We start from the raw sequence: 52,607 nt of genomic DNA on the forward strand, positions 1-52,607 counted from the left end.
AGCAGCAGCGTCCGCTCCCCCGCCCGGGCCGCGGCCGCGAGCGCGAGCGCGGTGCGCCCGCTGGACGGGCCGCCGTGGACGAGGACATCGGCTCCCGACTCGAACAGCTCGAGCGCACGGAGCTGGGTGGGGTCCAGCTCCTCCGGCTCGCGCACGTCGGGCAGCGCGGAGCGGTCGGGACCGAGCAGTCGGATCCCCTCGCCCGTTCGCGTGTATGCAGCTGCCATGGCTCCATTGCACCTCACCGGGCTGACAGCCGAACCCCGTCTGCGTGTCCGGCAGTCGCGGTAGAGTGCTCTGACTCACTACGAACCAGTCATCCGTCCGGAGGTCGGCCCCATGTCATCCTCAACCACCACCCGGATGCCGCGAGCGCAGCGGCGCTCGCAGCTGCTGGACCTCGCCACCCGTGTCTTCACCGAGCGGGGCTACCACGGGACCTCGATGGACGACATCGCCGGAGCGGCCGGGGTCACCAAGCCCGTGCTGTACCAGCACTTCAGCTCCAAGGAGACGCTGTACGTCGAGGTCATCGACATCATCGCGGACGAGCTGCTGGCGGGGGTCCGGGCGATCGGCGACTTCGAGGGGGAGACGACGGGGCGGGTGCGCTACGGACTCGAGCAGTTCTTCCACCTGGTCTCCGTGCAGAACTCGCTGCGCCTGTTCACCGGCAACGAGGCGATCTCCGTCGCGGTGCACGAGCGCGCCGCCGAGGTGCTCGACCAGATGGCGGTCCAGCTCGCCGACGTCCTCATGGCCAGCCGCCGGATGAGCCCCACGCAGTCGCGGGTCATCGGCCGCGGCCTGCTCGCCGACACCCAGACCACCGCGCTGCTGCTGGACACCGCGACGGACGACGCCGAGCGCGAGGAGATCCTCCAGGTGATGACCAGCTACATGGTCCATGGACTGACCGGGTTCGACCCGCTGGAGAATCCCCAGATCGGGGGCTCTGTGCTGGGAGCGGACGGCACCGCACGCACTGGTGCCGACGGGTAGACTTCCCAGCGCACAGCAACGGACGTCCCCGCCCTGGAGGCGGAGGGAAGGACATCGCCATGGAGATCCGCATCGGCATCCAGCACTCGCCCCGTGAGATCGTCATCGAGTCCGCGGAGAAGACCGACGAGCTGCTCGAGCGCCTCAGCACCGCCATCGCCGACGGCTCGCCCGTCACCCTGGTCGACGAGAAGGGCCGCACCGTGCTGGTCCCCGGAGCGAAGGTGGCCTTCGCCGAGCTCTCCACCGAGGAGCCCCGTCGCGTCGGCTTCCTGGGCTGACCGGACCGGCACTGCATGACCACGAAGACGGCCTCTGAGGAGGACTCTGCGCTGCGCCGCCGGCGGCGCCGTCGCAACGCCCGCATCCTCCACGTCACCACGACGGCGCTGGTCGCCATCCTGGGCGCGATCGTCGGGATCATGCTGGTCCCCGCGACGCGGGTCGACATCGGACCCCTGACCGCGAGCGTGCATCTGAAGCCCTCGCTGTCCTCGGAGACGGTCATGCTGCTGCCCCCGGTGGGCGAGGTCTCCTTCGACACCCACACCGCTCCCGTGCGCATCGAGGCGCGGGTGCAGGGCGTGGACATTGCCAAGGCCGAGGCCCTGTTCTACTCCGACACCGGCTTCTCCGAGCTCACGGAGACCGCGCCCGAGGCGATCACCGCGGCCGCCGCGAAGAACGCGACCCTCAATGCGCTGTTCGCGGCCGCCGGTGCCGGGCTCGCCGTCGGCCTGACCTTCCGTCGCGTCCGGCGCGCGCTGGTCGCCGGAGGCTGCACCGTCGCGCTGGTGGGAGTGAGCGTGGTCGCGACGTCGGTGACGTTCAAGCCGGAGTCGCTCTACCAGCCGAAGTTCGACGGCCTGCTCACCCAGGCGACCTATATCGCCGATCTCGGGCAGGCCACCGCTGCGGACTACCAGAGCTATCGCTCCACGCTCGCGGAGTTCGTGGGCCAGGTCTCCGCCCTGTACATCGCGGCGGACTCCCTGCCGGTGGGGCTGGACCAGGAGAATCTGCTGACGGTTCTCCATGTCTCGGACATCCATGACAACCCGCAGGCGTACGACGTCATCGAGCAGCTCAACTCCCAGTTCGCGATCGACCTGGTCATCGACACCGGCGACATCGTCTCGTGGGGCACCCCGGTGGAGACCCAGCAGCTCAGCGTGATCGGAGAGCTCGACGTCCCCTATGTGTTCGTCGCCGGCAACCATGACGGCGCCGCCGCCGAGGCGAAGATCGCCGAGCAGCCCAACGCGACCGTCGTGCAGAACGAGGTCGTCACGGTGGCCGGGCTGCGGATCGCCGGAATCGGTGACCCCCGCTTCGCGGCCGACGACGACTCCGACGCGGGCGGCTGGGAGGCCGGCACCGAGGCGATGGCCGCGAGCGGCTTCCAGCTGGGCGACACCATCACCGCCTATGACGAGGAGCACCCCGAGGCACCGGTCGACCTCGCGCTGATGCACGATCCGACCCAGCCGCAGGGCCTGGAGGGACGGGTGCCGCTGGTCCTGTCCGGCCACATGCACACCTCCAAGGTGGAGCTGGACCGGGACGGCTCGGGCACGGACTGGTTCACCGTCGGCTCCACCGGCGGTGCGCTCGCCTCGGGCGGGGTCGCCCCCGTGCTGCAGGGCGACGATCCGCTGGACCTCACCGCCCGGATGCTCTATTTCGACAAGAGCACCAGACGCCTCGTCGCCTACGACGACATCGTCATGGGCGGTCTGGGCCTGGTGTCGGTCTCCATCCAGCGCTCGCAGATGCCGCCCGAGGCTCCCGAGCTCGAGGTGCCCGAGGGCGCCGAGACCCCCGAGGCCCCGATCCCCGAGGAGCAGGAGGTCGAACCGGGCGAGGGACTGCCGGACGAGGAACGCGTCACGCCCACCACTCCGAGCAGTCCGCTGCCCGAGGTCAGCGACGGCGGAGAGGAATGATTCGGGGCCCCCGACGGGGCGGGGGCTACCATGGCAGTGCACATCCATGACCAGAGAGTTGAACGGTGCCTGAAACCATCCCGCACACCGAAGAGGCCGTGTCGGCCTCCCCCGCCGTCGAGCAGAGCTCCGGCACCCCGACCCCCGAGGCCGCCGCAGTCGTCGAGCCCCAGCAGACCTTCGCGGACTTCGACGTCCGCTCCGACATCATCGATGCCCTGGCGGCGAAGGGGATCATCCGTCCCTTCCCGATCCAGTCGATGACCCTTCCCATCGCCCTGCGCGGTCGCGACATCATCGGTCAGGCGAAGACCGGCACGGGCAAGACGCTGGGCTTCGGCATCCCGCTGCTGCAGGCCGCGATCGCCCCCGGCGAGCCCAATCCGCACGATCGTCCGATCGGGAAGCCCCAGGCCCTCGTGGTGCTGCCGACCCGTGAACTCGCGGTCCAGGTGGCCGAGGATCTCATCGCCGCCTCGGCGAAGCGCCCCGTGCGCATCCTCACCGTCTACGGCGGCCGCGCCTACGAGCCGCAGATCGAGGCCCTCGAGAAGGGCGTCGAGGTGGTCGTGGGCACTCCGGGCCGTCTCATCGACCTGATGCGTCAGAAGTACCTGGACCTGTCCCAGGTGCGCACCGCCGTGCTCGACGAGGCCGACGAGATGCTCGATCTGGGCTTCCTCGAGGACATCGAGAAGCTCCTGCAGGCCGTGCCCACCACGCGCCAGACGATGCTCTTCTCCGCCACGATGCCCGGCCCGATCATGGCCCTGGCCCGTCGGTTCATGAGCCGTCCCACGCACATCCGTGCCCAGGACCCCGACGACGGCGCCCGCACCAAGGCCGACATCAAGCAGGTCGTCTACCGCGCCCACCAGCTCGACAAGATCGAGGTGATGGCCCGCATCCTGCAGGCCCGTGGCCGCGGTCTCTCGATCATCTTCATGCGCACCAAGCGCCAGGCCGACCGGGTCGCCGGCGACCTCGCGGACCGCGGCTTCGCCGCGGCACCGCTGCATGGCGACCTCGGCCAGGGCGCCCGCGAGCAGGCGCTGCGCGCCTTCCGCAACGGCAAGATCGATGTGCTGGTGGCGACCGATGTCGCCGCCCGCGGCATCGACGTCACCGACGTCACCCATGTCGTGAACTGGAACTGCCCGGACGACGACAAGACGTACCTCCACCGCACCGGCCGCACGGGCCGCGCGGGCAAGAAGGGCACCGCGGTGACCTTCGTGGACTGGGAGGACCTGGCGCGCTGGGGGCTCATCGCCCGCCAGCTGGGCCTGGAATCGGCCGAGGCCGTCGAGACCTATTCGACCTCGGATCACCTGTTCACCGATCTCGACATCCCCACCGAGGCCAAGGGCATGCTGCCCAAGGACAGGCGCACCCGTGACGGTCTGGATGCGGAACGCCTCGAGGACCTCGGAGGTCCCGATTCGGGCCGCGGCGGTCGTGAGAGCGGCCGTGGCGGTCGCGACGGCGGCCGCAGTGGCAGCCGTGAAGGCGGTCGGGGCGGCAGCCGTGGAGGCCCTGACGGCGGCCGCGGTGGCCGCAGCTCCGCACCCCGTCAGGAGCGCGCCCCTCGTGAGAACCGCGCGCCCCGCGAGGAACGTGCACCTCGTGAGGACAGCGCTCCCCGTGAGGGTGCCGGCGAGGCGGCGCCGTCGCGCGAGGGTGCGAGCGATCGTCCCCGTCGCACCCGGTCGCGCTCGCGCACGCGTCGCGTGAACGGCGCGGTCGTCGACGAGTCGGGCTCGACGAGTTCGTCAGGAGCCCGCGCCCAGGGCGGCGACTCGACCCGTGGCCAGGGCGGCGGTTCCGAGAACTCCGGCGAGGACGGCCCCCGTCGTCGTCGTTCCCGTGGCGGCCGCAGCCGCAGCCGTGGCGGCGGCCAGCAGGGATCCGGCTCCGCTTCCTGATCCCCCTGACGACGGCGGCCCCGGACCGAGCATCTGCTCGGGCCGGGGCCGCTCTCGTGCGCGGGACCTCTCGTGCGCGGGGACCGGGCGAGGTCAGCCGGCGACGACGCCCCAGCTGATCAGGAAAGAATGGATCGCGTCGAAGATCATCTGAGTGCTGATCGCCGCCAGCAGCACGCCGGAGATCCGGGTGACCAGGGTGACGCCTCCGTCGCCGAGCACACGGGCGACCACGCCCGCGAAGCGCAGCGCGATGTACATCGTCGCGGCGATCAGCGCCATCGCGATCACCAGTGAGATGATGCGGGCGCTCTGTCCGCCGGTCTGCTGCACGAAGAGCATCACGGCCACGATCGCGCCGGGCCCGCCGAGCAGCGGCGTGCCCAGCGGCACCAGGGCGACGTTCACGCCCTCGTTCGCCGCCATCTCGCCCTCCTTGCCGGAGAGCAGCTGCAGCGCCACGATCAGCAGCAGCAGGCCGCCGGAGAACTGCAGCGCAGGCAGCGAGATGTGCATGTAGTCGAGGATGAAGCGCCCGAACAGGGCGAACACGGAGATGATCAGCATCGCCACGGCGACGGCCACGAGAGCCGCCCGGGACCGCTGCTTCGCGGCCATCGTGCTGGTCAGGGAGAGGAAGATCGGGACCGTTCCGGGAGGATCGGTGATGACGAAGAGGGTGACGAACACTCCCGTGAGGAAGCTCAGATCGACCAGGTTCACTTAACGGATGACCTCAGTGCTGCTCGTGGCGCGGTGGGTGATCGCTGCCAGGACGTCCGGCTGCGTGAGGTTCTCTCCGAGCCGGTTGGGTTTGCCGGCGCCATGGTAGTCGCTGCCGCCCGTGATCAGCAGGTCATGGCGGGCCGCGAAGTCGCGCAGACGGGCGCGTTCGGCCTCGTCGTGCTCGCGGTGATCGACCTCGATGCCGTCCAGCCCCGCCTCGACCATCGTCTCCAGCAGGTCCAGCGGCAGGGACGCATCCCGGGTGACCGAGCCGGGATGGGCGATGAGCGCGACGCCGCCGGCAGCATGGATCGCCTGCACCGCGTCCACTGGGGAGGGCGCGTAGTACGGCACGTAATACGGGCCCGAAGGGCTGAGGATCTCCCGGAAGGCCTCCGAGCGGTCCGGGATCGCCCCGTGCGCCACGAGGGCGTCGGCGATATGGGGGCGCCCGATCACGGTGGCGTCCCCCGCGGCCTGGGCGCGCACGTCCTCCCAGCTGATCGGATAGTCCTTCGCGATCAGCTCGACCATGTCCCGGGCACGGTCCACGCGAGAGTCCCGGGCACGCGCCATCTCGCGCGCCAGATCGCTGTGGGGATCAGGGTCGACCAGCAGCGCGAGCACGTGCACCGAGAGTCGCCCGTGCTCGCTGGAGACCTCGATGCCCGGCACCGCGGAGACACCGGTCGCGGCGACCGCTGCGGGCAGCTCTGCCCACCCGCCGACGGTGTCGTGGTCGGTGAGGGCCAGCACGTCCAGACCGGCATCCCGGGCCTGCTCGAACAGCCCTGCCACGTCGCAGGTGCCGTCCGACCAGCTGGTGTGCGAATGCAGGTCGATGCGCTCCGTGCTGTGGAAGATGGAACGCTCACTCATAGGCCCAGCGTAGTCGTCACCGTGAGATCATCGGGGGGTGAGCACCGAGAGCACCGATCAGAGCACGCACCGCACGAGCACCGGCAGCGCCGACGCCGAAGCCGTCCGGGACCTCGCGTCCCGCGGCGACTCGCGCAGCCAGCGCCCCACGAACTCCGAGTTCCGAGAATTCATCTCCTCGGGATGGGACGAGACCGTTCCCGACGCCGAGCGCCGTGAGGCCGCGGACTTCACGCCCGCCCGTCGTGATGCCCTCGTGCGCCGCCTGCCGGCATCTCGGCTGGTGCTGCCCGCCGGCGTGCTGAAGGTGCGCTCCAACGACACCGACTACCCCTTCCGTCCGGACACCGCGTTCGCGTACTACGCGGGGCTGGGCACCGATGAGGAGCCCGACAGCGTGCTCGTCGTCGAGCCGTCGGCCGAGGATCCCGACCGCTCGGAGGCGACCTACTTCTTCCGGCCCCGCGCCGGCTTCGACACCTCCGAGTTCTACGCCGACGCCCGCTACGGCGAGATGTGGGTGGGGCGTCGACCCACCGTCGTCGAGGCCTCCCAGCGGCTGGGCATCGAGGTGCGCCACATCGACGAGCTGCGCGACCATCTCGCCAAGGACGTCGGCGCCCAGCTGTCGCTGTCGATCCTGCCCGGCGTGGACGCGACCGTCGAGTCGATGGTCCAGGAGATCCGCGCGCAGAACTCCCTGCCCGGCGGGGACGAGGCCGATGCGGAGTTCGCGCAGCTGAGGGAGGTCGCGAGCGAGCAGCGCCTGGTCAAGGACGAGTACGAGATCCGCCAGATGCGCGAGGCCGTCGCGGCCACGATCCGTGGCTTCGAGGACGTCATCGCGCGCCTGCCCGAGGCCGTCGGCCACTCCCGCGGCGAGCGCGTCATCGAGGGCGTCTTCGCAGCGGCCGCCCGGCTCGACGGCAACGGGGTCGGCTATGACACCATCGCCGCCGCCGGCGACCACGCCTGCACCCTGCACTGGACCCGCAACGACGGCGCCGTGAGCGCCGACGAGCTCGTGCTGATCGATGCCGGCGTCGAGATCGACTCCCTCTACACGGCCGACGTCACCCGCACGCTGCCCGTGTCCGGCACGTTCTCCCCGGTCCAGCGCCGGGTCTACGAGGCCGTGCTCGAAGCGGCCGACGCCGCCTTCGCGGTGGCCCGCCCGGGCCTGCTCTTCCGTGATCTGCACACCGCCGCGATGGAGGTCCTCGCTGCCCGCCTCGAGGAGTGGGGTCTGCTGCCCGGCACCGCCGCACAGAGCCTCTCCCCCGAAGGCCAGTGGCACCGTCGCTGGATGCCGCACGGCACCAGCCATCATCTGGGCATGGACGTGCACGACTGCGCCCAGGCTCGCCGCGAGATGTACCTCGACGCGCAGCTCGAGCCCGGCATGGTCTTCACCATCGAGCCGGGGCTGTACTTCAAGGAGAACGACCTGCTGGTGCCCGAGGAGCTCCGCGGGATCGGGGTGCGCATCGAGGACGACGTGCTGGTCACGGCCGACGGCGTCGAGAACCTCTCGGCCGCGGCTCCGCGCACGGTCCAGGACGTCGAGCACTGGATCTCCGGACTGCGCCGGTGAGCAGCTCCGCGCAGCAGCGATTCTTCGCCGCGCGACTGATCGGGACGACCGTCTTCGACCCGATCGGGGACGTGGTGGCGAAGGTGCGCGACATCGTGGTGCTCCCCCAGGACCGCAGCCCGGCCCGCGCGGTCGGGCTCGTGGTCGAGGTGGCGGTCAAGCGCCGCGTGTTCCTGCCCATCACCCGCGTCACGTCGATCTCGCCGGGCCAGGTGATCTCCACCGGAGTGCTCAACGTACGCCGTTTCGAGAAGCGCGCCGGGGAGCTGCTCGTGGTCGGCGACCTGCTGGATCGTGCGGTGACGATGCAGGACGGCACGGGTGAGGCGACCGTGCTGGACATCGCGCTGGACCAGAACCGGCACAAGGACTGGGAGGTCTCCCGGCTGCACCTGCGCCGTCGGCGTCGCGGCAGCTCACTCAGCCGCCTGGTCACCCGCGGGGAGACCCTCACCGTGGAGCCGCACGAGGTGACGGGCCTGTACGGCACCCAGGCGGAGCAGTCCGCCCACCTGCTGGCCGCGTCCTACCAGGACCTCAACCCCGCCGACCTCGCCGAGATCATCCAGGAGCTCGAGCCCAAGCGCCGGATCGAGCTCGCCGGGGAGCTGGCCGACGAACGACTCGCGGATGCGCTCGAGGAGCTGCCCGAGGACATCCGGGTCGAGCTGGTGACCGGACTGGAGGCCAGACGTGCTGCGGACATCCTCGATGCGATGGACCCCGACGATGCCGCGGATCTCGTCCAGGAGCTGCCCGAGGACGTCGCCGCCGAGCTGCTGAACCTCATGGAGCCGGAGGAGGCGGAGGATGTGCGCCGCCTCCTCGCCTACGACGAGTACACCGCCGGCGGCATGATGACCACGGAGCCGCTGATCGTGGCCCCGGAGACCCCGGTCGCGCACTGCCTGGCGATGATCAGCCGCGAGGCGCTGCACGCCGCGATGGCCTCGACGGTGCACGTGTGCCGCTCTCCGCTGGAGACGCCCAGCGGCAGGCTGCTGGGCATCGTCCACTTCCAGCAGCTGCTGCGCGAGCGCCCGGACCGTCCCGTGGGCGAGATCCTGGACAACGACAAGGTCGCCGTCGGCCCCACGGCCCCGCTCTCCGCGGTGACCCGCGAGATGGCGACCTACAATCTGGTCTCGATCCCGGTGATCGACGACGAGGGTCGCCTGCTCGGCGCGGTGACCGTCGACGACGTGCTCGACCACATGCTCCCGGACGACTGGCGCGAGCAGGACGAGCCGGTGCCCACGACCGGGCAGATCGATCTGACGGAGATCGCCCGGGCCGCCCGTGACAGCGCGAAGGAGGACTGAGGATGGCAGAGCGCAACCCCCCATCGCTCGACGATCCCGCGCCCCGTCGCGGTGCCGTCCTGCACAATCCGTTCCAGGGGGATGCCTTCGGGCGCGCCGCCGAGACCTTCGCCCGCATGATGGGCACCCCGGCCTTCCTGGTCGGGATGACGCTGTTCTGCGCCGTCTGGCTGAGCTGGAACTCGCTCATGCCGGTCTCCGCCCAGTTCGACCCGCGGGCGCTGAACTTCACCCTGCTCACGCTGATCCTGTCGCTGCAGGCCTCCTACGCCGCGCCGCTGCTGCTGCTCGCGCAGAACCGGCAGGACGACCGCGACCGGGTGCAGGTCGAGCAGGACCGGCAGTCCAACGAGCGCAACCACGCCACCACCGACTTCATCACCCGTGAGATCGCGTCGCTGCGCCTGGCGCTGAACGACGTCGCCACCCGCGACTTCGTGCGCGGCGAGCTGCGCGATCTCCTCGAGGAGCTCGACAGTCCCCCGGACACCGATGCCTCCGACCACCACGCGGCACCGGCCGCGGACCCGATGGATGCGAGCACGCTGCGGTCGATCCTCCGCGAGGAGATCGACTCCGTGCTGCGCGAGCGCGACCTGGCCGGTGCCCATGACCACCAGAAGGAGCAGGATCCCTCGTGACCAGCACCGAGAACTCCGAGACCCCGAGCGCCCCGACGGAGGACGCCGCCGTCGACACCCGCATCACCCGCATCCATGAAGCGCTGAACGGCGTGATCGACCCCGAGATCCATCGGCCGATCACCGAGCTCGGCATGGTCGACTCGGTGACGATCGACGCCGACGACGTCGCCCGCGTGCAGGTGCTGCTGACGATCGAGGGCTGCCCCATGCGTGGCCGCATCGAGCAGGACACCGCCGAGGCGACGGCGACCGTGCCGGGTCTCAGCCGCGTCGAGGTCTCCACCAGCGCCATGAACGAGGAGCAGCGCCGTGAGCTCACCAACCGCCTGCGCCAGGGCCGCCGTCAGATCCCCTTCAACCAGGCCGGTTCACTGACCCGCATCTATGCGATCTCGTCCGGCAAGGGCGGGGTGGGGAAGTCCACCGTCACCGCGAATCTCGCCGCCGCGATGGCAGCCGATGGCCTGCGCGTCGGAGTCATCGACGCCGACATCCACGGCTTCTCGATGCCCGGCATGTTCGGCATCACGGCTCAGCCCACCAAGGTCTCGGACCTGCTGATGCCTCCCGAGGCGCACGGCGTCGCGGTGATGAGCATCGGCATGTTCGTCCCGGAGGGGCAGGCCGTCGTATGGCGCGGCCCGAAGATGCACCGCGCGATCGAGCAGTTCGCCTCCGACGTGTTCTGGGGCGATCTGGACGTGCTGCTGCTGGACCTCCCTCCGGGCACCGGCGACGTGGCGATCTCCGTGGCGCAGCTGCTGCCGAGCGCGCAGATGGTGGTGGTGACCACGCCCCAGCAGTCCGCGGCGACGGTCGCGGAGCGGGTCGGTTCGCTCGCGTCCTCGACGGAGCAGGAGATCGCCGGGGTCGTGGAGAACATGGCCGGGCTGACCCTGCCGGACGGCTCCGTGATGGATGTCTTCGGGGCGGGCGGTGGCGACCGGGTCGCGGCGACGCTCGCCGAGTCCGTCGGCCATGACGTGCCGGTGCTGGGGCGGGTCGGGCTCGATCCTGCGCTGCGGGAGGGCTCCGATCAGGGCGTCCCGCTGGTGGTCTCCCACCCGGACTCCCCCACCGCCATGGCGCTCAAGGGCGTGGCGCGTTCGCTGGTCCGCAAGCCGCGGGGCCTGACGGGGATGAAGCTGCCGCTCAGCGTCGCGAAGGGCTGACGACCCGAGCGGCCGGCGGCACCGTGGTCCGGCGGCCGGCGGCGAAGTGGTGCGTCGGCCGGCGGCCGGCGGCAGCGTCGTTGGTGGGCCGGCGGCGGCGTGGTGCGTCGGCACCGCCGCGGTCAGATCGTCGCTGCGGTCGGGATGCTGCGGATCAGGTCGCCTCGGGATCGAAGGGGGCGCGCTGGGGCCCGTCGTCCTTCGTGCGCTTGCCGCTGCTCTTGGACTTCGAGCCGGCTGCGGCTCCGGCGGCGCCGGCGACCGTCAGGGACTCCTTGTCCGGGAGGAGCTCCTCGATGCCGGTGTCGTCCCAGGCCTCCCGGATGATGCGGCGCGGATCGTACTGGCGCGGATCGTACTTCCTGAGGTCCTCGATGGCGATGCCCATCTCGTCCTCGACCGTGGAGCGGGAATCCTCGACCCAGCGGCGGGCCTGGCGCACCCACTGCACCATCTGCCGCGTGAGGTCGGGGAGCCGCTGCGGTCCCACGATCACGAGGAACACCACGAGCAGGACGACGAACTCCCACCCGCCGAGTCCCATGAATCCGGTGCCGCCCATGTCCCACCTGTACGTGTAGTCCGCTGATAGCCAGTGCCATTATTGCATCGGGGACGGCCCGCGGGTCGCAGTCGTCACCGGATCCTGACATAGTCTGGGCCGGAACGTTCGTGTCCACGGAGAGGAAGCAGTCATGTCGTCGGGAAAGGTGGCCAGTTGGGCCCATGGCGAGGAGTTCGTCGACGAGTCGACGCTCTTCTCCGACGACGGCGTTCTCGCCCGGGCACGGGATCGGGGCAACGAGCTCGGCGCACCCCCGGTGCTGCCGGGTGCGGGTGCCCTGATGCGTGTGCTCGCCGCGGCGGTCCAGGCACGCTCGGCGGTCGAGATCGGCACCGGCAGCGGGGTCGGCTCGCTCTACCTGCTCTCCGGCATGCATCCGGACGGCGTGCTCACCACGATCGACTCCGAGGTCGAGAATCAACGGGCGGCGCGCCAGTCCTTCACCGAGGCGCAGATCCGCTCCTCGCGCGTGCGCACCATCGCCGGCACTCCGCGCGACGTCATCGGCCGCCTCACTGATCACGCCTACGACCTGGTGAGCTTCCCTGCGCAGGCACCGCACGCCCTGGACCTGCTGACCCATGCGAAACGGCTGCTGCGGCCGGGCGGTGTCCTGGTGATCCCCCACGCCCTCTTCCACGATCGCGTCGCCGATCCCACCGCGCGCGATGCGGACACCCGCTCGGTGCGCGCCGTGCTCAAGGCCGTCTCGGAGTCGGAGGATCTGGTCCCGATGCTCACCGGCAGCGGCGACGGCGTGCTCGCCGCCGTGCTGCGGTGAGCTCATACGTACCTCGTACGTAGCTCATACGCAGCTCAGACGGACCGCTCCCCGAGCACACGAATGCCCCGCACCATCACGGTGCGGGGCATTCCTGTGCGGGTGGGCCCGGCTGTCAGGACTTGATGACGCCCTCCAGGGCATCACGAAGCTCAGCGGCTTCCGACGCGGCGATCTCGACGACCAGCCGGCCGCCGCCCTCGAGCGGAACTCGCATGATGATGCTGCGTCCCTCTTCCACGACCTCGAGCGGACCGTCCCCGGTGCGCGGCTTCATAGCAGCCATGGCGTGCCTCCTTGATGGTGTCGCTGTCCAGAGTGGCTCCCCCGGACGGGGCCTCCGACAACGCGCGTACGGTGGCCATTATCTCAGGTCTCGCGACCGGTTCGTGCGATGGACCCTCCGGCGCCGCCGAGAGACCTCGATCCCGGCCCCGATCCGACGCGTCGCGAGCAGCACCATGAGCACGGCGACGACCGCTGCGACCAGCAGCAGGAGCAGGACCATCGGGCTGTCGGCGGTCATCGACGAGCCGCCTCCCGCAGCACCTCGAGCGCTTCCTCCGCGGAGTCCACGACCCGCAGCAGGTCCACATCGCCAGGATTGATCGTGCCGCTGTCGAGAACCGCGCTGGTCAGCCAGTCGAGCAGCCCCTGCCAGTAGGCGCGGCCCACGAGGACGACGGGGAACATGTCGATCTTGTGGGTCTGCATGAGGCACAGGGCCTCGAACAGCTCGTCCAGGGTGCCGAGCCCGCCCGGCATCACGACGAAGCCGCTGGAGTACTTCACGAACATCGTCTTGCGGGCGAAGAAGTACCGGAAGTCGACACCGAGGTCGACATACTCGTTCATCCCCTGCTCGTGCGGCAGCTCGATCCCGAGCCCGACGGAGACACCGCCGGCCTGCTTCGCCCCGCGGTTCCCGGCCTCCATGATGCCGGGGCCGCCGCCGGTGATGACGGCGTACCCGAGCTCCACGATGCCTGCGGCGATCTCGATCGCGCACTGGTACGTCGGATCGTCCTCCCCGAGCCGCGCGGAGCCGAACACGGAGATCGCCGGGCCGAGCTCGGCGAGCGCCCCGAAGCCCTCGACGAACTCGGACTGGATGCGCATCACCCGCCAGGGATCCGAATGGACCCAGTCCCCGGGGCCGTCCTCCTCGAGCAGGCGCTGGTCCGTCGTGCGCTCGGGTCGCTGCGTGCCGCGCAGCGTGACGGGTCCCTTGCGGTGGCGATCTCGTTCCTCGGGTGTCATGGTGCGAGGGTAGTCGTGCAGATCAGCCCGCGGCGATCCGGGTGAGGTGCCCGTGCTCACGGCAGAGACCAGCGGTCATCGCGCCGGGACCTCCAGCCAGCGCCTGAGCCCCGCGAGTGCGACGCGGAGGTCCTCGAGCGGGACGTGCTCGTCATCGGTGTGGGCGAGCAGGGGGTCACCGGGCCCGAAGTTCACCGCCGGGGTGCCGAGCGCCGAGAAGCGGGCCACGTCGGTCCAGCCCTGCTTGGCGGCCACGGGCACGTCGCCGAGGGCGGCGAGGAAGTCGCGGGCGGCGGGCGCCGACAGGCCCGGCAGGGCGCCCGCGGCGGAGTCGGTCACCACGATGTCGAGGTCGAGTCCGTCGAGCACCTCGCGCACGTGCGTCTCGGCCTGCTCGGGCGAGGTGTCCGGCGCGAAACGGTAGTTCAGCAGGGCCGTGGCCCGGTCGGGGATCACGTTTCCGGCGATGCCGCCGGAGATCGAGACCACGTTGAGGCATTCGCGGTACTCGAGGCCGTCGATCACGGCCCGTCGGGCCTCGTAGCCCGCGAGACGGTCGAGCACGGGAGCGAGCTGATGGATGGCGTTGTCTCCCACCCAGTCGCGGGCGGAGTGCGCAGCGATGCCCCGAGCGGTGACCTCGAGCTTCATGGTGCCCTTGCAGCCGCCTTCGATGCCGGCCGAGGTGGGCTCCCCCAGGATCGCGAAGTCCGCTGCGAGCTGGTCGGGGTGCTCGGCGGCGAGGCGGGTCAGGGAGTTGTCCGCCGCGGCGACCTCCTCGTGGTCGTAGAAGATCCACGTGAGGTCCACAGGGGCCGCGTCGGCCTCGACCGCGAGCTTGAGGAACACCGCGACGCCGCCCTTCATATCGCAGCTGCCGCGGCCCACGAGCTCCTCACGTCCTTCACGGGTGCGGCGGGAGGAGGGGAGGTTGTCGGCGACAGGCACGGTGTCGAGATGGCCGGCCAGGAGCACGCGGCGGCCCAGGCCGCGATCGGTGCGCGCGATGACGGTGTCGCCGTCGCGGATCACCTCGAGGTGCCCGGCATGCTCGCGCAGCGCGGCGTCGACGGCGTCGGCCAGGGCCTTCTCGTTCCCGGAGACGGATTCGATGTCGACGAGCGCCGCGGTGAGGTCGACGATGTCGGCGTGGGGATCCAGAACAGGCGCGGGACTGGTGTGCATGCCGTCATTGTGCCCTCCCGCTCGGGGCCGAGAAGGATCAGCCTTCGCGCAGCGCTCCCCCGGCGCGGGCCAGCCGCACGGCGACGGCCTCGGCGTGGCGCAGCAGCTGGGCGGAGGTGCCGGGCTCCGCGCTGATCGCGGAGCCCGGCTGGGCGGTGCTGACGGGCACGCCCACCAGCAGGCGCCGCTCGTAGACGGTCTCGTCCAGGCCGACGGGCGCATAGAGGCCGTCCACCGCGATGGAGCCGGTCAGCATCCGTCGACGACTGCCGCGGGAGGCCCAGGAGTCCTTCTGCACCTCGCCGCGCTCCCGCCAGGCGCCCAGCAGGGGGCTGCGATACGCGGGAAGATCCACCGGGGGCAGATGGGCCTCGAGCACGCCGTCGCACAGAGCGGTGGAGCCGTCGGCGCCGCGCACCGCATAGCGGCTGGCCTCCTCGTCGATGTCCAGGTGCATGCGGGGGCCTGCGAAGCGCAGCAGACCGGCCTCCTCGAGGGCGAGCGCCTGGCGCGCGCGCTGCAGGGGCGGGCCGGAGGCCCAGGAGGCGAAGGCATTGCGCACGTGCCCGTCGATGTCGCCCCGCACCGACTCGGTCGTATACGCACCGAGATCGACCAGACGGTTGACCTGGGTGCGCAGGGTGATGAGCACTCGGTAGACCAGCAGCCAGGCGGGATCCGGATCAGCCGCGGCCCGCACCGACCGGCGCAGCACATCCCGGGTGCGTCGATGGGCGTCGTGGCTCTCGCCTCCGCTGCGGCCGAAGGGGAACAGCAGGGGCACGAGGGCGTCGTCGTGCGCGAGCTGCTCATGGCCCGCCTCGGCGAGCGCTCGGCGCAGCTCCGCGAACATCAGCGGCAGGACGTCCCGCTCGTGGTCGACACCGGCCGAGCGCACGGCGAGCTCGAGCACGCGCTCCCCGGTGAGGACCTGTGGGACGTACGGGGCGGGCAGCTCTGCGCCGAGGTCGGGCTTGGGCCGGTACACCATCCCAGAGCGGGAGCCGACGTGCAGGACGGGCTCTGCCCCGCCGGGCAGGTAGCGCAGCCCCGAGGGTGCATCGGCGTCCGGCTCGAAGCGTCCCCCGGCGACGGAGGTGAGCATACCGATCGCGTCGTAGAAGTTCAGGCCCATGCCCTGCACGGCGACGGCTTCTCGGCCCAGCAGGGACGCATAGTCGACATCGAGGGGATTGGCCGGTCCCAGGTGCACCAGTCCGTAGCGGTCGGCCGCGTCGGCCAGCTGCTGGGAGCGCGGTCCCAGCGCGGTGGGCAGATGTCCCAGTGCCAGGGCGACCGCGTCGGCGGTCAGCACCCGGCTGTCGGACAGCCGCACCCGCTGGGCCCCGTCGGCCGGGCCCGTGACGTCGATGGCCTCGGCGGCGTGCTGCACGATCCGCAGGCGATCGGGATCGGCGTCGGCCTCGGCGCGCGCGAGCACGTGGGCGAGGTAGCGGCCGTGGGCGGCGCGCGGGGCGTAATCGCTCGCCCGGAACCCTTCGGAGGCGAGATGGTCGGCGAGGCTCTCGGCGCGGGCTGCGGGCAGCAGCGGATGGCAGCTGGCATCGGGATACATCGTGGTCTGGCAGGTGGTGGTGTTCATCAGCAGCACGTCGGGCTGGTCATGGCGCCAGACCGCTCCGCCGCGGCCCACCTGCGGATCGATCAGGTGCACAGTGAGCGGGCTCTGCCACTCCTCCAGCTGCGAAGCGGCGACCAGACGCTCGATGATCGCTGTGCCCCGCGGGCCCGCTCCGATGACGGCGACGGTGCGTGCGGGCTCGGTGCTGGCGATCATCGCCCCAGTATGGCGTGAGCCGCTCCCCTGCCCGGCCCACCGCCGTCTGGGAGCATATGTGTCATGCCGAACACCCCGACGCCGCCGCCGAGACCGCTGCAGCACGGAGCACCCGCCTTCTCCGCGGGCCCGTTCGCCGGGAGGCACGCCGCCCGTATCCGGGCGATCGCGAACTCCAGCCAGCTTCCCGAGGAGCGCGCGCTCGCGGACTCGATGGTGATGACCGCGTGGCTCAGCGCCGCGCAGCGCGAGACCTATGCGGAGCAGCTGCGCGCTCGGCCCGACGCGGAGGACTTCGTGGAACGCCTGGCCGAGGAGCGCCGCGTCGTGCTCGTCGAGGGCGCCGATCCGGTGTCCGACGAGCTGGAATCCGCTGCCCAGGCGGAACACGATGCCCGCCAGATCCCGCTGCGGATCCTCGAGGCCGCGCTGCTGCTCGGGGCGCTGGCCTGCTTCACCGCGGCCGTCCTGCGCACCGAGTTCTCCACGTTCGCGGCGGGCCTGTCCTCCCGGGCTCTGCCCGAGGGCGCCCTGGCGCTGTTGATCGTCCTCGCCGTCTGCCTGGTCACGGCGGCCATCGTGGGCACGATCGCGACCCGCCGACGAGACCGTCTGCTGCTGGACTGGGCCGTCTCGCGCCCGGGCCAGCTGGGGCGCGGACTCCCGGTGCGCAGGGCGCTGCAGGGCGGTTCGGCGGGCCCGGCCGTCCTGCGCGGACTGGGCCCCGCGGCCCTGGTGGGCGCCGGGATCCTCGCGATCTGCGTCGGGGCGGCCATCCTGCTGATCACCCTGCTCAGCGGGGAGGACCCCGCCGCCACCCGGCTCGCGCTGTGGCTGCTGGGAGGGGGCGTGGTCTCCCTGCTGCTGGCGGTCATCGCGGTGCAGCTGCGATCCCGCCGCATCGTGCAGATCGTGCGCCGAGCCCGGGCCGCGGAATGGTTCGGAGACCAGGGGCAGCAGGGCCCCCAGCAAGGACCGGGACTGCTGGACGACACCGTCCTCGGGGAGTGACGCGCTGGGCCCGGCGCCACGGCGCGTCGCGTCCGCCGCCCCTCATCCCTCACTGCTCAGCCCCTCGGCACGGGCGTAGCTCTCCCATCGCGCTGCGGCAGGGACCCGGCGCAGGTCCCTGCCCAGCAGCACCACCAGCGCACCGGCGACGAGGATGCCCGAGAACAGCAGCATGGTCGGCAGGGGGCCCACGAGATCGAGGCCCCAGCCGGCCGCTGCGGGCGCCAACGGCATGAACCCCATCGCGATCGTTCCCATCAGCGCGCCGATCCGCCCCTGCATCGCGACCGGGGTGATGTGGAGCAGGAAACCCTGGGTGCCGGCGTTCAAGGGCGCGATGCCGATCCCCATCACCGCATAGGCCGCAGCGATCGCGAGCATCCCGGGAGCGAACGGGAGGAACGCGGCGGCCGCCGCCATGATGAGGATCGGCCCGGTGACCAGAACTCCCGTCGGGACCTTCTCGACCAGGCGCGGGGCGAGGACGGCGCCCAGCAGGATCGACCCCGCCAGCACCGTGTTCAGCAGGCCTATGCGTCCGGCCGGGACCCCGCTCGCCGTGAGGTGCAGCAGCACGGTGAGGAGGAGGCCGTTCGAGCCGAGGTTGACCAGTGTGGCGACAGCCAGGAGCTGGACCCGCACCCGCTGCGAGAGGGCCCAGACCACGGCCTCCCGCAGGTCGTCACGGACCCGGGTGGACGCCGCCTCGACGGCACGGGGCAGGTAGCGCCCGCGCATCCGCCAGGTGGCCAGCACGGAGCCCAGGTTCCCCAGCAGCTGCGCGAGCGGCGGGAAGGCCACAGCGAGGCCGAAGAGCACTCCGCCGAGCGGCCCGGCGATCATCTCGACCGCAGCGTCTCGACCCTGGTTGACGGAGACGGCGCGCGGCAGCTGGGCCGGCGGCACCAGCTGCTTGAGCATCGCGTCCGAGGCGGCCCCCAGCAGGCCGGCCCGGAAACGATCGAGGATGGCGATCGTCGCGAGCACCAGCACGCTCCCCCAGCCGGCCATGAGCACCACGATCAGCACGGCCTGCAGGAGCGTTCCGGTCGAGCCGGCGAGCAGCCGCAGTCGGCGCCTGCCGAACCGGTCGGCGAGGAGGCCTCCGGGCACCATCCCCACGAGGCCCCCGATCCCCTGGATCATCCCGACCAGGCCCGTCGCACCGAGGGATCCGGTGACGGCATAGGTCACGAGCGGGAAGGCGAACGTCCCGATGCCGGTGCCCAGCTCCAGGCAGACGTCGCCGAGCAGCCAGCGGCGGTACTCGGCGTTGCGACGCAAGGGCTGCGGAGCCGAGGCAGTGGTCGTCATGGCCGGAACACTAGTCGCGCACGACTTGTTGCGCAACAGATCTTGCGCAAGGGGTGGTGCGCAGCAGATGGGTCAGGCGCGGGGCGCTCCGTAGACTCACCGCATGAGCAGCACTGCACCGGATGACGACTCGACCTCTCCCCCGACGCACGCCACCCAGGAGCAGCTGCGCGCACTGGCCCATCCCCTGCGGCTCGACATCGTCCATCGCGTGGGGCATCGAGGCACGGCCCGGGCGGCGGACCTCGCCGCCGACCTGTCGATCCCCGCGAACTCCGTGAGCTACCACCTGCGCATCCTGGCTCGCGGAGGAGTGATCGAGGAGGCTCCCGACGCGGCACGAGACCGGCGGGACCGCGTGTGGAGGTTGACCCAGACCTCCTTCTACTTCGGCAACGGCACGCGTTCGGCCGACGGCGCCGACGGTGACTACCTCGCCGCGTCCGGGGCCGCATCGCTCGCGGCCTTCGACCGGATGCGTTCCGCATGGGCCGCGCGACTCTCCCGGCAGTCCACCGGCCCGGACGTCGACGACGACGAGCTCAGCTCCCTGTACGCGTCGGACCTCCGCATCTCCGCGGCACAGGTGCGGGAGCTGAACTCGCTCATCCAGACCACGCTCGCCGAGTACAACGCGCTCAACCGTGATGACCAGGGCGTCGAGATCCCAGGCGACCCGGATTCCGAGGACGCCGCCTTCACCTATCAGGTCCTGTGGGCCGCCACCGCCCACCGGGCGTCCGCTGAGGGGTCCTCGTCCCCGCGCGACGGCTGATCGGGCACGGGCCCCTGATCCGCGATCCGCCCGGGCCCGGTTCCGCCCTCCTCTGCTGCTCTCTGCTGGCCTCCTCTGCGACGGACCCTGGGGATGTGCTGTTCATCCTGGGCGGTGAGCAGGACCGGCGTTCTCCCGGCTCGGCTTCGTAGACTCCTCCCATGACCACGACGACCACGGACGCGCCCGCGACCCATGCATGGGGCATCGGCCTCGCGACCGTCGCGGCCGACGGCTCCACCCTCGACACCTGGTATCCCGCGCCCCAGCTCGGCCGGGCCCCGGGCTCCCCGGAATCCGCGCCGCTCCATGCCCGGCTCGCCGCCGCCGCCCGCGCCGACGAGGTGCGTGGAACAACCCAGCAGGTCGTGGTGCGCGCGGTCGACCTCAGCGCCGCCCCGGCCGACGCCCCGGACGCCTACCTGCGCCTGCACCTGCTCTCCCACCGCCTGGTCCTGCCCCATGCCCAGAACCTCGACGGGCTGTTCGGCACGCTCACCAACGTCGTGTGGACCTCCGAGGGCCCCTGCGCCGTGGCCGGCTTCGAGGAGACCCGCCTGGCCCTGATCTCCGCCGGTCGCACGCCGAGCGTCTTCGGGGTCGACAAGTTCCCCCGCATGGTGGACTACGTGCTGCCCTCCGGCGTGCGCATCGGCGACGCCGACCGCGTGCGCCTGGGCGCTCATCTCGCCGAGGGCACCACCGTCATGCACGAGGGCTTCGTCAACTACAACGCAGGCACCCTGGGCACGTCCATGGTCGAGGGCCGCATCTCCCAGGGCGTCATCGTCGAGGACGGCTCCGACGTGGGAGGGGGCGCATCCACGATGGGCACGCTCTCCGGGGGCGGCACCGAGCGAGTGCGCATCGGCAAGCGCGCTCTCGTGGGCGCCGAGGCCGGCATCGGCATCGCGCTCGGCGACGACAGCGTGGTCGAGGCGGGTCTCTACCTGACCGCCTCCGCCAAGGTCGTCGTCGTGGGCGAGAAGGGTCGGCGCAGCGGAGGCAGCGAGGACGAGCACGTGGTCAAGGCCCGCGACCTCTCGGGGGTGCCGAACCTGCTGTTCCGCCGCAACTCGCTGAGCGGCGCGATCGAGGCGGTGGCCCGCGAGGGCCAGACCGTCGAGCTCAACGCCGCCCTGCACGCGAACTGACAGGACGGAGAGCTGGAGATGGCGCGTCGCGCACGGGCGAGGGGCTCCGTCGGCCGACACCTCGTGATCCCCCTGGTCATGGTGCTGGCGTGCGCGGGGATCGCCGGGGGCTCCTACGTCGCCCTGCAGCGCTACGGCTCCCCCGCGCACGTGGGCACCTGCACCGCCCACGGGCTGGGCACCAGCCACCGCTACAGCACCGATCGAGCAGAGAACGCGGCACTGATCAGCGCTATCGCGGTGGATCGGGGCCTGCCTCCACGGGCGGCGTCGATCGCGCTCGCGACCGCCTACCAGGAGTCCCAGCTGCAGAACATCGAGCACGGGGATCGTGACTCCCTGGGCCTGTTCCAGCAGCGGCCCTCGCAGGGCTGGGGCACCGAGGAAGAGGTCCAGGACCCGATCTACTCCACGAACGCCTTCTACGACGCGCTCGAGACGGTCAGCGCCTACGAGAGCGGGGACATCAACGACGTGGCCCAGGAGGTCCAGCGCTCCGGCCACCCCGAGGCGTATCGGGACCACGAGACCGAAGGACGCCTGTACGCCTCCGCCCTGACCGGGCAGTCCGGCGCGAACCTGGTGTGCACGCTCGACGAGGTCGGCTCGACCACCTCGCCCGAGCAGCTGCGCGGGGAGCTCGCGGGGCAGTTCCCGCGCCTGACCGAATCCGGCGGGATCGCCTCGTCGCTGCGTCCAGCGGGCTCCGTGGCCCCGCAGCGGCCCGACGGCTCCGGGGCGACCGCGCTGGTCATCGACACCGGTGGGGACACCACCCGCGGATGGGCGCTCGCGAACTGGGCCGTCGCCCGCGCCGCGCAGGACGGCGTGGTCCAGGTGTCCTACCAGGGCCGAGTATGGGACCGCTCCCTGCGCCGTGAGGAGGCCGAGACCTGGGGCAGCGTCGACGGCGGCGAAGCGGACTCGGTGGTCGTGCTGGTCAGCGGCGGCTGAGACCGCGAGCGCAGGACGGGCCAGACGCCCGGGCAGGCGGGCTGGTGGTCTGGTGGTCTGGCGAGCAGGCGAGCAGGCGAGCAGGCGAGCAGGGTAGCGTCGCGCTCATGCGCACCGAGCCCCTGCAGCTGGTCGCCCACCGCGGTGATCCCGTGCACGAGATCGAGAACACCCTGGCGGCGGTGCGCCGCGCCCGGGCCGACGGCGCCGCGCTCATCGAAGTGGATCTGCGGCGCACGGCCGACGGGGAGTGCGTGCTGCTGCACGACCCGACGTCGCTGCGCCTGTGGGGCGTGGACCGACCGGTGCGCGAGCAGCGCACCGCGGAGCTCGCACCGGGAATTCCACTGCTGCGCGACGCCCTCGTCGAGGCCGCGCCGAGCGCCCTCCTCCTGGACCTGCCCGATGACGGTCCCGACCCCCTCCTCGCACACGCCGTGGTCGACACCGTCCGTGCCGTGCGCGCAGCCGATCCGTCCGTTCCTGCCCCGTCCTACTGCGGAGGGCTCACCGCGATGCGCGCCGTGCGTGCGTCGGAGCCGTCGGCCGAGATCCGGCTGACGTGGAAGGTGCCCGAGCCTATCCCGGACGAGATCCTGGTCGAGCTGCGACCCCGCTCCTGGAATCCGCCGCACGAGCTGGTGGACGCGGCATCGATCGCCTGGGCCCGTGCCCACGGGCTCGAGGTCACCTGCTGGACCGTGGATGACGCCCGGCGGGCGGAGGAGCTCGCGGTGCTCGGCGTCGACGCGATCACCTCCAACCGGGCCGGTGCTCTCAGGCGGGAGCTGGCGATCCACACGCGGTGACGGACGGCAGAAGGCCCTGGCCGGGTGAACCTCCGTGGGAGGTCTCTCGGGCCAGGGCCTTCTCGATGCGTGGTGACGCGGTCAGTCGCGGTTGTCGAGCTCTGCCTTCAGCTCGGCCAGGCGCAGCTCGCTGGTGCCCGTGCGGTCCTCCATGGGAACGTACGGGCGCTCGGCGTGACCGGTGTAGATCTGGCGCGGCCGCCCGATCTTGGTCTCCGGGTCGTGGACCATCTCCTGCCACTGGGCGATCCAGCCCGGCAGGCGACCGATCGCGAACAGGACAGTGAACATCTCGGTCGGGAAGCCGATCGCCTTGTAGATGAGGCCGGTGTAGAAGTCGACGTTCGGGTAGAGCTTGCGCTCGACGAAGTAGTCGTCCTGCAGGGCGATCTCCTCGAGCTTCATCGCGAGCTCGAGACGCTCGTCATGGACGCCGAGGCGCTCGAGGACGTTGTCCGCGATCTTCTTCACGATGCGGGCGCGCGGATCGTAGTTCTTGTAGACCCGGTGGCCGAAGCCCATGAGGCGGATCCCGTCCTCCTTGTTCTTCACCTTCTCCATGAAGTCGCGGGGGTCCATGTTCTCGGTCTGGATCTGGTCGAGCATGTCCATCACCGCGGCGTTCGCGCCGCCGTGGGCCGGGCCGGAGAGGGCGCCGATGCCGGCGGAGATCGACGTGAACAGGTTTGCCTGAGCGGAGCCCACCAGGCGCACGGCCGAGGTCGAGCAGTTCTGCTCGTGGTCGGCGTGCAGGATCAGCAGCTGTTCCATCGCCCGCACCACGACCGGATCGGCGATGTAGTCCTCGACCGGGAACCCGAAGGTCAGGCGCAGGAAGTTCTCGATCAGGGAGAGTCGGTTGTCCGGGTACAGCAGCGCATGGCCCTGGGCTATGCGGTGGGCGTAGGCGGCCATCGTCGGCATCTTCGCGAGCAGCCGCACCGTCGACAGACGGGTCTGCTCCTCGTCGAAGGGGTCCAACGAATCCTGGTAGAAGGTCGAGAGTCCGGAGACCCCGGCCTGCAGGACGGCCATCGGGTGGGCGTCGCGGGGGTACCCGTCGAACATGCGCTTGAAGCGCTCGTCGAGCAGGGTGCGCCGCTCCACCTGGGCGACGAAGTTGTCGAGCTGGCCCGTGGTGGGCAGCTCGCCGTTGATCAGCAGGTACGAGACCTCCAGGAAGGAGGAGTTCTCGGCGAGCTGCTCGATCGGGTATCCGCGATAGCGCAGGATGCCCTCGTCACCGTCGATGTAGGTGATCGACGACTTCGCGTTGGCGGTGTTCATGAAGCCGGGGTCATAGGTGACCTCACCGGTCTCCTTGCGCAGCGGGCCGATCGAGATGCCCGAGTTCCCCTCGACCGAGGGGACGATCGGGAGATCGAGGGATTTCTCCCCGAGCGTGAGCTGAGCAGACGTAGCGTGATCCATGGGCTCTCCGTTGTGCAGTGTCGGATCGGTGGGTGCGCGCGAGGCGCAGGTATCAGGAGCGCTCGAGGCGCTGGGCGGCGGCGGTGATCCGCTCATCGGTCGAGGTGAGCGCGACGCGGACGAAACGCCCGCCACCCTCACCATAGAACATCCCGGGAGCGACCAGGATCCCGAGGGCAGCGAGGCGATCCACACTGCTCATCGCGTCCTCGTCGAAGGTGGTCCACAGGTACAGACCGGCTTGCGAGCCGTGGATCGCGCCTCCGGCTCCCCGCAGCGCCGGCTCCAGGATCGCGCGGCGTGCACGATAGGTCTCGCGCTGCGCCGCCACGGCATCGTCGTCGCCGAGGGCGACGGTCATCGCCGCCTGGATCGACGCCGGGAGCATCATGCCGGCCTGCTTGCGCACCGCCAGCAGCTCGCCCACCAGGGACGGGTCCCCCGCGACGAACGCCGCCCGGTAGCCCGCCAGGTTGGACTGCTTGGACAGCGAGTAGACGCACAGCACGCCGTCCAGCGAGCCGCCGTTCACGCGCGGGTCCAGCACCGAGGGGACCTCGTCGACGGTCCAGGGCAGCAGGGCGTAGCACTCATCGGAGGCGACCACGATGCCCCGTTCCCGGGCCCAGCGCACGATCGCCGCCATCTGCTCCGCGGTGAGCACCTCACCGGTGGGGTTCGACGGGGAGTTCAGCCACAGCAGACGGATGCGGGAGGCGGCCGACGGGTCCGGCAGTGCCGCCTCCCCGTCGGCGGCGAGCGCCGCCATGTCCAGCGGCAGCGCCTCGGCGCCGACGAAGCGCGCGCCCATGTCGTAGGTCGGGTACGCGACGTCCGGGAAGGCGACGACGTCGCCCGCGCCGATCCCGAGCTGGAAGGGCAGGTGCGCGACGAGCTCCTTGGAGCCGACGGTGGGCAGCACGCCGTCCACGTCGAGCGCCGCGGGTGCGCCCCGATGACGGCGCACGAAGTCCACCAGGGCCTCGCGCAGAGCGGGCGTGCCGACGGTGGTGGGGTAGCCGGGGCGATCGGCCGCGGCCGCCAGCGCCCGCTGCACGGAGGCAGGGGTCGGATCCACCGGGGTCCCGACGGAGAGATCGACGAGGCCTCCCTGGTGCGCGCTCGCGCGCTGCGCCGCGCCGGTCAGGGCGTCCCACGGAAAAGCGGGCAGGCGGGCGGCGAGCCCGCGACGGCTCGAGCGGTCAGCGCTGGCTGAGATGTCAGGGGTGTCAGCGATGCCGGAGGTGCCGGAGGGGCCCGAGGTGTCAGCTGCTGTGGCCATGGCTCAGACCAACGGGTTCGGCTGCGGGGGCAGCGCCTCGACGAGAGGATGGTCCTTCTCGATGACGCCCATCTTCGCGGCGCCGCCGGGAGCTCCCAGATCGTCGAAGAACTCGACGTTTGCCTTGTAGTAGTCGGCCCACTGATCCGGGGTGTCGTCCTCGTAGAAGATCGCCTCCACCGGGCAGACGGGTTCGCAGGCACCGCAGTCCACGCACTCGTCGGGCTGGATGTACAGCATCCGGCTGCCCTCGTAGATGCAGTCCACGGGGCATTCATCGACGCAGGCGCGGTCCTTCACGTCGACGCAGGGGAGGGCGATGACGTACGTCATGAACAACATCCTTCCGGCAGGGAGACGGTTCCATCCTCTCATCCCCGCCCCTGGCGGACCTCCCTCTCCGGGGCCGCCGCAGCGTACGTGACACGACGAACATCCTGGCGGGTGCGACCAACGGCTGCGAAGACGACTAGCCTCGCGCCATGACACTGCGTGACGAGCATCGGGTGCGCGCCGGCTGGGCGCCGTTCCTGCAACCTGGGGTGCGCGTGGTCCTGCGCTACGCGATCAACCGCGAGAGCTCCCCGCATGGGGAGTCGATGAGCGATGCGCTGGGCACTATTCTCGCGGCCGACGATTCCGAGGTGCGGGTGATGACCCGGCGCGGCCAGGTACGGGTGCCGCGACCGCTGGTCATCGCGGCGAAGGAGGTGCCTCCCCCGCCGGTGCGCCGGCCCCGGCCCGAGTCGCCCTGAGGATGTAGTCGGCGCCGGAGATCACGTGCAGCGCCACGGCGATCCACAGCAGCACTCGCACGGCCGGCACCAGGTCCGGTGCCCACGCGGCCACCACGACCAGTCCGAACACGGACGTCATGAGCAAGAAGGTGCGTACCTTCCCGAGTCGGGACACGGCGATGCGCCCGCCGAGCGCGGCCCGTGTGGCCAGCAGCACCATCGCGACGTCCACCACCACGATGATCACCAGCGCCGCCCAGGGCAGGAGGTCGGCGACGGCGAGCGATGCCACGATCACCGCCAGGCCGATCCGATCCGCGATCGGGTCGATGATCTCGCCCGTGCGGCTGGTCTGGTCCAGCGCACGGGCCAGCACCCCGTCGATCCAGTCCGTGCTGGCCCACGCCAGCAACAGCACCACGGCGAGGGTGTCCGGGCCGTCCAGCAGCAGCGCGCACACCGGAGCGAGCAGCGCGAAGCGCGCGAGCGTGACCAGGTTCGGGATCGTCGCCCAGTCGGGACGGCGACGCTGCGTCATGCTGCGTCGCGCCGAGCGGGAGGCCGGCTGCTGCCACGGCTGCGTCGGCCGTCACGGCGTCGTCGGCCGAGAGTGACGGCGAGAACCCCGAGGAACGGGATGCCGATCCCCAGGGCCTGCACGATCCACCCGGAGTACTGTGCCTTCCCTGCGATCACGGCGGGCATCAGCACACCGCCTCCCGCCCCGTTGCCGAGGAAGGGGATCGCGACCAGCGCCCACAGGGAGCCGACCACCACGAGCGGCAGGCGCGAGCCCGTCGAGGCATACAGGAACACCGTGACGACCACCTGGAACAGGGCTCCGAAGAGCAGCCCGGCGGGAAGATCGATCCCGAGCAGCTCCAGCTGCATCCGATGCGTGGTGATCATCAGCAGCACCGAGACGATGGTCAGCACGACCCCCATCACCACCTGGGCGACCCGGGAGGGGAGGGAGGTCGTGTCGACCGTCGTGGCGCGACGGTGCGCGTCCGTCACGGGATCACTTCCCGGACTTGGCCTTCGACCGTGCGCGGTTGCGCTCGGTGGCGTCCAGGAGCACCTTGCGGATGCGGATGACCTCCGGGGTGACCTCGACGCACTCGTCGTCGTTGGTGAACTCGAGGGACTCCTCGAGGGTCAGCCGGCGCGGCGGCACCAGGTTCTCGAAGGAGTCCGAGGAGGCCGCACGCATGTTCGTCAGCTTCTTCTCCTTCGTGATGTTCACGTCCATGTCCTCGTTGCGGGAGTTCTCGCCGACGATCTGGCCCGCGTAGACCTCGGAGGTGGGCTCGACGAAGAACGAGCCGCGCTCCTGGAGGTTGATCATCGCGAAGGGGGTCACGGTGCCGGCACGGTCGGCGACCAGCGAGCCGGTGGCGCGGAACTCGATGTGTCCCATCCAGGGCTCGAAGCCGTCGGCGTAGGACGAGGCGATGCCGTTGCCGCGGGTCTCGGTCATGAACCGGGTGCGGAAGCCGATCAGGCCGCGGGAGGGCACGGTGAACTCCATGCGCACCCAGCCGGAGCCGTGGTTGCTCATCGTCTCCATGCGGCCCTTGCGCGAGGCCATCAGCTGGGTGACGGTGCCGAGGTACTCCTCGGGCACGTCGATGGTCATGCGCTCGACGGGCTCGTGCTTGTGGCCGTCGATCTCGCGGGTGAGGACCTTCGGCTTGCCGACGGTGAGCTCGAAGCCCTCACGGCGCATCTGCTCGACCAGGATCGACAGCGCCAGCTCACCGCGGCCCTGCACCTCCCAGGCGTCGGGGCGCTCCGTGGGCAGCACCTTGAGCGACACGTTGCCGACCAGCTCCTGGTCCAGCCGGTCCTTGACCTGGCGGGCGGTGAGCTTGTGGCCCTTCCCGTTCTTCCCGGCCAGCGGAGAGGTGTTGATGCCGATGGTCATCGAGATCGCGGGATCGTCGATGGTGATCAGCGGCAGCGGGCGCGGGTCCGCGAGATCGGCGAGGGTCTCGCCGATCATGATCTCGGGGATGCCGGCCACGGCGACGATGTCGCCCGGGCGGGCGGTGCCGGTCATGGGCACGCGGGTGAGGCCCTTGGTCTCGAGCAGCTCGGTGATCTTGACCTGCTTGGTGGTGCCGTTCTGGGTGCACCAGGCGACCTGCTGGCCCTTGCTCAGCTCGCCGTTCTTGATGCGCAGCAGCGCGAGACGGCCGAGGAACGGCGAGGCGTCGAGGTTGGTGACGTGCGCCTGCAGGGGCACCTCGTCATCGTAGGTCGGCGCGGGAATGGACTCGAGGATCGTCTTGAACAGCGGCTCGACGGTCTCCTCCTCGGGGAGGGTGCCGTCGGCCGGCTGAGTGGTCGAGGCGCGGCCGGCCTTGCCGGAGGCGTAGACCACCGGCACGTCCAGGACGGCGTCGAGATCGATGTCGGGCATCTCCTCGGACAGGTCCGACGCGAGGCCCAGCAGCAGGTCGGTGGCCTCGCCGACGACCTCCTCGATGCGGGCGTCGGGGCGATCGACCTTGTTGACCACGAGGATCACCGGGAGCTTCGCGGCGAGCGCCTTGCGCAGCACGAAGCGGGTCTGCGGCAGCGGGCCCTCGGAGGAGTCCACCAGCAGCACGACACCGTCGACCATGGACAGTCCGCGCTCGACCTCGCCGCCGAAGTCGGCGTGCCCGGGGGTGTCGATGACGTTGATGGTGATGCCGTCGGGCTCACCGATCTCCGCGGCCGACGGTCCGACATAGCGGATCGCCGTGTTCTTCGCGAGGATGGTGATGCCCTTCTCGCGCTCCAGCTCGCCCGAGTCCATCGCCCGCTCGTCGTGCTTGTCGTGGTCGCTGAAGGCGCCACCCTGGGTCAGCATGGCGTCGACCAGGGTGGTCTTGCCATGGTCGACGTGGGCGACGATGGCGACGTTTCGCAGGTCGTTGCGGAGGCGGAGAGTCATACGCGAAGGCTCGTTTCAAGTTGCTCGGCGGGGCGGGGACCGAGCAGCGCCCGGTCGCACGGAGAGGTGCGACCCGCTCCAGGGCCTTGGCGAGTCTATCGGCAAGCAGCGCAAAGGTCAGCGGTCTGTCGATGAGATGTTCGACGCGGTGTCGGCCGATGGTCGGCACCGACCGTCGAGACGGAGCGCGGCGGGCCCGGACGCAGACCGCGCTCGGACCGATTCCTCGGCCCGAGCGCGATGCTCGGAGGTGGCCCACGGGACGGTGGGCGCGTCGCTCATGCCATCAGACGTGTCCGGCCTCGGAGAAGGGATCGATGACCCCGCCGTCGTCCTGCGGGCCGTCCGCCTCCGCGTCCTCCACCCCCGGGGCGGGTGCCTCGACATCGATGGTCTCGGCCCCCGCGAGCGGGATGGAGCCGCCGGGGATCGCCGCCAGCAGACGCTTGGTGTAGTCCTCCTGCGGGGAATGGAAGACCTCGTCGGTGGTCCCCTGCTCGACGACCCTCCCCTTCTCCATGACCAGCGTACGATCGGCGATCTGCCGCACCACCGCGAGGTCGTGCGTGATGAAGAGGTAGGAGAGCCCGAGCTCGGACTGCAGATCGTTGAGCAGCTCCAGGACCTGGGCCTGGACCAGCACGTCGAGCGCGGAGACCGCCTCGTCGCAGATCACGACCTCCGGGTCGAGCGCCAGGGCGCGAGCGATCGCGATGCGCTGACGCTGCCCGCCCGAGAGCTCGTTGGGATAGCGCCGCATCATCTCCGCGGGCAGCGCGACCTTGTCCAGCAGGTCACGCACCTTGGCCTCCCGGCTCTTCGCATCGCCGATGCCGTGCAGGCGCAGCGGCTCCTCGATCGTGCTGTAGATCGAGTACATCGGGTCGAGGGTGCCGTAGGGGTTCTGGAAGATCGGCTGCACGCGGCGGCGCAGCGACTTCAGCTCCTTGCCCTTGTACGTGGTGACGTCCTTGCCCTCGAAGAGCACGCGGCCCGACGTCGGGTCCAGGAGCTTCAGCACCATCTGCGCGACCGTGGACTTGCCGGACCCGGACTCCCCCACGATCGCCGTGGTGGTGCCGCGCTCGATCGCGAAGGAGACGCGGTCCACAGCGGTGAAGGGGGTCGACCGCCACGGGACGCTGCCCCGGATCGGGAACTCCTTGGTGAGGTCCTGGACCTGGATCACTGCGTGCGGATCGGTCTCGCCGTACCCGAACTCCGGGGCCGCGCCGTCCGCCTGCCGGGCGGGCGCCGCCGGTGCTCCCTTCGCCGCTGCCCTCTCCGGCGCGGCGGTCGTCCGCTCCTGCCGGGGCCTCTCGCTCACCTCGGCCCGTCCCGCGCCGGAGCCCAGTCGCCGGGAGGCGAGGGAGGGCGCCGCGCCGATGAGCCGCTTGGTGTACGGGTGCTGCGGATTCTGCAGCAGCTCGATCGCCGGCCCGGACTCGACGATCCGGCCCTTGTACATGACGACCAGATGCTGGGCGCGTTCGGCGGCCAGTCCGAGGTCGTGGGTGATCAGCAGGACCGCCACCCCGAGCTCCTCGGTGAGGGTGTCGAGGTGGTCGAGGATCTGCTGCTGCACGGTGACATCGAGCGCGCTGGTGGGCTCGTCGGCGATCAGCAGCTTCGGCCGGGCGGCGAGTCCCATCGCGATCAGGGCTCGCTGCTTCATGCCGCCGGAGAACTCGTGCGGGTACTGGCCGGCGCGGCGCGCCGCATCGGGCAGTCCGGCCTCCTCCAGCAGCTCCACCGCGCGTCTGTTCGCCGCGGCACCGCGCGCCATCCCGTTGGCCGAGAGCGCCTCCTTGATCTGCGTCCCCACCTTCCACATGGGGTTGAGGTTGCTCATCGGATCCTGCGGGACCAGGCCGATCTCGCTTCCGCGCAGCGCGAGGATCTCGCGGGTGGGGACGGACGTGATGTCCTTCCCGGCGAAGCGGATGCTGCCTCCGGTGACCGCGCCGTTCTTCGGCAGCAGACGGGAGATGCTCATCGCCGTGGTGGACTTCCCGGAGCCTGATTCGCCGACGATCGCGACCGTCTCGCCCGGATAGACGGACAGGTTCGCTCCGCGGACGGCGCGCACCGGACCGTTGGTCGTGCCGAAGGTGATCTCGAGATCGGAGATCTCCAGCAGCGGTTCGTCGCTCGAGGTGTGGGTGGAGGTGGTCATCGCTTCCTCGCCTTCGGGTCGAGGGCGTCGCGCACGGCGTCCCCGAGCATGATGAAGCTCAGCACGGTGATCGCGAGCGCCATCGACGGGTAGAACAGCATCATCGGCTGGGTGCGCAGCGCGGGCTGGGCGTCGGAGATGTCCCCGCCCCAGGAGACGGAGGCAGAGGGGAGGCCCACGCCCAGGAAGGACAGCGTGGCCTCGGCGACGATGTACACGCCGAGGTTCACGGTCGCGGTGACGATCACCGGGGCGATCGCATTGGGGACCACGTGCTTGACGAGGTTGGTCACCGGGTTCGCGCCCAGTGCGGTCGAGGCGGTCACGAAGTCCTGGTTCTTCACCGAGATCACCGAGCCGCGCATGATGCGCGCGACGTTGGTCCATCCGAAGACGCCGAGGACCAGGATCACCATCGGCACGTTCATCGAGTCGGCACGGTTGGCGATCACGATCGCGCCGAGGATCAGCGGGATCGCGAAGAAGATGTCCGTGATGCGGGACAGGACCGCATCGAAGATCCCGCCCACGTAGCCGGCCAGAGCGCCCAGGACACCGCCGATGAGCGTCGCCAGGATCATCGTGAAGAAGCCGACCATCACCGAGGTGCGGGTCCCGTACAGCACGCGGGCCAGGACGTCGTAGCCCTGCCGGGTGGTGCCGAAGGGGTGCTCTCCGCTCGGTGGCTGGTTGGACGCCGTGATGTCGCCATAGTTCGGATCCTGGCTGGTGAACAGGCTCGGGAACGCCGCGATGACCAGGATGATGAGGATCAGGACCGCCGAGATGACGAACACGGGGTTCCGGATCAGGCTGCGGCCCGCCTCGGCCCACATCGAGCGCGGCGCGGAGGTGGTGTCGACCGCGTCGACGGCGCCCAGAGGCGTCTCGTCCAGCGGGGCGACGACGTGCTCGGCGCTGGGACGCAGGGTTCGGGAGGGGCGGGGTTCACTTCGCATAGCGGATCCTCGGGTCGAGCACGGCGTAGAGCAGGTCCACGATCAAGTTGGCGATCAGGAAGATGATCACCAGCAGCGTCACCACCGACACGATCATCGGGCTTTCGCCGTCGTTGATGGCCCGGAAGAGCAGCGAGCCGATGCCGTTGATGTTGAAGATGCCCTCGGTGACGATCGCGCCGCCCATGAGGGCACCCAGGTCCGCGCCGATGAAGGTGACCACAGGGATCAGGGAGTTGCGCAGGATGTGCTTGGAGACGACGCCGCCGCGGGAGAGCCCCTTGGCGGTCGCCGTGCGCACATGGTCAGCGGTCGCGACCTCGGCGATCGAGGTGCGGGTCAGGCGCAGCACGTAGGCGAAGGAGACGGCGCCGAGCACCACTCCGGGCACCAGGAGGTTCTGCCACGACGGATCACGCCCCACGTTGACCGGGGCGATCCCGAGCTTCACGCCGAGCCCGAACTGCGCGACGAAACCGATGACGAAGGTCGGCACGGCGATGACCAGCAGCGACACCATCAGCAGCGTGGTGTCGATCAGGGTGCCCTTCCTCAGGCCCGAGATCACGCCGGCGACCACTCCGAAGACGGTCTCGATCACGATCGCGATGATCGCGAGCCGGAAGGTGACAGGGAACGCGGCCTTGATCTGGTCGATGATCGGACGGCCGTTGAACCCGATGCCGAAGTCGCCCTGGAAGAGATTGCCCAGGTAGATCAGCCACTGGATGACGACAGGCTTGTCGAGGTTGTACTGCGCGCGCAGCTTGTCGGCCACGGCCGGGGAGATCGGCTTGTCACCCGCGATCGCCGCGATGGGGTCCCCGGAGGAGACGAAGGCCATCATATAGACGATGAGGGTGGCGCCGAGGAACACGGGGATCATCTGCAGCAGTCGCCGCCCGATGTACCAGATCACGTCGGTCACCTTCGGTTTGAGGGAGCATGGGGCGTCGGAGGATGGCCGCTCGTCCATGGCCCCGGCAGATGGACGTGCGACGGCGGGAGACGGCACCAGGGCCGCCTCCCGCCGGGGGACAAGGTCAGACGATCACTTGGTGATCGCGTAGTACAGCGGCACGGTGTCCCAGCCGTACTCCACGTTCGAGACCAGATCCGAGTATCCGCCGAAGGTGTTCTGGTACCACAGCGGGATCGCCGGCAGGTCCTCCATGAGGATGGCCTCCGCGGCGTGGAACTTCTCGTTCGCGGCGTCGATGTCCGGCGCGGCGAGGCCTTCCTTGAGCAGGTCGTCGAACTCCGGGTTCTTGTAGTCGCCGTCGTTGCTGCCCTTGCCGTCCGCCGCGGCGGAGGAGTAGATCGGGCCGAGGAAGTTGAACACGGAGGGGTAGTCCGCCTGCCAGCCGGAGCGGAAGGCACCCTCCATCGTGCGCGCCGTGATCTGCTCGCGGAACTCGCCGAAGGCCGGGAACGGGTTCGGCGACGCCTCGATGCCGAGGGTGTTCTTGATCGAGTTGCACACGGCCTCGACCCAGTCCTTGTGCGGAGAGTCCGCGTTGTACGCCAGCGTGAAGGGGCCCTTGAAGGGCTCCATCTCCTCCGCCTTGTCCCACAGCTCCTTGGCCTTCGCCTCGTCGAACGTGAGCACCTCGGCGCCGGGGATGTCGGTGGCCCCGCCGCCGTCGATCACCGGAGCGACGAAGTCCGTCGCGGGGCTGCGGGTGCCGTAGAAGAGCGAGTCGCAGATCGCCTTGCGATCGATCGCGTAGGAGATCGCCTGACGGCGCAGCTTGCCCGCCTCGCCGGTGAAGTCGGGGTCCTCCTGGTGGATGGTGAAGGACTGGAACACCGCGCCCGGGGCGTTGACGGCACGGTCTCCGAGCTCGTCCTCGAAGGTCGACAGCGCTCCCGTGGGGATGATGTCCGAGACGTCGACGTTGCCCGAGAGCATGTCGTTGTAGAGCGTCTCGTCCTTCGCGTAGACGACGAAGGTGACGCCGGCGTTCTGGGCGGCGCGGGGACCGTCGTACTCCGGGTTCGGGACCAGCACGATCTCGGAGTCGTGGGTCCAGGAATCGACCATGTAGGGGCCGTTGCCGATGGGGGCCTCGCCGAAGGCGTCGATGTCGTCGAAGGCGGAGGGCGGCATCGGCGAGTATGCCGAGTAGCCCAGGCGGGAGGAGAAATCGGCCTGCGTGGAGACCAGCTTGACGGTGAAGGTCGTGTCATCGACGACCTTCAGGCCCGACAGCGTGAGGTCCTCGGTGGCGTCATCGGCGGCGACCTCGGCGAAGCCCTCGATGGGCTCGAAGAAGGACTGGCTCTTCTGGGCGTTCGCGGTGTTCGCACCGAAGTTCCACGCGTCCACGAAGTTCTGTGCGGTCAGCTCGGTGCCGTCGGAGAACTTCAGGCCCTCGCGGATCGTGATCGTCCAGGTCTGGTTGTCCTCGGACTCGATGGACTCCGCGACCTCGTTCTCGACCTTGCCGTCCGCGGTGTAGTACACGAGCCCGGAGAAGACCGAGGTGATGACGCGACCGCCGCCGACCTCACTGGTGTTGGTCGGGATCAGCGGGTTCTCCGGCTCGGTGCCGTTGGCGAGGATGGGCTCGCCGGAGCCGCCGCCGTCGCTGCTTCCGGATCCGCTGTCCCCATCGCTGGAGCAGGCGGCGAGGGTGAGGGCAGCGGCTCCGCCGGCAGCACTGCCGAGCATCATGGAACGTCGCGTAATGGCCATGGATTCTCCTGGACGACTAGGGCTGGGTCCGTCGCGCTCCGTTGCGCACGACGCATCCCTCAGTCTGCACCCTCGCCTGTCAAGAACAATCCATCCTGCGGTCACAAATCGGTCTCGGGCCTTTTTCAACCACTTCGGCGGGAGCACGTGCAACACGCTGACCGGGCACGACGTTCCTCGCCGGAAGGGTGTTCAATGGCTGTATGACTGCTTCGAACACGTCCTCCGCTCCCCTCGATCCCACGTCCACGGACGCCTGGGCCTCCCTCGAGGCGCACAACCTCGAGATCGCCGGCTCCCTGCGCGAGTGGTTCGATGCCGATCCGCAGCGTGCCGAGCGCTTCAGCCGTACCGCTGCGGATCTCCGCGTCGACCTCTCGAAGAACCTGATCACCGCCGAGACCATGGAGCTGCTCCAGCAGCTCTCCCGCGAGGTCGGCGTCGAGGAGCGCCGAGACGCCATGTTCTCCGGTGCCCACCTCAACACCACCGAGGACCGCGCGGTGCTCCACACCGCGCTCCGTCGCCCCGAGGGCGCCGCGCCGGCGCTCGAGGTCGACGGCCAGCAGATCGACGCGGACGTCCACGAGACGCTGCAGCGCGTCTACGACTTCGCGGACTCGGTGCGCTCCGGTGAGTGGACCGGCGTGACCGGGAAGAAGATCGAGACGGTCGTGAACATCGGCATCGGCGGCAGCGACCTCGGACCGGTCATGGTCTACGAGGCGCTGAAGCCCCTCGCGCAGGACGGGCTGTCCGCCCGGTTCCTCTCCAACATCGACCCCACCGATGCGCACGAGACCACCCGCGACCTCGATCCCGAGACCACGCTGGTGATCGTCGCGTCGAAGACCTTCACCACGCTCGAGACCCTCACCAACGCGCGCCTGGTGCGCGAGTGGCTGCTGGCCGGGCTGCGCGAGAACGCCGGTCTCACGGTCGAGCAGGAGACGGAGGCCGTGGCGAAGCACTTCGTCGCCGTCTCCACCGCGCTGGACAAGGTGGAGGCCTTCGGCATCGACCCGAAGAACGCCTTCGGCTTCTGGGACTGGGTCGGCGGCCGCTACAGCGTGGATTCCGCGATCGGCACCGTGCTGGCCACCGTGCTGGGCCCGGACGTCTTCGAGGAGCTGCTGGCCGGCTTCCACGCGATGGACGAGCACTTCCGCACCGCCCCCGCGGAGGACAACGTGCCCCTGCTGATGGGGCTGCTGAACGTCTGGAATGTGAACTTCCTGGAGGCGGAGACCCATGCGGTGCTCCCCTACTCCCAGTACCTCCACCGCTTCCCCGCCTACCTCCAGCAGCTCACCATGGAGTCCAACGGCAAGTCGGTGCGCTGGGACGGGACGCTCGCGACCACCGAGACCGGCGAGGTCTTCTGGGGCGAGCCCGGCACCAACGGCCAGCACGCCTTCTACCAGCTGATCCACCAGGGCACTCGGGTGGTCCCGGCGGACTTCATCGCCTTCGCGACCCCGAACCACGCCCTCGCGGACGGTGACCAGGACGTGCACGAGCTGTTCCTCGCGAACTTCTTCGCGCAGACCAAGGCGCTCGCCTTCGGCAAGACCGCTGCGGAGGTGCGCGCCGAGGGCACCGAGGGCTCGCTCGTGGCGGCCCGCGAGTTCTCCGGCGACCGCCCCACCACGTCGATCATGGCCCCGAAGCTCACCGCCTCGGTGCTGGGCCAGCTGATCGCCCTGTACGAGCACATCACCTTCGTGCAGGGCACGGTCTGGGGAATCAACTCCTTCGACCAGTGGGGCGTCGAGCTCGGCAAGCAGCTCGCGAAGGACCTCGCCGGAGCCGTCGCGGGCGACGACGAGAAGATCTCCGCGGAGGACTCCTCGACCGCCGCACTGATCCGCTACTACCGCGAGCACCGCGAGGGCTGAGCGGAGCGCGCCCGGGAGGATCTCCCGGGCGGCCCGGACGCACCACCGGGACAGACGAGAAGGGCGGCCCCTTGGGGGCCGCCCTTCTCCATCTCAGAGGACGTCTCAGGCCAGGAAGTCGACCTCGCGGGTCTCCTTGCCGATCAGCAGCGCGACGATCGTGATGACCGCGGCGAGGGTCAGGTAACCGCCCACGAGCCACAGCGGGCCGTCCAGCAGCTGCCACAGAGCGATCATCGCGTACGGCGCGGGCGCCGCACCGATCACGGAGGCCATGTTGTAGCTGACCGCGCTGCCGGTGTAGCGCACGTCGGACGCGAACATCTCGGGCAGGTAGGCCGCCATCGGGCCGAAGGTGAGGCCCATGAGCGTGAAGCCGATGATCAGCGTCGCCATCGCACCGGCCGTGCCGGCCTGCACCATCGGCTCGATGAGGAGCCCGAAGATGCCGATGCCGACGGTGACGCCGAGCAGCAGCTTGCGGCGGCCCATGCGGTCCGCGAGCGGGCCGGAGACCAGGGTGAAGATGCCGAAGAAGACGACGCCGATGATCAGCATGGTGAGGAACTGCGGGCGCTCGAAGCCGAGACCGGGAGCGAACCCGGCGGCGTCGAACGGCTTCCCGGCCGCCTCCGCGGCGGCGCGCGCGGTCTCCTCGTCGGCCGCGGTGGTGCCGACCACCATGAGGAAGGCCGTCATGAGATAGAAGAGCACATAGGTGGCGACCATGGCGATCGTGGCGAGGATCAGCGGCTTCCACGCCGTGCGGAACACGCGGGCGATCGGGACTGCGGCCACGCGCTGCTCGTCGATCACCTTCTGGAAGGCGGGGCTCTCCATCAGCTTCAGGCGCACCCACAGGCCCACGATCACCAGGATCGAGGAGAGCAGGAACGGCAGACGCCACCCCCACGACATGAACTGCGCGTCGGTCAGCTGCACGCTGAGGACCACGAACAGCAGGTTCGACAGGATGAAACCGATGGGCGCACCGAGCTGCGGGAACGTGCCGTAGAGGGCGCGCTTGCCGGGAGGGGCGTTCTCGGTGGCGAGCAGGGCCGCACCGGACCATTCGCCGCCCAGACCGATGCCCTGGCAGAAGCGCAGCAGCACCAGGATCGCGGGCGCCAGCACCGTGAAGCCGGGGGTCGAGGCGGTGGGCAGCACGCCGATGAGGAAGGTCGCGATGCCCATCACCAGCAGGCTCGCGACCAGGGTGGTCTTACGGCCCACCCGGTCACCGAAGTGGCCGAAGATGAGCGAGCCCAGCGGGCGGGCGACGAACGCGACGCCGAAGATCGCGAACGAGCTCAGCAGCTGGTTCGCCGGCGTCTGCGTCGGGAAGAACAGTGCCGGGAAGACCAGGGAGGCCGCTGTCGCATAGGCGTAGAAATCGAAGAACTCGATCGTCGTGCCGACCATCGAGGCGGTGATGACGCGACCGCGGGTGTTCGCGGGGGCTGCGGCCGGGGCCGACGTGGTGGGGGCTGGTGCTGTACTCACGTCGGCCGACCCTAGTCCCGTCATTCCGGCATGCGGACAGGACGGACACATCGTGAGATGCCGACCGTCTCCCCCGGCGTTCCGGGCCATCCCGTGCGCTCCGGGTCACAGCGGGGCCTCGGTTCTGGACTCCGGTGTCACGTCAGGCTGAGCGATGGGAGACTGGTGCGACATGCCACAGAAGTTCGAGGGGAACCCATGGAAGCACTGATACCGCTGGCGATCGGCGTCGCCGCCGTCGTCGTCGTCCTGCTGATCCTGCTGCTCATCCTGATGCGCAGCTACCGGATCGCCGCGCCCAACGAGGCGCTCATCATCACCGGTCGCAATGCGAAGACCAGCCCGACCGGGGACATCGACCTCGAATCCGGCAGCGCCCGCGTGATCATCGGCGGCCGCGCCATCGTGCGACCGATCGTGGACCGGGCCTTCGTGCTGAGCCTGAGCTCGCGCCAGATCCCGGTCGAGGTCGAGGGCTACTCGATGAACGGCATCTTCCTGCGGCTGCGCGGTGTGGCGCAGGTCAAGGTGGGCGGCAACATCGACGACGTCCGCAAGGCCTCGCAGCGCTTCCTCGATCAGCAGCAGCAGATCGACCATTACACGCAGGAGATCCTCTCGGGCACGCTCCGCGCGGTGGTCGGCACGCTGAGCGTCGAGCAGATCATCCGCGACCGTGCGTCGTTCGCGAGCCAGGTCCAGGCCGAGGCCGAGCACTCGATGAACAACCAGGGTCTGGTCATCGACACCTTCCAGATCTCCGCGATCGAGGACGACGGCTCCTACCTGCGCGACTGGGGCCGCCCCGAGGCCGCGCTGGTGGCCAAGCGCGCCGCGATCGCCGAGTCGGACGCCAACCGTGAGTCCACGCAGGCGACGAACATGAACCTCCAGCAGGAGGCGGAGTCGAAGCAGGCCTTCGACATCCGCAATGCGGAGATCAAGGAGGAGACCGACGCCCGTCAGGCCGTCGCGGACGCCTCCGGCCCGCTCGCCCGTGCCGCTCAGCAGCAGCGGATCATCGAGCAGGAAGAGCTCATCGCGGTCCGCAACAACGACCTGCGCGAGAAGCAGCTGATCGCCGAGGTCCACAAGCCGGCCGAGGCCAAGCGCTACGCCGAGCAGCAGGATGCGGACTCCAAGAAGTACGCGCACATCGCCGAGTCGGAGGCCCAGCTGCAGGACGAGCGCAACCGCGCCGAGTCCCGCAAGGTCACCGCGGACGCCGAGGCGCATGCCATCGAGGCCCGTGGTCGGGCCGAGGCCGAGATCGAGCTGCAGCGCCGCTCGAAGGACGCCGAGGCAGTCCGCCTCGAGGGTCAGGCCGAGGCCGATGCCCTGCGTGCCAAGGGTGAGGCCGAGGGGTCGGCGATCCGTGCCAAGGGCGACGCCGAGGCGGAGACCACCCGCGCCCGTGCCGAGGCCTACAAGCAGTTCAACGACGCCGCGGTGCTCAACCAGGTGCTCGAGGTGCTGCCGACGGTCGCCAACGAGCTGGCGGCGCCCTACTCGAACATCTCCAACCTGTCGGTGTTCTCCACCGACGGCGAGGCGAAGATCGGCCAGAACATCTCGGTCGGCCTCGCCCAGGTGCTCGACATGGTCAAGTCCACCACCGGTGTCGATTTCCAGGACACCCTCAAGCGTGCCGCCGATGGCGGCCGCGAGGTGCGCGAGCAGGCCGAGCAGACGCCGTCCGCCGCCGAGAGCTCGTCCGCGGACAGCTCCTCGGCCGACGACAGCAGTGACGACGCCTGAGTCCGGCCCGTCACCACAAGAACGCCCCGGTCCTCCCCGCAGGGAGGGCCGGGGCGTTCTGCATGCCGGAGGGGATGAGTGCGCAGGGCGCAGGCATGGCCGTCCCCGGACCCCGCTCTACGCCGTCTCTGCGGTCTCGCCGCTCTGTCCGATCTCACCGAGCAGCGCCTTCGCGTACGAGGCGTGCACGGACTCCTCGTCCGAGGGGTGGTACATCCCGGCGCGCACATCCCGGGAGAGTCGTTCCAGCTCGCTGCGGCGGAAGTACTGGGACCCGCCGCTGGCGCGCAGCACCTGGTCCACGGCGGCGATCGCGGCCTCGGTCGCCCGGGACTTCACCCCGGAGAAATGCAGGAACCATCGCGGCCCGTGATCGGTGATCCCTGCGCCGCTCTCCCCCGTCCCGAGGGCGTCGAGGTCCGCGAGCACCTTCTCGATCTGCAGCACGGCGCCGTCGAGCCCGATCGCGGCATCGGCCAGGCGCCACCGGATGTCGGGGTCGTCGGCGTGGGCGATGCCCTTGGTGACACTGCGGCGGGTGGTGGCGATCCCTGCGCCGACGGCGACCGCCCGTTCGGCGATGCCGGTGTAGACGGAGGCGATCAGCAGCTCGAAGGTGCCGAAGATCCCCATCACGAAGGGGTCGGGATTCGGGCCGACGGGCGTGTGCGTCAGCACCCGTTCCGGCGCGATCCGTGCGCCGTGCAGACGGGTGGTGCAGGACTGCGAGGGACGCATGCCGTGGGTGTCCCAGTCGTCCAGGGTCTCGACCTCGTCGGTGCGCTCCAGCACGCCGAACACCAGGCGGGGGTCCTCCGGGACGGGGCCGGCGGCAGAGCCGTCCGCAGCACCGTTGCCAGAGCCCTCGGCGGGCTCCTGGACGAGTCCGTGCACGACCAGGCGGTCCCAGACCGGCGCCAGGGAGGTGAAGATCTTGGTGCCGGTGAGGCGGTACCCGCCGTCGGCTTCCGTGTCGGCGCTGGTGCCGGAGTCGAAGAGCATGGCGTCGTTGCCCGCCTCGGAGATCCCGAAGGCGAACAGCCTGCCCTCGGCGGCGTCCTCGAGGATCGAGCACACGCTCTCCACGCCGAGGCGGTGGGCGTGCAGTGCGGCGCCGGTGACCACGAGGTGCATGTTCATCGACAGCGCAGTCGCCGGCGCGGCCCGGGCGAGGCGGCGTTGGATCCGGCTCGCCTGCAGCAGGCTCGCCCCGAGGCCTCCCAGCTCGGTCGGCACCAGCAGGCGCAGGTATCCGGCGGCGCGGAGATCCGCGAGATCGTCCGTGGGGAAGGTGTTCTCGCGGTCATGTCTCGCCGCACGGTCCCGGAAGGTGCTCAGCAGGGCATCGGAGAGGAAGATCGCGGGGTCCGCGACGGCATCAGCAGCAGTCATGTCCCCACGATAGTGGGACTGCTCAGGAACCGGCCCGGAGCCGCTGGAAGGTCGCGAGCAGGGGCCGATGATCCGAGGCGTGACTGGCCCCCACCTCGAGACCGGTCGCCTCGAGCGCGCCGCGCGACCAGATCGAATCGATCCGCAGCAGGGGCAGGCGCGAAGGGAAGGTCGCGCGCCCCGGGGAGCGCCCGAACGGGAGCGCTGCGGCGAGCTTCGCGGTGACCGGCGAGCGCGGCATCGCCCCGCGCAGGTCCACGGCGGCCTCCCGCCATCCGCCTGCGGACAGGGGGCCGAGCTCTGCGGCGGAGGGATCGGCGTTCAGATCCCCGAGCAGCAGGGCCGGCCCGTCCAGCGCCGAGGTGTGCTCGAGGATCCGCAGCACCTGGGCGGTGCGGTGGCCGCGATGCTCGTGATCGAGGTGGGTGACGTGCACCTGCAGGGGTTCCTGGCCCGCCGGTTGCACGGTCGCGGACAGCAGCCCGCGCGGCTCGTGCAGCGGCCCCAGGGCAGGGTGGCCGGGCAGCTGCCGCATCCGGTGGGCGGTGATCTCGTGCGGGGTCAGCAGCGCGAGCCCATACTGCCGTCGGTGCTGCTCACCATGAGCCGGCCCGTCGTCCGCCGCGTGGTCGATCGCGGCGCCGAAGCATCCGCGCAGCCCGAGCATCTCCGCCAGGCCCGCGGCCTGGTCCTCGAACGCGGAGCGCTCCCCGAAGGCCACGTCCACCTCCTGCAGGCCGATGACGTCGGCCCTCAGCCCGGCGAGCGTCTCGGCGATGCGTGCCAGATCGAGCCGGTCGCGGCCGTCGGCCCCGTGGTGGATGTTGTAGGTCGCGACCCGCAGCTGAGCGCTCACGTCACTGCAGGCAGCTGGGTCCGAGCAGCGTCTTGAGCGAGGCGTACAGGGCGGCCGACGGGTTCACGGAGAGGCGCTTGTCCAGCTGCATGAGCGTGCTGCGGCCGGGCTCCTGGAGTCGCAGGCGCACCTCGCTGGGCCCGGGGTTGTCCTCGAGCACCTCCCGCAGCTTCTCGGCGACCTTGGTGGTCGCGCGCATCGCCGGCAGCGCGATCACGACCGGACCGTCGGGACCGCCTCCGGTCTCCGGGATCGTCATCTCCATGACGCGCAGCTCGGGCATGCCCTTGGAGATGTCCACCCGCCCCTTCATCGAGACGATGAGATCCTCGGCCAGCTCCGTGGCGACGGTCTGGTACGTCGAGGGGAACATGAGGCAGTCGATCGAGCCCTCGAGGTCCTCCACGGTGGCGATCGCCCACATGTCGCCCTTCTTGGTGGTCTTGCGCTGCAGGCTCGTGATGAGACCGGCGATGGTGACCATGGTGCCGTCCTGGATCGCACCGTCGTCGGCCAGGGCGCTGATCGAGGTCGAGGAGTTCTGTGCGATGACGTGCTCGAGGCCGTACAGCGGGTGGTCCGAGACGTATAGCCCCAGCATGTTGCGCTCGAAGGCGAGCTTCTCCTTGCGATCCCATTCGGGCAGATCGGGGATCACGATGGTCGCCGCGGAGCCGGAGGCGACGTCGTCTCCCCCGGCAGCGCCGAACACGTCTCCGAACAGGTCGTACTGTCCCTGGGCCTCCTTGCGCTTGACGTCCACGACGGAGTCGACGGCGTCCTCGTGGATCAGCACCAGGGAGCGACGGTTGGCGCCGATGGAGTCGAAGGCGCCGCCCTTGATGAGCGACTCGATGGTGCGCTTGTTGCACACCGACAGCGGGACCTTGTCCAGGAAGTCCGTGAAGGAGGTGAAGGCCCCCTTCTCCTCGCGGGTCTTGATGATCTCCTCGACCACGTGCGCGCCGACGTTGCGGATCGCCGAGAGCCCGAAGCGGATGTCGTCGCCGACGGCCGAGAAGTACAGGTCCGACTCGTTGACGTCGGGCGGGAGCACGGTGATGCCGCGGTGGCGGCAGTCGCCGAGATAGAGGCCCAGACGGTCGCGGTTCTCCTGGGTGGAGGTCAGCAGCGCGGCCATGTACTCGGTGGGATGGTTCGCCTTGAGGTAGCCGGTCCAGTAGGAGACCACGCCGTAGGCGGCGGAGTGCGATTTGTTGAAGGCGTAGTCCGCGAAGGGCATCAGCGTCTCCCACAGCGCCGTCACGGCGCCCGCGGAGTAGCCGTTGTCCTTCATGCCGGCCTCGAAGGACGCGAACTGCTTGTCCAGCTCCGCCTTCTTCTTCTTGCCCATGGCGCGCCGCAGGATGTCCGCCTGGCCCAGGCTGTAGCCGGCGACCTTCTGCGCCGTCTGCATGACCTGCTCCTGGTAGACCAGCACGCCGTAGGTCTCGCCGAGGATCTCCGAGAGCGGCTCCTCGAGCTCGGGATGGATCGGCGTGATCTCCTGCAGCCCGTTCTTGCGCAGCGCGTAGTTGGTGTGGGAGTTCATGCCCATCGGGCCGGGTCGGTACAGCGCCGAGACGGCGGTGATGTCCCCGAACTGGTCGGGCTTCATCTGCCGCAGCAGAGTGCGCATGCCCGAGCCGTCCAGCTGGAACACGCCGAGGGTGTCGCCGCGCTGGAGGAGCTCGTAGGTCTTCTCGTCGTCGAAGGGCAGCATCTCCAGATCCGGAGGGGTCTTGCCGTTGCGCTCCATGTTCGCCACCGCGTCCGAGAGCACGGTGAGGTTCCTCAGCCCCAGGAAGTCCATCTTCAGCAGGCCGAGGGTCTCCAGCGTCGGGTACTCGAACTGGGTGATGATCTGACCGTCCGAGGGGCGGCGCATCATCGGCACGATGTCGACCAGCGGGTGGCTGGACATGATCACGGCGCAGGCGTGCACGCCCCAGCCGCGGGTGAGGCCCTCGACGCCCTTGGCGATCTCGACGACCTTCTGGACGTCGGGGTCCTCGTCGTGGATCCGACGGAACTCCCCCGCCTCCGCGTAGCGCTTGTCCTCGGGGTCGAAGATCCCCTTGATGGAGATGTCCTTGCCCATCACCGTCGGCGGGAGCGCCTTGGAGAGGCGGTCGCCCATGGCATAGGGGTAGTCCAGGACGCGGGAGGCGTCCTTGAGGGAGTTCTTGGTCTTCATGACGCCGTAGGTGATGACCTGCGCGATGCGGTCGTCGCCGTACTTGCGCTCGACGTACTCGATGACCTCGCCGCGGCGGCGGTCGTCGAAGTCGACGTCGAAGTCGGGCATGGACACGCGGTCCGGGTTCAGGAACCGCTCGAACAGCAGACCGTGCTCGAGAGGATCGAGATCGGTGATGCGCATGGCATAGGCGACCATCGAACCGGCACCGGAGCCACGGCCCGGCCCCACGCGGATGTCCTGCTCCTTGGCCCACTTGATGTAGTCCGACACGACCAGGAAGTAGCCCGGGAAGCCCATCTGCAGGATGACGCCGACCTCGTAGTCGGCCCGCTTCTGGACATCGTCGGGGATCCCGGCGGGATAGCGGTACTGCAGGCCGCGCTGAACCTCCTTGACGAACCAGGACTCCTCGTCCTCCCCCGGAGGCGTCGGGAAGTTGGGCATGTAGTTCGCGCCCTCGTCGGTGGTGCGGAACTCGACCTCGCTCATCTCGGCGATGCGCAGGGTGTTGTCGCAGGCCTCGGGGAACTCGCGGAAGAGCTCGCGCATCTGCTGCGCGGACTTCAGGAAGTAGCCGGAGCCGCCGAACTTGAAGCGGTCGGGGTCGTTCAGGCGCGAGCCGGAGTTGATGCACAGCAGGACGTCCTGGATGGTCGCATCCTGCTCGGTGACGTAGTGGAGGTCGTTGGTGGCGACCAGCGGCGCGCCGACGGCCCGGGAGACCTCGATGAGGTCCTTGGTCACGCGCTTCTCGATGTCGAGCCCATGGTCCATGAGCTCGATGAAGTAGTTCTCCTTGCCGAACATGTCCTGGAACTCGCCGGCGGCCTTCACGGCCTCGTCGAACTGGCCCAGTCGCAGGCGGGTCTGCACCTCGCCCGACGGGCACCCGGAGGTCGCGATCAGACCCTCGGAGTACTGCGAGAGGATCTCGCGGTCCATGCGGGGCCACTTGCCCATCTGCCCCTCGAGCGAGGCGGCCGAGCCGAGCCGGAACAGGTTGTGCATGCCCTCGGTGGAGCGCGACAGCAGGGTCATGTGGGTGTACGCGCCACGGGCGGAGACGTCGTCGCCGGCCAGCTGCTGCTCGCGGGTGCCCCACTGCACGCGGGTGCGGTCGTGGCGGCTGGTCCCCGGCGTCACATAGGCCTCGATGCCGATGATCGGCTTGATGCCCGCGGCCTTGGCGGTCCGGTAGAACTCGTAGGCGCCGAAGAGGTAGCCGTGGTCGGTGATCGCCACGGCCTTCTGCCCTTGTCGCACGGTCTCGTCGACCAGTTTGTCGATCTTCGCGGCCCCGTCCAGGAGCGAGTAGTCCGTGTGGACGTGGAGGTGCACAAAGTCTTCGGAGTCCGCGGGAGCCATGCCGTCCAGACTAGCCAGTCCCGGCGGCAGACATGCCATCCGCCAGCGTCGGGGAGGTCACCCGGCGCGTCCCGGCGCGTCGGCTCGACGGGCGGGGACCGCGGGACCGGCATGCCCCGGAGCACCGGCCCGGTGCTGACGGGTGCCGGCCGGTGCAGGCCGGTGCAGGCCGGTGCAGGCGGGGGCAGGCCAGCGCCAGCCGGTGCAGGTGGGTGCCGACCGGTGCCAGCCGGTGCCAGCCGGTGCAGGCAGGTGCTGCGGAGTCAGCGGCGGGGTGCGGCGACCTCGGCGTGCGTGCGCAGGATCGCCTCCGTGCTGCCATGGGGCGCACGACCGATGCCGCACTCGGTGGCGACGCCGTAGCCCTGACGGACCACCTCGGAGGCCGCGGCGATGCGACGCTGCGCGCCCTCGGCGCCGTCCTCACGATGGATCAGGCCGAGGTAGAGCTCGGGGACCTCGGTGAGCTCGGCGAGCGGTGCGAAGTACGCGTGGTCATCACGGTCGATCGGCACCGGCAGGTGCAGCCAGGACAGCTCGCGGCCGCTCGCATCGAGCACGGCATCCGCGACCCGCACGAGGGTCGCGGTGTCGGTCGGCTCGACGAAGTGCTTCTCCCCCGCGTCGCCGTAGCAGAGGTGCATCCCGACCTCGACGCCGGTCGGGACGGCATCGACCAGGGCGGCCAGGCGCGAGATGACGCCCTCGAGCACGTCCCCGGCCCACCAGTGGTCCATGAGGGCCCCGTAGCCGGAGGCGCCCTCGAGAATCCCCATCTCGCTGGCCACGTCCCATTGGATCGCGAGGTCCTCGTGCGGGATCGCCTCGAGGACGTCGTCGAGCTCCTCGAGCATCGCCTCGGTGTAGACGGGTTCGATGGCCGCTCTGTCCTCGCCGCTGAAGAATGAGGAGATCACGGCGACCGGTGTGGGCAGGGAGATCTGGAAGCGCACCCCGGCGGGGACCACGCCCTCCTCGCGGAGCCGGGTGAAGATCGCGTAGGACTCCGCCGCAGCGGCTCCGTACCCGAGCGCCGGGAGCGTGATGCTGCGGGCGTCGATGCCCTCGGCGAGGCGCAGGGGGCGGGCGTCGATGCCGGCGGGGAACGGGATCGGCTCGTCCCCCACCCGTTCGATGCCGTCGGCCTGTGCGAGCACGTCGGGCTGGAACATGATCCAGTGGAATCGCTTCCCGACCTCTCCGTCGGGGATCCGCGACACGTGCGCGCCGAGGATCTCGGCGACCGTGCGCATCGTCGTCTCGGCGTCGTCGTAGTTCACGCTGCCGGTGAGCAGGGCACCCTGGGGCTGAGTCATGCGCTCAGCGTACGACAGGCCCGCCTCGCACCGGCCGACCGGTCAGCGGTCGTCCCCCTCGGCCTCCGCCTCGTGCTGGCGGCGGGTCTCCGCCAGCAGCATGTCCAGGTAGTCGTGGACGTCCTCGTAGCTCAGCGAGCGCTCGTCGCGCCGGGGCGGGATCCCGCCCACGAAGGCGCCTCCGTGCCAGGCCATCGAGTCGTCCGGCAGGGACGGGTCGTCATCACGCCACAGGTCGATCGGGATCGCATGGGCGGCGAGGTCGCGCGCGATCTCGTCCGCCTGAGCGGGAGGCCCGGACCGCTGGAGCACCGCGACCAGCAGCGACTGCGCCGCCCAGGCCACGGCATCGTCGCGGGAGTCCTCGCCGGGGTCCACGGACTCCTGCACCAGGGCGATGTAGCTGCCGGCCAGCTCGTCGGCGCCGTCCTCGTAGTGATCCTTGGCGACCCGCAGGGCGACCCGGGGCACCAGATCGCGCGCCTCCCACAGCACTGCGGCGCCGACCAGCGCCATGCCCACGCCGGTCGGGAAGTCGGGGTCCCTCCCCATCGCGGTCGTGGGGGCTCGACCGGCGCGCAGCTCGTCGTCGGCTGCGAGATACTCCTGCACGCTGCGGGCGATGGCGGCACGGGCCGCGCCGTCATCGCGCAACACCAGCTCGGCGTCGGCCGGGTCGATGCCCAGGCGTCGGGCGACACGGAGGTAGGGAAAATCCTGACGGTCCAGGGCGGCATCGCGAGCAGGGCTCAGCGCACTGGGATTCTGCGCACCGGGGTCCTGCGGGCTGGGGATCTGCGCGCTGGGGATCTGCTCGTCGCTCATGACACGACCGTAGTCGTTCGCGACCCAGTCCCGCCCGCGCCTCCGGCGGGCCGGGATCAGACCGTGCGCAGGGAGTCGAGAGAGTCCTGCAGATCACGCGGGTACTGCGACGTGTAGGTGACGGGATCCCCGGTGGCGGGATGGAGGAAGGTGAGCTCCATCGCGTGCAGCCACTGCCGGATCAGCCCCACCTTCTCGGCGAGAGTGGGATCGGCGCCGTAGAGCGGATCGCCCACCAGCGGGTGGTGGAGGGCCGACATGTGCACGCGGATCTGGTGGGTGCGTCCGGTCTCGAGCTGGATCCGCAGGAGCGTCGCGCCGTGCAGCGCCTCCAGCGTCGAGTAGTGGGTCACCGAATGCTTGCCGTCCCGGCGCACCGCGAACTTGTAGTCGTGGTGCGGGGACCGCCCGATGGGGGCTTCGATGGTGCCCTCGGGCTGGTCCGGGGCGCCCTGGCAGACGGCGTGGTAGACCTTGCCGACCTCCCGCGCTCGGAAAGCGTCCTTGAGGGTCGTGTAGGCACGCTCCGTGCGCGCCACCACCATCAGTCCGCTGGTGCCGACATCGAGCCGGCTGACGATCCCCTGCCGGTCGGGATCGCCGGAGGTGCGGATGCTCACTCCGGCTGCGGCCAGGTGACCGAGCACGGTGGGGCCGGACCATCCGGTGCTGGGATGAGCGGCCACGCCCACGGGCTTGTCGATCACCACGATGTCGTCGTCCTGGTGGACGAGGCTCATCCCCTCGGCGATCTGGGGGCGCACCGAGGCGGTGGGCTTCTCGTCGGGCAGCTCCACGAAGATCATCGCGCCGGGTTCGAGCCGCGTGGAGCGGGCAGGGGCCTGGCCCTCGATGAGGACATGACCGGCGCTCACGAGATCGGCGGCACGGGTGCGCGAGAGGCCGAGCATCCGGGAGATGCCGACGTCCACCCGCTCACCGGCCAGGCCGTCGGGGACCATCAGGGTGCGGGAAGAGCTCACCGGGTCCCCTTCGGCGACTCGGGGTCGTCGGGCGACGCCACGGAGTCCGTGGGGCTCTCGCCCTGCGCCCGCGCTTCTGCTTCTGCATCCACCTCGGCCGGATCAGCGGCGTGGCCGATCACGCCGAGCAGCACGATGAGGAGCGCCCCGCCCACGACGGCCATGTCCGCCACGTTGAACACGGGCCAGTGCGGCAGCTCGAGGAAGTCCACGACCTCCCCGTGGAACGGGCCGGGCGGCCGCAGCAGGCGATCGTGGATGTTGCCCAGGGCGCCGCCGAGGACCAGTCCGAGGGCGAGCGTGTACCAGGGTGAGCGCACGGCACGCACGGCGAAGACGATCACACCGATGACGATCGCCACCTGCAGGCAGGTGACGACCGGGGTGATCCCCGAGCCCATCCCCCAGGCCGCCCCGGAGTTGTACAGCAGGGTCAGCTGCAGGAACTCTCCGAGGAACGGCTGCGGCACGAGCTCGTGGAGGTTCGCCTCGGCCCAGTTCTTCGTGAGCTGGTCGGCGACCGCGAGGGCGCCTCCCACCAGGAGCATGCCGCCGAGCACACCGCCTCGGGGCAGACGGCGACGAGCGCCGGACCCCGAGGGCCCGGCGCTCGTCGGCGTGGTGTCAGCGTGGCTCACAGACCGAAGTTCGCCTGCTTGTCCTGCGTCTCGCTGGTGTCGAGATCGCGGAGCTGGTTCTCCAGGTAGTTGCGCAGCCGGTTGCGGTAATCGCGCTCGAAGGTCCGCAGGCCCTCGAGCGTCTTCTCGAGCTCGGCCTTCTTGGTCTCGAGATCGGCCAGCGTGGTCCGGGACTTCTCCTCGGCCTCGCCGATGATGCGCGTGTGCTCCTCGTTCGCCTCGGAGATGAGGCGATCGCGCTCGTCCTCGCCGTTCTTGACGTACTCGTCGTGCAGACGGTTCGCCAGGGCGATGATGCCGGCCGCGGACTGATCCGGGGCCTGCTGGACGGGGGCTGCGGTCTCCGCAGCGGTCTCCTCGGCGGGAACGTCCTCGACAGCGGCCTGCGGGCTCGTCGCCTCGGGGTCCTGCGCCGCGGGCACGGCGGCGGCGGTGGCCGGGGTCTCCTCGACGAGGTCGTCGGTCGCGGAGCCCTCCGCGGCGACGGGCGCCTCGGCGGCCGGGGCGGAGTCGAGCTCGGCGATGCGGTGGTGCGCCTCCTCGAGCTCCTTGGTCAGTCGATTGTTCTCGTCGATCAGCTCTTGGAGGCGCGGCAGGATGTCGTTATCGAGGTAGTTGTCCACCTCGTCCATGTCATAGCCCTCGGAGAACCGAACCGGGGTGAACCGCTTGGACAGCAGGTCATCGGGCATCAGAGCCATGGGTCACCTTCTCGTCAGTCTGGGGTCGTGGTGCGCGTGGGGCGCGGTGCCGACAGCCTAGCGGATGTTGGGACCGCTCATGACGGCCGGCCGCACCGGCCATCGCGAAGTCAGATGCGCGGTCAGCTCGCGAGGGAGGACAGCACGGAGAGCAGGATCCAGCCCGCGACGAGCAGGATCATGAGGCTCAGATCGAGGACGATCGCGCCCAGGCGCAGCGGTGGGATCAGGCGCCGCAGCCCTTTCACGGGCGGGTCGGTCAGCGTGTAGACGACCTCGAACAGCACCAGCACGATCCCGCTGGGGCGGTACTCACGCGCGTAGGACTGGATCCACTCCAGGACCAGACGCCCGATGAGCACGATCATGTACAGCAGAAGTGCGAGGTACAGCACTCCGGCGACGAGCTGCATGGAGGGTCAGCTCTGGTTGTAGAAGCTGCCCTCGTCGGCAGAGGTGTCTCCGTCGACCTGGACGAACTCCGGCGAGAGGAGGAAGACCTTGGACGTGACGCGCTCGATGCTGCCGCGCAGACCGAAGACGAGGCCGGCACAGAAGTCGACCATGCGCTTGGCATCGCCGTCCTGCATGTCGGAGAGGTTCACGATGACGGGGATCCCGTCGCGGAACGACTCGCCGATGGCCTTCGCGTCGTTGTAGGAACGCGGATGGATCGTGGTGATGCGGTGCATCGACTCCTCCACTGCTGGGGCCATGGCCACGACGTTCGAGCGCTGGCGGATCGGAGTCACCTGTGCCTCCCGTTCGGGTGCGGGCTCAGGGCCTCGCTCCGTGCGGCGAGTCGGAGCGGCGACCTCGTCCTGACGGTACCGCTCGTCCTCGTAGAATTCGTCGTCGACCTCGTTGGCGAGGCCGAGCGCGACCATGGCGTTGCGCCAGTTACCCATCGCGGATCTCCCAGATTGTTGTTCACGCTGACCTGGACTCCGGGGAAGCACGGGGAGTGCGCGAGAGTCCTTGGGTTCGAAAGTACCGCAGGGATTTCCACGGGTACGGGATGTCGTCGGCGTGTCGCCACCGTGTCGTGCCCGCTCAGAGGCGCCGGATCACTCCCGCGAAGCGGCCCGTGCGGGCCTGGCGACGGTAGGAGAAGTAGGCCTCGTCCTCGAGAGTGCAGGGATGCTCGGCGTCGATCGCCTCCGCAGGGACGCCGGCCCGTGCGAGCAGGTCGACGGCACCGGCGCGCAGGTCCAGGGAGAGTGTCCCCCACCGGGTGCTCGATCTCGTGGCGGGCAGCACGGCGGCGGCGTCCTCTCGCATCGAGCCCGGCACCTCGTAGCACTGCCCGCAGATCGAGGGCCCGATCGCCGCGGTGGTGCCCTCCGGCGTCGCGCCGAGGTCGCCCATCGCCTCCAGGGTCCTCTCGAGCACCCCGCCGAGGAGCCCGGCCCGGCCCGCATGGGCCGCGGCGATCACGCCTGCGGACGGGTCGGACAGCAGCACCGGCAGGCAGTCCGCGACCATGATCGCGAGGGCGGTATCCGTGCGCCGGGTCACGGTCGCATCGGCGGTGACCACGGGCACCGGGCCCTGCGCGGGCAGGACATGCACCGTCGCGGAGTGCACCTGGTCCACGAACACCAGCGGGGCGCCGATCCGCTCCCCGACGAGCTCCCGGTTGCGCTCGACGACCGCGTCGTCGTCACCCACGTGCCGCGCGAGGTTCAGCGAGGCGAAGTCGCCCGTCCCCGCTCCTCCCGCGCGACCCGTGAACAGGGCGCGGGCCCCGCGAAGCCGCGGGGCCCGCGCCAGGGAGGCAGACGTCACTTCAGGAAGGACGGCAGATCGAGGTCGTCATCGTCCGACGGCGGCTCCTCGATGCGCGGGGGGCGCACCGGCTCCGGCTCCGGGGCGCGGGGCGCCTGCTGCGGCGGGACCTGCGACTGCTGGGGCCCGGTGTGCTCGTCCTCCACGTCCGCGGAGTCCAGGACCTCGGTCTCGGGCTCGCCCGATCCCGGGCGGGACGGCGAGAAGGTCTGCTGCGGCAGGCCCCAGGCACCGGGAGCGCCGGGGGCACCCGCACCGGCACCGCCGGCGGAGGCCTGACGCTGCGCACCGGTCTCGCCTCCGTGGTCGTGGGCATCGCCTTCCTCGCGACCACCTTC

The 52,607-nt window shown here is 70.2% G+C and carries 49 protein-coding genes and 1 pseudogene; 17 read left to right on the forward strand and 33 right to left on the reverse strand.

Going from position 1 to position 52,607, the window contains the following annotated elements; translation table 11 throughout:
- On the reverse strand, positions 1–227 hold a 227-nt coding region (locus CIK81_RS15435), incomplete at its 3' end, for a hypothetical protein (protein WP_147272366.1).
- 112 nt (positions 228–339) lie between these two features.
- On the opposite strand from CIK81_RS15435, the gene CIK81_RS15440 reads away from it, so the two are divergent.
- The 4 genes from CIK81_RS15440 to CIK81_RS15455 all read left to right on the forward strand — a co-directional run bounded on the left by CIK81_RS15440 (position 340) and on the right by CIK81_RS15455 (position 4,873).
- Positions 340–1,002 carry a TetR/AcrR family transcriptional regulator gene (locus tag CIK81_RS15440; RefSeq protein ID WP_114305431.1) on the forward strand — a complete coding sequence of 221 codons (663 nt, stop codon included), beginning with the start codon at positions 340–342 and terminating at the stop codon, positions 1,000–1,002.
- Between the two features lie 59 nt (positions 1,003–1,061).
- Positions 1,062–1,283, forward strand: coding sequence for a DUF3107 domain-containing protein (locus CIK81_RS15445; protein ID WP_096164140.1), 222 nt, complete (start codon positions 1,062–1,064; stop codon positions 1,281–1,283).
- Between the two features lie 15 nt (positions 1,284–1,298).
- Entirely contained in the window at positions 1,299–2,948 is a 1,650-nt protein-coding gene (locus tag CIK81_RS15450) for a metallophosphoesterase (RefSeq protein WP_158542070.1), read from the forward strand.
- Positions 2,949–3,013: 65 nt separating this feature from the next.
- Positions 3,014–4,873, forward strand: coding sequence for a DEAD/DEAH box helicase (locus CIK81_RS15455; RefSeq protein WP_114305433.1), 1,860 nt, complete (start codon positions 3,014–3,016; stop codon positions 4,871–4,873).
- A 93-nt stretch (positions 4,874–4,966) separates the two neighbouring features.
- On the opposite strand, the gene CIK81_RS15460 is transcribed toward CIK81_RS15455, so the two are convergent.
- Positions 4,967–5,596 carry a MarC family protein gene (locus CIK81_RS15460; protein WP_096164138.1) on the reverse strand — a complete coding sequence of 210 codons (630 nt, stop codon included), beginning with the start codon at positions 5,594–5,596 and terminating at the stop codon, positions 4,967–4,969.
- A complete protein-coding gene (locus tag CIK81_RS15465) occupies positions 5,597–6,478 on the reverse strand; it encodes a PHP domain-containing protein (protein WP_114305435.1) in 882 nt (293 codons plus the stop codon). It lies immediately after the preceding gene.
- Between the two features lie 37 nt (positions 6,479–6,515).
- On the opposite strand from CIK81_RS15465, the gene CIK81_RS15470 reads away from it, so the two are divergent.
- Genes CIK81_RS15470 through CIK81_RS15485 form a run of 4 tightly spaced genes read left to right on the forward strand, consistent with a single transcriptional unit; the run spans position 6,516 to position 11,210 of the window.
- Positions 6,516–8,072: an aminopeptidase P family protein gene (locus CIK81_RS15470; RefSeq protein ID WP_114328324.1), complete on the forward strand. Its 1,557-nt coding sequence runs from the start codon at positions 6,516–6,518 to the stop codon at positions 8,070–8,072.
- Positions 8,069–9,394 (forward strand): CBS domain-containing protein, encoded by a 1,326-nt coding sequence (locus CIK81_RS15475; RefSeq protein ID WP_158542071.1) that lies wholly within the window; start codon positions 8,069–8,071, stop codon positions 9,392–9,394. Before CIK81_RS15470 ends, CIK81_RS15475 begins: the two co-directional genes overlap by 4 nt.
- 2 nt (positions 9,395–9,396) lie before the next feature.
- Entirely contained in the window at positions 9,397–10,035 is a 639-nt protein-coding gene (locus tag CIK81_RS15480) for a DUF1003 domain-containing protein (RefSeq protein WP_096164135.1), read from the forward strand.
- Positions 10,032–11,210 (forward strand): P-loop NTPase, encoded by a 1,179-nt coding sequence (locus CIK81_RS15485; RefSeq protein WP_114328322.1) that lies wholly within the window; start codon positions 10,032–10,034, stop codon positions 11,208–11,210. Before CIK81_RS15480 ends, CIK81_RS15485 begins: the two co-directional genes overlap by 4 nt.
- A 154-nt stretch (positions 11,211–11,364) precedes the next feature.
- On the opposite strand, the gene CIK81_RS15490 is transcribed toward CIK81_RS15485, so the two are convergent.
- The gene (locus CIK81_RS15490) at positions 11,365–11,772 is read right to left on the reverse strand and encodes a twin-arginine translocase TatA/TatE family subunit (protein WP_096164133.1); all 408 of its coding nucleotides are present in this window, start codon (positions 11,770–11,772) and stop codon (positions 11,365–11,367) included.
- A 133-nt stretch (positions 11,773–11,905) separates the two neighbouring features.
- Here CIK81_RS15490 and CIK81_RS15495 point away from each other — a divergent pair, with 133 nt between their 5' ends.
- Positions 11,906–12,556, forward strand: a complete 651-nt coding sequence (locus tag CIK81_RS15495; protein ID WP_096164132.1) for an O-methyltransferase — start codon at positions 11,906–11,908, stop codon at positions 12,554–12,556.
- Positions 12,557–12,671: 115 nt separating this feature from the next.
- Here the strand turns inward: CIK81_RS15495 and CIK81_RS15500 are convergent, their stop codons facing one another.
- From CIK81_RS15500 to CIK81_RS15515, 5 genes are all read right to left on the reverse strand, one after another.
- Complete coding sequence (locus CIK81_RS15500; RefSeq protein WP_096164131.1) at positions 12,672–12,842, reverse strand: DUF3117 domain-containing protein; 171 nt, start codon at positions 12,840–12,842, stop codon at positions 12,672–12,674.
- Between the two features lie 78 nt (positions 12,843–12,920).
- Positions 12,921–13,082 carry a hypothetical protein gene (locus CIK81_RS18370; protein WP_181861460.1) on the reverse strand — a complete coding sequence of 54 codons (162 nt, stop codon included), beginning with the start codon at positions 13,080–13,082 and terminating at the stop codon, positions 12,921–12,923.
- Positions 13,079–13,816, reverse strand: coding sequence for a TIGR00730 family Rossman fold protein (locus CIK81_RS15505; protein ID WP_096164261.1), 738 nt, complete (start codon positions 13,814–13,816; stop codon positions 13,079–13,081). Before CIK81_RS15505 ends, CIK81_RS18370 begins: the two co-directional genes overlap by 4 nt.
- 75 nt (positions 13,817–13,891) lie before the next feature.
- Positions 13,892–15,001, reverse strand: coding sequence for a succinyl-diaminopimelate desuccinylase (gene dapE / locus CIK81_RS15510; RefSeq protein ID WP_114311606.1), 1,110 nt, complete (start codon positions 14,999–15,001; stop codon positions 13,892–13,894).
- Positions 15,002–15,038: 37 nt separating this feature from the next.
- The gene (locus CIK81_RS15515; protein WP_114355871.1) at positions 15,039–16,799 is read right to left on the reverse strand and encodes an FAD/NAD(P)-binding domain-containing protein; all 1,761 of its coding nucleotides are present in this window, start codon (positions 16,797–16,799) and stop codon (positions 15,039–15,041) included.
- A 63-nt stretch (positions 16,800–16,862) separates the two neighbouring features.
- Between CIK81_RS15515 and CIK81_RS15520 the strand changes: the two genes are divergently transcribed.
- On the forward strand, positions 16,863–17,810 hold the full coding sequence (locus CIK81_RS15520) for a hypothetical protein (protein ID WP_181871915.1): 948 nt from the start codon (positions 16,863–16,865) through the stop codon (positions 17,808–17,810).
- 42 nt (positions 17,811–17,852) lie between these two features.
- Here the strand turns inward: CIK81_RS15520 and CIK81_RS15525 are convergent, their stop codons facing one another.
- On the reverse strand, positions 17,853–19,124 hold the full coding sequence (locus tag CIK81_RS15525; RefSeq protein ID WP_096197368.1) for an MFS transporter: 1,272 nt from the start codon (positions 19,122–19,124) through the stop codon (positions 17,853–17,855).
- Between the two features lie 103 nt (positions 19,125–19,227).
- Between CIK81_RS15525 and CIK81_RS15530 the strand changes: the two genes are divergently transcribed.
- From CIK81_RS15530 to CIK81_RS15545, 4 genes are all read left to right on the forward strand, one after another.
- Positions 19,228–19,899 carry a helix-turn-helix domain-containing protein gene (locus CIK81_RS15530; protein ID WP_096197367.1) on the forward strand — a complete coding sequence of 224 codons (672 nt, stop codon included), beginning with the start codon at positions 19,228–19,230 and terminating at the stop codon, positions 19,897–19,899.
- Positions 19,900–20,060: 161 nt separating this feature from the next.
- Positions 20,061–21,053: a 2,3,4,5-tetrahydropyridine-2,6-dicarboxylate N-succinyltransferase gene (gene dapD, locus CIK81_RS15535; RefSeq protein ID WP_114305441.1), complete on the forward strand. Its 993-nt coding sequence runs from the start codon at positions 20,061–20,063 to the stop codon at positions 21,051–21,053.
- Positions 21,054–21,071: 18 nt separating this feature from the next.
- Positions 21,072–22,007 (forward strand): hypothetical protein, encoded by a 936-nt coding sequence (locus CIK81_RS15540; RefSeq protein ID WP_096197365.1) that lies wholly within the window; start codon positions 21,072–21,074, stop codon positions 22,005–22,007.
- Between the two features lie 107 nt (positions 22,008–22,114).
- Positions 22,115–22,816, forward strand: coding sequence for a glycerophosphodiester phosphodiesterase (locus CIK81_RS15545; RefSeq protein WP_096197364.1), 702 nt, complete (start codon positions 22,115–22,117; stop codon positions 22,814–22,816).
- An 81-nt stretch (positions 22,817–22,897) separates the two neighbouring features.
- Here CIK81_RS15545 and CIK81_RS15550 read toward each other — a convergent pair whose 3' ends face one another.
- Genes CIK81_RS15550 through fdxA form a run of 3 tightly spaced genes read right to left on the reverse strand, consistent with a single transcriptional unit; the run spans position 22,898 to position 25,862 of the window.
- Positions 22,898–24,247, reverse strand: a complete 1,350-nt coding sequence (locus CIK81_RS15550; RefSeq protein WP_114355872.1) for a citrate synthase — start codon at positions 24,245–24,247, stop codon at positions 22,898–22,900.
- A gap of 52 nt (positions 24,248–24,299) precedes the next feature.
- A complete protein-coding gene (gene dapC / locus CIK81_RS15555; RefSeq protein ID WP_114311616.1) occupies positions 24,300–25,529 on the reverse strand; it encodes a succinyldiaminopimelate transaminase in 1,230 nt (409 codons plus the stop codon).
- Between the two features lie 3 nt (positions 25,530–25,532).
- Entirely contained in the window at positions 25,533–25,862 is a 330-nt protein-coding gene (fdxA, locus tag CIK81_RS15560) for a ferredoxin (RefSeq protein WP_096164120.1), read from the reverse strand.
- A gap of 149 nt (positions 25,863–26,011) precedes the next feature.
- On the opposite strand from fdxA, the gene CIK81_RS15565 reads away from it, so the two are divergent.
- Positions 26,012–26,284 (forward strand): acetyltransferase, encoded by a 273-nt coding sequence (locus CIK81_RS15565; RefSeq protein ID WP_096164119.1) that lies wholly within the window; start codon positions 26,012–26,014, stop codon positions 26,282–26,284.
- On the opposite strand, the gene CIK81_RS15570 is transcribed toward CIK81_RS15565, so the two are convergent.
- The 7 genes from CIK81_RS15570 to CIK81_RS15600 all read right to left on the reverse strand — a co-directional run bounded on the left by CIK81_RS15570 (position 26,223) and on the right by CIK81_RS15600 (position 35,043).
- The gene (locus CIK81_RS15570) at positions 26,223–26,804 is read right to left on the reverse strand and encodes a CDP-alcohol phosphatidyltransferase family protein (RefSeq protein ID WP_114311618.1); all 582 of its coding nucleotides are present in this window, start codon (positions 26,802–26,804) and stop codon (positions 26,223–26,225) included. The two genes, CIK81_RS15565 and CIK81_RS15570, sit on opposite strands and share 62 nt — an antisense overlap.
- Positions 26,801–27,283 (reverse strand): hypothetical protein, encoded by a 483-nt coding sequence (locus CIK81_RS15575; RefSeq protein ID WP_241964213.1) that lies wholly within the window; start codon positions 27,281–27,283, stop codon positions 26,801–26,803. Before CIK81_RS15575 ends, CIK81_RS15570 begins: the two co-directional genes overlap by 4 nt.
- Before the next feature lie 4 nt (positions 27,284–27,287).
- Positions 27,288–29,210, reverse strand: coding sequence for a translational GTPase TypA (gene typA, locus CIK81_RS15580; RefSeq protein WP_096164117.1), 1,923 nt, complete (start codon positions 29,208–29,210; stop codon positions 27,288–27,290).
- A gap of 286 nt (positions 29,211–29,496) precedes the next feature.
- Positions 29,497–31,386, reverse strand: a complete 1,890-nt coding sequence (locus tag CIK81_RS15585; RefSeq protein ID WP_114355873.1) for an ABC transporter ATP-binding protein — start codon at positions 31,384–31,386, stop codon at positions 29,497–29,499.
- A complete protein-coding gene (locus CIK81_RS15590) occupies positions 31,383–32,345 on the reverse strand; it encodes an ABC transporter permease (protein ID WP_114305446.1) in 963 nt (320 codons plus the stop codon). Before CIK81_RS15590 ends, CIK81_RS15585 begins: the two co-directional genes overlap by 4 nt.
- Positions 32,335–33,264, reverse strand: a complete 930-nt coding sequence (locus tag CIK81_RS15595; RefSeq protein WP_096197358.1) for an ABC transporter permease — start codon at positions 33,262–33,264, stop codon at positions 32,335–32,337. Before CIK81_RS15595 ends, CIK81_RS15590 begins: the two co-directional genes overlap by 11 nt.
- Before the next feature lie 132 nt (positions 33,265–33,396).
- Positions 33,397–35,043 carry an ABC transporter substrate-binding protein gene (locus tag CIK81_RS15600; protein WP_096197357.1) on the reverse strand — a complete coding sequence of 549 codons (1,647 nt, stop codon included), beginning with the start codon at positions 35,041–35,043 and terminating at the stop codon, positions 33,397–33,399.
- Between the two features lie 203 nt (positions 35,044–35,246).
- Here CIK81_RS15600 and pgi point away from each other — a divergent pair, with 203 nt between their 5' ends.
- Positions 35,247–36,941 carry a glucose-6-phosphate isomerase gene (gene pgi, locus CIK81_RS15605; RefSeq protein WP_114355874.1) on the forward strand — a complete coding sequence of 565 codons (1,695 nt, stop codon included), beginning with the start codon at positions 35,247–35,249 and terminating at the stop codon, positions 36,939–36,941.
- Between the two features lie 105 nt (positions 36,942–37,046).
- Here the strand turns inward: pgi and CIK81_RS15610 are convergent, their stop codons facing one another.
- Positions 37,047–38,444: an MFS transporter gene (locus CIK81_RS15610; RefSeq protein ID WP_158542072.1), complete on the reverse strand. Its 1,398-nt coding sequence runs from the start codon at positions 38,442–38,444 to the stop codon at positions 37,047–37,049.
- Positions 38,445–38,642: 198 nt separating this feature from the next.
- Between CIK81_RS15610 and CIK81_RS15615 the strand changes: the two genes are divergently transcribed.
- Positions 38,643–40,202: a flotillin family protein gene (locus tag CIK81_RS15615; RefSeq protein ID WP_114311623.1), complete on the forward strand. Its 1,560-nt coding sequence runs from the start codon at positions 38,643–38,645 to the stop codon at positions 40,200–40,202.
- 117 nt (positions 40,203–40,319) lie between these two features.
- Here the strand turns inward: CIK81_RS15615 and CIK81_RS15620 are convergent, their stop codons facing one another.
- From CIK81_RS15620 to CIK81_RS15675, 12 genes and pseudogenes are all read right to left on the reverse strand, one after another.
- Entirely contained in the window at positions 40,320–41,594 is a 1,275-nt protein-coding gene (locus CIK81_RS15620; RefSeq protein WP_114311624.1) for an acyl-CoA dehydrogenase family protein, read from the reverse strand.
- Positions 41,595–41,616: 22 nt separating this feature from the next.
- Positions 41,617–42,450: an endonuclease/exonuclease/phosphatase family protein gene (locus tag CIK81_RS15625; RefSeq protein WP_241964214.1), complete on the reverse strand. Its 834-nt coding sequence runs from the start codon at positions 42,448–42,450 to the stop codon at positions 41,617–41,619.
- Position 42,451: 1 nt separating this feature from the next.
- The gene (gene dnaE / locus CIK81_RS15630; RefSeq protein ID WP_114311626.1) at positions 42,452–46,018 is read right to left on the reverse strand and encodes a DNA polymerase III subunit alpha; all 3,567 of its coding nucleotides are present in this window, start codon (positions 46,016–46,018) and stop codon (positions 42,452–42,454) included.
- A gap of 263 nt (positions 46,019–46,281) precedes the next feature.
- The gene (locus tag CIK81_RS15635) at positions 46,282–47,334 is read right to left on the reverse strand and encodes a hypothetical protein (protein ID WP_096164108.1); all 1,053 of its coding nucleotides are present in this window, start codon (positions 47,332–47,334) and stop codon (positions 46,282–46,284) included.
- Positions 47,335–47,376: 42 nt separating this feature from the next.
- A complete protein-coding gene (locus tag CIK81_RS15640) occupies positions 47,377–48,159 on the reverse strand; it encodes a hypothetical protein (protein WP_241964215.1) in 783 nt (260 codons plus the stop codon).
- Between the two features lie 56 nt (positions 48,160–48,215).
- Positions 48,216–49,142, reverse strand: a complete 927-nt coding sequence (locus CIK81_RS15645) for an RluA family pseudouridine synthase (protein ID WP_096164107.1) — start codon at positions 49,140–49,142, stop codon at positions 48,216–48,218.
- The gene (gene lspA, locus CIK81_RS15650; protein WP_241964216.1) at positions 49,139–49,780 is read right to left on the reverse strand and encodes a signal peptidase II; all 642 of its coding nucleotides are present in this window, start codon (positions 49,778–49,780) and stop codon (positions 49,139–49,141) included. Before lspA ends, CIK81_RS15645 begins: the two co-directional genes overlap by 4 nt.
- A complete protein-coding gene (locus CIK81_RS15655; RefSeq protein WP_114355875.1) occupies positions 49,777–50,481 on the reverse strand; it encodes a DivIVA domain-containing protein in 705 nt (234 codons plus the stop codon). The genes lspA and CIK81_RS15655 overlap by 4 nt, the downstream gene beginning before the upstream one ends.
- 122 nt (positions 50,482–50,603) lie before the next feature.
- The gene (locus CIK81_RS15660) at positions 50,604–50,894 is read right to left on the reverse strand and encodes a YggT family protein (protein ID WP_096164105.1); all 291 of its coding nucleotides are present in this window, start codon (positions 50,892–50,894) and stop codon (positions 50,604–50,606) included.
- A 6-nt stretch (positions 50,895–50,900) separates the two neighbouring features.
- On the reverse strand, positions 50,901–51,389 hold the full coding sequence (locus CIK81_RS15665; protein ID WP_096164104.1) for a cell division protein SepF: 489 nt from the start codon (positions 51,387–51,389) through the stop codon (positions 50,901–50,903).
- Positions 51,390–51,534: 145 nt separating this feature from the next.
- On the reverse strand, positions 51,535–52,269 hold the full coding sequence (gene pgeF / locus CIK81_RS15670) for a peptidoglycan editing factor PgeF (protein ID WP_096164103.1): 735 nt from the start codon (positions 52,267–52,269) through the stop codon (positions 51,535–51,537).
- Positions 52,266–52,607 (reverse strand): annotated as a pseudogene (locus CIK81_RS15675) (hypothetical protein); the annotation flags it as partial. The pseudogene CIK81_RS15675 and the gene pgeF, both read right to left, overlap by 4 nt.

The sequence above is a fragment of the Brachybacterium sp. JB7 genome, assembly GCF_003335205.1.
GTDB lineage: Bacteria > Actinomycetota > Actinomycetes > Actinomycetales > Dermabacteraceae > Brachybacterium > Brachybacterium alimentarium.

Excerpts from the sequence above, each read along its gene's own strand:
- CIK81_RS15445 (WP_096164140.1), top strand. The coding sequence starts at position 1,062 with ATGGAGATCCGCATCGGCATCCAGCACTCGCCCCGTGAGATCGTCATC.
- dapD (WP_114305441.1), top strand. The coding sequence starts at position 20,061 with ATGACCACGACGACCACGGACGCGCCCGCGACCCATGCATGGGGCATC.
- CIK81_RS15540 (WP_096197365.1), top strand. The coding sequence starts at position 21,072 with ATGGCGCGTCGCGCACGGGCGAGGGGCTCCGTCGGCCGACACCTCGTG.
- CIK81_RS15525 (WP_096197368.1), bottom strand. The coding sequence starts at position 19,124 with ATGACGACCACTGCCTCGGCTCCGCAGCCCTTGCGTCGCAACGCCGAG.
- CIK81_RS15660 (WP_096164105.1), bottom strand. The coding sequence starts at position 50,894 with ATGCAGCTCGTCGCCGGAGTGCTGTACCTCGCACTTCTGCTGTACATG.
- CIK81_RS15635 (WP_096164108.1), bottom strand. The coding sequence starts at position 47,334 with ATGACTCAGCCCCAGGGTGCCCTGCTCACCGGCAGCGTGAACTACGAC.
- CIK81_RS15490 (WP_096164133.1), bottom strand. The coding sequence starts at position 11,772 with ATGGGCGGCACCGGATTCATGGGACTCGGCGGGTGGGAGTTCGTCGTC.
- dapC (WP_114311616.1), bottom strand. The coding sequence starts at position 25,529 with ATGGCCACAGCAGCTGACACCTCGGGCCCCTCCGGCACCTCCGGCATC.
- CIK81_RS15590 (WP_114305446.1), bottom strand. The coding sequence starts at position 32,345 with ATGCGAAGTGAACCCCGCCCCTCCCGAACCCTGCGTCCCAGCGCCGAG.
- CIK81_RS15565 (WP_096164119.1), top strand. The coding sequence starts at position 26,012 with ATGACACTGCGTGACGAGCATCGGGTGCGCGCCGGCTGGGCGCCGTTC.
- dapE (WP_114311606.1), bottom strand. The coding sequence starts at position 15,001 with ATGCACACCAGTCCCGCGCCTGTTCTGGATCCCCACGCCGACATCGTC.
- CIK81_RS15665 (WP_096164104.1), bottom strand. The coding sequence starts at position 51,389 with ATGGGTAACTGGCGCAACGCCATGGTCGCGCTCGGCCTCGCCAACGAG.
- fdxA (WP_096164120.1), bottom strand. The coding sequence starts at position 25,862 with ATGACGTACGTCATCGCCCTCCCCTGCGTCGACGTGAAGGACCGCGCC.
- CIK81_RS15550 (WP_114355872.1), bottom strand. The coding sequence starts at position 24,247 with ATGGATCACGCTACGTCTGCTCAGCTCACGCTCGGGGAGAAATCCCTC.
- CIK81_RS15615 (WP_114311623.1), top strand. The coding sequence starts at position 38,643 with ATGGAAGCACTGATACCGCTGGCGATCGGCGTCGCCGCCGTCGTCGTC.
- CIK81_RS15620 (WP_114311624.1), bottom strand. The coding sequence starts at position 41,594 with ATGACTGCTGCTGATGCCGTCGCGGACCCCGCGATCTTCCTCTCCGAT.
- CIK81_RS15500 (WP_096164131.1), bottom strand. The coding sequence starts at position 12,842 with ATGGCTGCTATGAAGCCGCGCACCGGGGACGGTCCGCTCGAGGTCGTG.
- CIK81_RS15440 (WP_114305431.1), top strand. The coding sequence starts at position 340 with ATGTCATCCTCAACCACCACCCGGATGCCGCGAGCGCAGCGGCGCTCG.
- CIK81_RS15655 (WP_114355875.1), bottom strand. The coding sequence starts at position 50,481 with ATGGCTCTGATGCCCGATGACCTGCTGTCCAAGCGGTTCACCCCGGTT.
- CIK81_RS15530 (WP_096197367.1), top strand. The coding sequence starts at position 19,228 with ATGAGCAGCACTGCACCGGATGACGACTCGACCTCTCCCCCGACGCAC.
- CIK81_RS18370 (WP_181861460.1), bottom strand. The coding sequence starts at position 13,082 with ATGACCGCCGACAGCCCGATGGTCCTGCTCCTGCTGCTGGTCGCAGCG.
- CIK81_RS15515 (WP_114355871.1), bottom strand. The coding sequence starts at position 16,799 with ATGATCGCCAGCACCGAGCCCGCACGCACCGTCGCCGTCATCGGAGCG.
- CIK81_RS15640 (WP_241964215.1), bottom strand. The coding sequence starts at position 48,159 with ATGAGCGACGAGCAGATCCCCAGCGCGCAGATCCCCAGCCCGCAGGAC.
- CIK81_RS15480 (WP_096164135.1), top strand. The coding sequence starts at position 9,397 with ATGGCAGAGCGCAACCCCCCATCGCTCGACGATCCCGCGCCCCGTCGC.
- CIK81_RS15520 (WP_181871915.1), top strand. The coding sequence starts at position 16,863 with ATGCCGAACACCCCGACGCCGCCGCCGAGACCGCTGCAGCACGGAGCA.
- pgi (WP_114355874.1), top strand. The coding sequence starts at position 35,247 with ATGACTGCTTCGAACACGTCCTCCGCTCCCCTCGATCCCACGTCCACG.
- CIK81_RS15505 (WP_096164261.1), bottom strand. The coding sequence starts at position 13,816 with ATGACACCCGAGGAACGAGATCGCCACCGCAAGGGACCCGTCACGCTG.
- CIK81_RS15495 (WP_096164132.1), top strand. The coding sequence starts at position 11,906 with ATGTCGTCGGGAAAGGTGGCCAGTTGGGCCCATGGCGAGGAGTTCGTC.
- typA (WP_096164117.1), bottom strand. The coding sequence starts at position 29,210 with ATGACTCTCCGCCTCCGCAACGACCTGCGAAACGTCGCCATCGTCGCC.
- CIK81_RS15600 (WP_096197357.1), bottom strand. The coding sequence starts at position 35,043 with ATGGCCATTACGCGACGTTCCATGATGCTCGGCAGTGCTGCCGGCGGA.
- CIK81_RS15545 (WP_096197364.1), top strand. The coding sequence starts at position 22,115 with ATGCGCACCGAGCCCCTGCAGCTGGTCGCCCACCGCGGTGATCCCGTG.
- dnaE (WP_114311626.1), bottom strand. The coding sequence starts at position 46,018 with ATGGCTCCCGCGGACTCCGAAGACTTTGTGCACCTCCACGTCCACACG.
- CIK81_RS15585 (WP_114355873.1), bottom strand. The coding sequence starts at position 31,386 with ATGACCACCTCCACCCACACCTCGAGCGACGAACCGCTGCTGGAGATC.
- CIK81_RS15465 (WP_114305435.1), bottom strand. The coding sequence starts at position 6,478 with ATGAGTGAGCGTTCCATCTTCCACAGCACGGAGCGCATCGACCTGCAT.
- CIK81_RS15570 (WP_114311618.1), bottom strand. The coding sequence starts at position 26,804 with ATGACGCAGCGTCGCCGTCCCGACTGGGCGACGATCCCGAACCTGGTC.
- CIK81_RS15450 (WP_158542070.1), top strand. The coding sequence starts at position 1,299 with ATGACCACGAAGACGGCCTCTGAGGAGGACTCTGCGCTGCGCCGCCGG.